At 70.6% G+C, this 44,740-nt stretch carries 37 protein-coding genes, 1 tRNA gene and 1 pseudogene; 10 read left to right on the forward strand and 29 right to left on the reverse strand.

The window, feature by feature from the left end; translation table 11 throughout:
• Window positions 1-175: 175 nt before the first annotated feature.
• The 4 genes from FXO23_RS42840 to FXO23_RS42855 form a co-directional block, all read right to left on the reverse strand.
• On the reverse strand, window positions 176-676 hold the full coding sequence (locus tag FXO23_RS42840; RefSeq protein WP_158893317.1) for a GNAT family N-acetyltransferase: 501 nt from the start codon (window positions 674-676) through the stop codon (window positions 176-178).
• Between the two features lie 15 nt (window positions 677-691).
• The gene (locus FXO23_RS42845; protein ID WP_246258379.1) at window positions 692-2,974 is read right to left on the reverse strand and encodes an ATP-binding protein; all 2,283 of its coding nucleotides are present in this window, start codon (window positions 2,972-2,974) and stop codon (window positions 692-694) included.
• Window positions 2,975-3,160: 186 nt separating this feature from the next.
• Window positions 3,161-4,369 carry an MFS transporter gene (locus tag FXO23_RS42850; RefSeq protein WP_158893381.1) on the reverse strand — a complete coding sequence of 403 codons (1,209 nt, stop codon included), beginning with the start codon at window positions 4,367-4,369 and terminating at the stop codon, window positions 3,161-3,163.
• Window positions 4,369-4,941 (reverse strand): NADPH-dependent FMN reductase, encoded by a 573-nt coding sequence (locus FXO23_RS42855; protein ID WP_158893318.1) that lies wholly within the window; start codon window positions 4,939-4,941, stop codon window positions 4,369-4,371. Before FXO23_RS42855 ends, FXO23_RS42850 begins: the two co-directional genes overlap by 1 nt.
• A gap of 278 nt (window positions 4,942-5,219) precedes the next feature.
• Here FXO23_RS42855 and FXO23_RS42860 point away from each other — a divergent pair, with 278 nt between their 5' ends.
• Both FXO23_RS42860 and FXO23_RS42865 read left to right on the forward strand, forming a co-directional pair.
• Window positions 5,220-8,489, forward strand: coding sequence for an AfsR/SARP family transcriptional regulator (locus tag FXO23_RS42860; protein WP_158893383.1), 3,270 nt, complete (start codon window positions 5,220-5,222; stop codon window positions 8,487-8,489).
• A gap of 126 nt (window positions 8,490-8,615) precedes the next feature.
• Window positions 8,616-9,104: a GNAT family N-acetyltransferase gene (locus FXO23_RS42865; protein ID WP_158893320.1), complete on the forward strand. Its 489-nt coding sequence runs from the start codon at window positions 8,616-8,618 to the stop codon at window positions 9,102-9,104.
• Window positions 9,105-9,121: 17 nt separating this feature from the next.
• Here FXO23_RS42865 and FXO23_RS42870 read toward each other — a convergent pair whose 3' ends face one another.
• The 9 genes from FXO23_RS42870 to FXO23_RS42910 all read right to left on the reverse strand — a co-directional run bounded on the left by FXO23_RS42870 (window position 9,122) and on the right by FXO23_RS42910 (window position 16,358).
• A complete protein-coding gene (locus tag FXO23_RS42870; protein WP_158893322.1) occupies window positions 9,122-9,532 on the reverse strand; it encodes a hypothetical protein in 411 nt (136 codons plus the stop codon).
• Between the two features lie 127 nt (window positions 9,533-9,659).
• The gene (locus FXO23_RS42875; protein WP_158893324.1) at window positions 9,660-10,295 is read right to left on the reverse strand and encodes a superoxide dismutase family protein; all 636 of its coding nucleotides are present in this window, start codon (window positions 10,293-10,295) and stop codon (window positions 9,660-9,662) included.
• A gap of 161 nt (window positions 10,296-10,456) precedes the next feature.
• Window positions 10,457-11,353: a class I SAM-dependent methyltransferase gene (locus FXO23_RS42880; protein WP_246258381.1), complete on the reverse strand. Its 897-nt coding sequence runs from the start codon at window positions 11,351-11,353 to the stop codon at window positions 10,457-10,459.
• A gap of 28 nt (window positions 11,354-11,381) precedes the next feature.
• Entirely contained in the window at window positions 11,382-12,386 is a 1,005-nt protein-coding gene (locus FXO23_RS42885; protein ID WP_158893325.1) for a YdcF family protein, read from the reverse strand.
• Window positions 12,387-12,436: 50 nt separating this feature from the next.
• Window positions 12,437-12,745, reverse strand: coding sequence for a hypothetical protein (locus FXO23_RS42890; protein WP_158893327.1), 309 nt, complete (start codon window positions 12,743-12,745; stop codon window positions 12,437-12,439).
• A 77-nt stretch (window positions 12,746-12,822) separates the two neighbouring features.
• Window positions 12,823-13,320 (reverse strand): SRPBCC family protein, encoded by a 498-nt coding sequence (locus tag FXO23_RS42895; protein ID WP_158893329.1) that lies wholly within the window; start codon window positions 13,318-13,320, stop codon window positions 12,823-12,825.
• Window positions 13,317-13,676, reverse strand: coding sequence for a metalloregulator ArsR/SmtB family transcription factor (locus FXO23_RS42900; protein WP_246258386.1), 360 nt, complete (start codon window positions 13,674-13,676; stop codon window positions 13,317-13,319). The genes FXO23_RS42895 and FXO23_RS42900 overlap by 4 nt, the downstream gene beginning before the upstream one ends.
• 38 nt (window positions 13,677-13,714) lie before the next feature.
• Window positions 13,715-15,970, reverse strand: a complete 2,256-nt coding sequence (locus FXO23_RS42905; protein WP_158893331.1) for a glycoside hydrolase family 3 N-terminal domain-containing protein — start codon at window positions 15,968-15,970, stop codon at window positions 13,715-13,717.
• 73 nt (window positions 15,971-16,043) lie between these two features.
• Window positions 16,044-16,358 carry a DUF1330 domain-containing protein gene (locus FXO23_RS42910; protein ID WP_158893333.1) on the reverse strand — a complete coding sequence of 105 codons (315 nt, stop codon included), beginning with the start codon at window positions 16,356-16,358 and terminating at the stop codon, window positions 16,044-16,046.
• 88 nt (window positions 16,359-16,446) lie between these two features.
• Between FXO23_RS42910 and FXO23_RS42915 the strand changes: the two genes are divergently transcribed.
• Window positions 16,447-17,142, forward strand: a complete 696-nt coding sequence (locus tag FXO23_RS42915) for a TetR/AcrR family transcriptional regulator (protein WP_246258387.1) — start codon at window positions 16,447-16,449, stop codon at window positions 17,140-17,142.
• 55 nt (window positions 17,143-17,197) lie between these two features.
• Here FXO23_RS42915 and FXO23_RS42920 read toward each other — a convergent pair whose 3' ends face one another.
• Together FXO23_RS42920 and FXO23_RS42925 are read right to left on the reverse strand one after the other, a co-directional pair.
• Window positions 17,198-18,325, reverse strand: coding sequence for a carboxylesterase/lipase family protein (locus FXO23_RS42920; RefSeq protein WP_246258388.1), 1,128 nt, complete (start codon window positions 18,323-18,325; stop codon window positions 17,198-17,200).
• Window positions 18,316-19,212, reverse strand: coding sequence for an MBL fold metallo-hydrolase (locus tag FXO23_RS42925; protein WP_158893337.1), 897 nt, complete (start codon window positions 19,210-19,212; stop codon window positions 18,316-18,318). The genes FXO23_RS42920 and FXO23_RS42925 overlap by 10 nt, the downstream gene beginning before the upstream one ends.
• A 73-nt stretch (window positions 19,213-19,285) precedes the next feature.
• Here FXO23_RS42925 and FXO23_RS42930 point away from each other — a divergent pair, with 73 nt between their 5' ends.
• Together FXO23_RS42930 and FXO23_RS42935 are read left to right on the forward strand one after the other, a co-directional pair.
• A complete protein-coding gene (locus tag FXO23_RS42930; RefSeq protein WP_158893339.1) occupies window positions 19,286-21,850 on the forward strand; it encodes a helix-turn-helix transcriptional regulator in 2,565 nt (854 codons plus the stop codon).
• Between the two features lie 87 nt (window positions 21,851-21,937).
• On the forward strand, window positions 21,938-22,486 hold the full coding sequence (locus FXO23_RS42935) for a carboxymuconolactone decarboxylase family protein (RefSeq protein ID WP_158893391.1): 549 nt from the start codon (window positions 21,938-21,940) through the stop codon (window positions 22,484-22,486).
• 14 nt (window positions 22,487-22,500) lie between these two features.
• Here the strand turns inward: FXO23_RS42935 and FXO23_RS42940 are convergent, their stop codons facing one another.
• Complete coding sequence (locus FXO23_RS42940; protein WP_158893341.1) at window positions 22,501-22,953, reverse strand: hypothetical protein; 453 nt, start codon at window positions 22,951-22,953, stop codon at window positions 22,501-22,503.
• A 211-nt stretch (window positions 22,954-23,164) separates the two neighbouring features.
• Window positions 23,165-23,797, reverse strand: coding sequence for a TetR/AcrR family transcriptional regulator (locus tag FXO23_RS42945; protein ID WP_158893343.1), 633 nt, complete (start codon window positions 23,795-23,797; stop codon window positions 23,165-23,167).
• 73 nt (window positions 23,798-23,870) lie between these two features.
• Between FXO23_RS42945 and FXO23_RS42950 the strand changes: the two genes are divergently transcribed.
• Both FXO23_RS42950 and FXO23_RS42955 read left to right on the forward strand, forming a co-directional pair.
• Window positions 23,871-25,706, forward strand: a complete 1,836-nt coding sequence (locus FXO23_RS42950; protein ID WP_218952323.1) for a CocE/NonD family hydrolase — start codon at window positions 23,871-23,873, stop codon at window positions 25,704-25,706.
• A gap of 52 nt (window positions 25,707-25,758) precedes the next feature.
• Window positions 25,759-26,652: an alpha/beta fold hydrolase gene (locus FXO23_RS42955; RefSeq protein ID WP_158893347.1), complete on the forward strand. Its 894-nt coding sequence runs from the start codon at window positions 25,759-25,761 to the stop codon at window positions 26,650-26,652.
• A 10-nt stretch (window positions 26,653-26,662) separates the two neighbouring features.
• On the opposite strand, the gene FXO23_RS42960 is transcribed toward FXO23_RS42955, so the two are convergent.
• Complete coding sequence (locus tag FXO23_RS42960) at window positions 26,663-28,213, reverse strand: ABC transporter substrate-binding protein (RefSeq protein WP_158893349.1); 1,551 nt, start codon at window positions 28,211-28,213, stop codon at window positions 26,663-26,665.
• Between the two features lie 23 nt (window positions 28,214-28,236).
• The gene (locus tag FXO23_RS42965; protein ID WP_246258389.1) at window positions 28,237-30,096 is read right to left on the reverse strand and encodes a hypothetical protein; all 1,860 of its coding nucleotides are present in this window, start codon (window positions 30,094-30,096) and stop codon (window positions 28,237-28,239) included.
• 471 nt (window positions 30,097-30,567) lie between these two features.
• Between FXO23_RS42965 and FXO23_RS42970 the strand changes: the two genes are divergently transcribed.
• Window positions 30,568-31,431 carry an SdiA-regulated/phytase-like domain-containing protein gene (locus FXO23_RS42970; protein WP_158893353.1) on the forward strand — a complete coding sequence of 288 codons (864 nt, stop codon included), beginning with the start codon at window positions 30,568-30,570 and terminating at the stop codon, window positions 31,429-31,431.
• Here FXO23_RS42970 and FXO23_RS42975 read toward each other — a convergent pair.
• Entirely contained in the window at window positions 31,398-34,418 is a 3,021-nt protein-coding gene (locus tag FXO23_RS42975) for a glycine--tRNA ligase (RefSeq protein ID WP_158893393.1), read from the reverse strand. The two genes, FXO23_RS42970 and FXO23_RS42975, sit on opposite strands and share 34 nt — an antisense overlap.
• Window positions 34,419-34,486: 68 nt before the next feature.
• Here FXO23_RS42975 and FXO23_RS42980 point away from each other — a divergent pair, with 68 nt between their 5' ends.
• A complete protein-coding gene (locus FXO23_RS42980) occupies window positions 34,487-35,197 on the forward strand; it encodes a haloacid dehalogenase type II (protein WP_158893355.1) in 711 nt (236 codons plus the stop codon).
• On the opposite strand, the gene FXO23_RS42985 is transcribed toward FXO23_RS42980, so the two are convergent.
• From FXO23_RS42985 to FXO23_RS42995, 3 genes are all read right to left on the reverse strand, one after another.
• Window positions 35,194-36,468 carry a PucR family transcriptional regulator gene (locus tag FXO23_RS42985; protein ID WP_246258390.1) on the reverse strand — a complete coding sequence of 425 codons (1,275 nt, stop codon included), beginning with the start codon at window positions 36,466-36,468 and terminating at the stop codon, window positions 35,194-35,196. The two genes, FXO23_RS42980 and FXO23_RS42985, sit on opposite strands and share 4 nt — an antisense overlap.
• Window positions 36,469-36,605: 137 nt before the next feature.
• Window positions 36,606-37,352 carry an IclR family transcriptional regulator gene (locus FXO23_RS42990; protein ID WP_158893357.1) on the reverse strand — a complete coding sequence of 249 codons (747 nt, stop codon included), beginning with the start codon at window positions 37,350-37,352 and terminating at the stop codon, window positions 36,606-36,608.
• A 63-nt stretch (window positions 37,353-37,415) separates the two neighbouring features.
• A complete protein-coding gene (locus tag FXO23_RS42995) occupies window positions 37,416-38,171 on the reverse strand; it encodes an SDR family NAD(P)-dependent oxidoreductase (RefSeq protein ID WP_158893359.1) in 756 nt (251 codons plus the stop codon).
• A 174-nt stretch (window positions 38,172-38,345) separates the two neighbouring features.
• Here FXO23_RS42995 and FXO23_RS43000 point away from each other — a divergent pair.
• A tRNA-Leu gene (locus FXO23_RS43000) sits at window positions 38,346-38,419 on the forward strand.
• 350 nt (window positions 38,420-38,769) lie between these two features.
• On the opposite strand, the gene FXO23_RS52565 is transcribed toward FXO23_RS43000, so the two are convergent.
• From FXO23_RS52565 to FXO23_RS43025, 6 genes and pseudogenes are all read right to left on the reverse strand, one after another.
• Window positions 38,770-39,432 carry a hypothetical protein gene (locus FXO23_RS52565; RefSeq protein WP_343034578.1) on the reverse strand — a complete coding sequence of 221 codons (663 nt, stop codon included), beginning with the start codon at window positions 39,430-39,432 and terminating at the stop codon, window positions 38,770-38,772.
• 43 nt (window positions 39,433-39,475) lie between these two features.
• Window positions 39,476-40,000 (reverse strand): hypothetical protein, encoded by a 525-nt coding sequence (locus FXO23_RS52570; protein ID WP_343034579.1) that lies wholly within the window; start codon window positions 39,998-40,000, stop codon window positions 39,476-39,478.
• On the reverse strand, window positions 40,000-40,206 hold the full coding sequence (locus FXO23_RS43010) for a helix-turn-helix transcriptional regulator (protein WP_158893361.1): 207 nt from the start codon (window positions 40,204-40,206) through the stop codon (window positions 40,000-40,002). The genes FXO23_RS52570 and FXO23_RS43010 overlap by 1 nt, the downstream gene beginning before the upstream one ends.
• A gap of 1,300 nt (window positions 40,207-41,506) precedes the next feature.
• On the reverse strand, window positions 41,507-42,898 hold the full coding sequence (gene dprE1 / locus FXO23_RS43015) for a decaprenylphosphoryl-beta-D-ribose oxidase (RefSeq protein WP_218952325.1): 1,392 nt from the start codon (window positions 42,896-42,898) through the stop codon (window positions 41,507-41,509).
• Window positions 42,899-43,134: 236 nt separating this feature from the next.
• Entirely contained in the window at window positions 43,135-43,659 is a 525-nt protein-coding gene (locus FXO23_RS43020; RefSeq protein WP_158893363.1) for a hypothetical protein, read from the reverse strand.
• A gap of 619 nt (window positions 43,660-44,278) precedes the next feature.
• Window positions 44,279-44,740, reverse strand: a pseudogene (locus tag FXO23_RS43025) (hypothetical protein); the annotation flags it as partial.

Below are 44,740 nucleotides of genomic sequence, written 5' to 3' on the forward strand. Positions count from 1 at the left end.
AAACCAACCTCGGCGGCTGGTGCGAAAAACACCACTACCTCAAAGACCAACCCGGCTGGCAATTCGAACCCCAACCCGACGGCAGCATCACCATCACCACACCCACCGGCAGCACCTACACCAGCCAACCCGAACCACTCCACGAACCCCGACCAGCGGGCACCGAGAAATGGGGCTAGGTGAACCGGACTCGTTTGCGGTAGTGGTGTGCCGGAACGGAAATCGGGCCGGTGGCGCTCGCCGCGGTGTAGTCGAACGGGCCCTCGTCGGTCCATCCGCTCCGTTCGTAGAAACGGCGGGCCCGGGCGTTTCCGGCTACCACGGCGAGCCAGGCGTACTGGTGACCGTTCGCCGCGGCGAGGCGTTCCGCTTCGGCGATCAGGACGCGCGCGATCGCGGTCCCGCGGTGGCGGGCCGATACGTAGACCTGTTCGACCTCGTCGTCCACCACCATGACGAAGCCTGCCACGGTGCCGCCGACGGTCGCGACCACCGTGTCGTCGACTCGCTGGGCGGCGCGTACGTCGAAGGTCTCGGGGGTCCGGGCCGCGAGGAGGTCGTCGCCGACGTGCCCCAGATGACCGTCGCGCCAGCCGTGGTACCAGATTTCCGCGACCGCTGCCGCGTCGTCCGGGGTCGCTGGGCGCAGGGTTACCGCTTCGTCGTCGGTGGGCACCTGGTCAGTGTGTCATCACCGGCGGGCGGTGACCCAGGCGGCGATCTGCGCGCGGTTGCGGAAGCCGAGTTTGGTGAGCACTCGCTGCACATGGGTTTCCGCGGTGCGCCGGGAGATGACGAGCCGCGCGGCGATGTCCGGATTGGACAGTCCCTCGGCGACCAGGCGGGCGATCTCCCATTCGCGCTCGGTCAGTTCGAGAGGGCGGCCACCGGACACGTGGCTGGCGGTGGCGGTGTCCTCGCCGAGCGCGAACCGGGTGGCCTGCTCGTCGGTGAACGCGCGACCGGCGGCGAACAGGGCGTCGAACCGCTCGGGTCCGAGCGCTTCCCGGGCGGCGTTCAGAAAACGCCGGTGCGGCAGGGCCACGGCCACGTCGGCCGAGGCGCCCACGGCCTCCCACACGGTGGCCGCCGCGCCGAACAGGGTCGCGGCCCGCTCGAACTCGCCCTGGCGGGAGGCGACCCAGGCCATGCCGTCGAGGCGGTAGGCCAGCTGGAGCCGGCTGCCGATGGTCCGCGTGATCACCAGGCCGTCCCGGGCGGCTTCGGCGGCCACCGCGACCTCCCCGAACTGGACCTCGACGTGGACCAGTCCGGCCAGCGCGATACTGCGGTAGTACAACTCCCCGCACGATTCGCTCAGCGCGAGCATCCGGCGCAGCACGTCGCGGGCGGTTTCCAAGCCGCCGGTGTACGCGAGCGCGACCCCCTGGATGTACAGCGGGTGCAGTTCGCGGCGGAGGTCACCGAGAACGCGGAATGCCGCCGCCGCGGCCGCCCCGAGTTCGGCGGTCCGGAGATCGAGCCGGATCATCGCCTCCAGGCTCCGGACATAGGTCAGATAGGCCGCGAGTGGTTCGCCGCCGCTCCCGGGGGACAGTTCCTCCGCTTCGGTGAGCCGGGTCGCCGCCAGGTCCGCATCGGAATGCCACAACGCGAAGAGCGCGCTCGTGGCCAGTGCGAACGGCCGGTCCGGGTGCTCGGCCGGGGCCGCGGCCAGCGCGCGCTCCAGCCACCGGCGCGCCTCGAGGCTGAAACCCCGCAGCGCCCAGTACTCGTCGACCCGGCGGGCGATCCGCAGCGCCGCACCCGCCTCGCCCGGTTCGGCAATCGACCAGTCCAGCGCGGCGCGCAGGTTCGCGTGCTCGTTCCGCAACCGATCGATCCAGGCGAGCTGGTGCGGACTGGCCCATTCCGCGTCGGCCCGTTCGGTGAGCCGGTCGATCCAGTCCCGGTGCGCCCGCGCCACGCGCGCCCGGTCGCCCGCCTGCTCCAGCCGTTCCTGCCCGTACTCGCGCAGCGTTTCCAGCATCCGGTACCGGACCACGTCGTGCCGCTCCTCGCGGATCAGCACGGATTTGTCCAGCAACTCGTCGATCAGATCCAGCACCGCGTCCCGGTCGACGCCCGCGCCGCCGCACACCTCCTCGGCGGCGTCCAGATCGAAGGATCCGGCGAACACCGACACCCGCGCCCAGACCGCCCGCTCGGCCGGTGAGCACAACTCGTAACTCCAGTCGATGGTGGCTCGCAACGTCTGCTGCCGCTCCGGCGCGGTGCGCGGCGCGGCGGTCAGCAACGGCAGCCGCCGCGTCAGCCGCTCGGCGAGTTGCCGCGGGGACAGCGACCGGAGCCGCGCCGCCGCCAGTTCGATGGCCAGCGGGAGGCCGTCCAAACCCCGGCAGATCCGGGCGACCTCGGCGCTGTTCTCGGCGGTGACCCGGAACGCGGGCACCGCCGCGGTCGCCCGGTCGGCGAACAGGCGCACCGCGTCGTACTGGGACAGTTCTTCCGGCGAGTCCCCGGCGTCGGCACCGGGAACCGGCAGCGGCGGCACCCGCACCACCTTTTCCCCGGCCACGCCCAGCGACTGCCGGCCGGTCGCCAGCACACCCGCCCGCGGGCACTCCGCCAGCACCGCGGCGGCGAACTTCGCGCACGCTTCGACCAGGTGCTCGCAGTTGTCCAGCACCAGCAGCACGGCACGTTCGCGCAGGTGGTCGAGCACGACCCGCTCGACCGAGCGACCGGACCGGTCCTGCAGCCCGAGCCGATCGGCCACCAGGTTGGGCACCAGCTCCGCGTCCCGCAGCTCGGCCAGCCCGGCGAACACGACGCCGTCGGCGAAACCGCGTGCGGATTCCGCTGCCACGCTGGCCGCCAACCGGGTCTTGCCGACCCCACCGGGGCCGGTCAACGTCACCAGCCGCGCGGTGCGCAGGTGCGACCGGATCTCGGCCGCCTCCCGCCGGCGACCCACATAACTGGTCAGCGCATTCGGCAGACCCGCAGCCACTCCCAGCGCACCTCACTGTCCGCGATCGACGGTCAACCTTAACCGCCGCCGCGCGGTCGCACACGTCGAGGATGGTGGCCAGGAGCTGGGCGCGCTGGGGGCCGGTGAGCGAATTCGGATATTTCCGGGTACTGGTTCGTCCACAGCAGACAAGTGATCTGTCTACTGTGGACGAAGTGCGCAGGATCAGATCGCGAGCAACGCGACGATCGCGGGACCGAAGGCGGCGCCGAGCAGGTAGCAGAGATTGAACAGGCCCAGCGCCGCCGCCCGGTGTTCCGCCGGGACCGCCGCGGACGCCCGGACGGCCAGGACGCCCTGGCCGGAGGAGGCGGTGAGCGAACCGGCGAACATCGCGGCGAGCAGCACGGGCGCCCCGGCGGCGAGCGCCACCACCGCCGGGGCGGCGACGCCGAGGGCGGCGAGCACGGCGACCACGACCGGGAACGGCACCCGCGCGGAGGCCGCCACGACGAACCAGGACAGCGTGCCGCCGAGCAGCAGCGGCCACAGCATGGCGGTCCCGATCTGGCCGGGTGTCCACTCCGTGTGCCGCGCCAGCAGCGCGGGCAGGGCGTAGACCACGCCGAAGTTGATCACGGCCAGGACCAGGGCGAGCCCGGCGGCAACGCCGAACCGGGGCGTGCGCACCACCGCCCGCGGGACGAATCCGGCGGGCCGGACCCGCAGGTGCAGCCCGAGCAGCACCAGCGCCACGGCCGCGCCGGGACCCGCCACGGCCGGGTGGTGCGGCAGGAACACCAGCGCGGTGACCAGCGTCGTGAGCAGTGCCGCGCCGGTCGGGTCGAACCGGCCGGATGCCGCGGGTCGACCGCCGCCCGGGGCGCGCTTGGCGACCGCCGGGATGGCGAGCAGGCTCACCACCGGCAGGGCGAGCGCGGCCTGCCAGGACAGCAGGTCCCGGACCACCGAACCGATGATCAGCCCGGTCGCGCCGACCCCGGCGAGGGTCGCGGTGACCACGCCCATCGCCCGGGGCGAATCGGCGAGGTCCATCGCGGTCACGGTCAACCCGGCGGTGCCGAGCGCCTGCAACGCGCTGCCGAGCACGAGCACGGGCAGGACCGGGACGGCCACCACGAGCACCGCACCGGTCAGCACGAGCACTCCGCACGCGATCAGGGTGGCCCGGACCCCGCGGTGGCCGAGCAGCCCGGCCAGCAGCGGGGTGCCGACCGCGATTCCCCAGCCGAACGCGGTGACGATCCAGGTCGCCGCGCTCGCCGAGACGCCGAGATCGGCGGCCGCGTCGCCGAGGATCAGGGTCGGCGCGGTGATCCCGAAGGACAGCGGTCCGGACAGCAGCGCGAGCAGTGGCGCGGGAACCCGGCGGGTGCGGGGCCCGGAAGCGGTGAGCGTGCCGGTCTCGGCCATCACGCGGCCTCGCCGTTCGTCCGGCGGGCGACCTGACCGAGGTCGTCGAGCAGGTTCCGCAACGCCGCCCGCTGCTCCGGATCGCGCAGGTGCCCCTCGGGTTCGAAGGCCTCGTCGGCCCGCGGGACGCACAGTTCGCGGTCGACCACGCGGGCCCCGCACGCCGCCAGCACCTTGCGCAGGGATTCCTGCGACCAGGCGGCGCCGTAGTCGCTGGGGCTCACCCCGACCACGGCGACCGGTTTGCCGATGAGCACGCCGGATTCGTACGGCCGGGACAGCCAGTCGAGCGCGTTCTTCAGCTGGCCGGGGATGCCGGTGTTGTACTCCGGGGTGGAGATCAGCAGGGCGTCCGCCGTCGCGAACTCCGCCCGCATCGCGTGCACCTGGTCGGCGGGCCGGTCCTCGTCGTCCTCGTTGAACGGCGGGATCGCGGCGAGGTCCCGCCAGAGCCGCACGCTCATCCCGGCATCGGTGAGCGCGGCCGCCCCGCGCAGCAGGCTGGTGTTGTGCGACGCGGCGCGCAGGCTGCCGGAGACCGCCAGGACGTTGAGCTGGTTCGTGTCGCGCATCTTCGGTTCCTCTCCTCGTGGTTCGTTGCGGACAAGCCTCCGGAGCGCGCTTACGGTCTTCTGCGCATCGACTTACGGTCTGGTCGGAAGATCCCCATATGCTGATGGAGGATCTGCAGAACCAGGGCCAACCGTGTTGGTGAACCAGGGACGCGCGCTTTGGCGAAGCCCCGCGAGCGGGGCGGCGGGGCGCCGGACGACGAGAAGTGAGGTTTTTGACCATGTCAGCGCCCCGGCGACGCGCTCGCGTCCGCGCGTTTTAAGAAAGCACTGTGCGAATGCGGTTCGGGGTGCTGGGTCCACTCGCGGTGCAGACCGATCAGGGGGTGGCCGTCGCGATTCCCGGCGCCAAGGTGCGGGCGCTGCTGGCCGATCTCTTGGCGCACGCCGGCGAGCCGGTGTCCGTGGACCGGCTGGTCGACGATCTGTGGGGCGAGTCGGCGCCGCGCAATCCGGCGGGCGCCTTGCAGGCCAAGGTCTCCCAGTTGCGCCGCGCCCTGGACGAGGCCGAGCCCGGCGCGCGCGAACTGGTGGTGTCCCGGCCGCCCGGGTACCTGCTCGACATCGCACCCGACGCGCTGGACGCGCGCCGGTTCGCCGCCCTGGTCGCCGCCGCGCGGTCGGAAACCGAGCCGAAAGCCACCGCCCGGCTGCTGACCGACGCCCTCGCGCTTTGGCGGGGACCCGCGTTCGCCGAGTTCGCCGACGAACCGTTCGCCCGCGCGAGCATCGACCAGCTGTCCGAACAGCGGCTGGCCGTGCTGGAGGACCAGGTGGCGGCCCGGCTTGCCGTCGGCGAACACGCCGAGCTGGCCGGCGAGCTGCCCGAGCTGATCGCCGCGCATCCGCTGCGGGAACGGCTCTACGCCGTCCACATGCACGCGTTGTACCGCGGCGGGCGGCAGGCGGACGCGCTGGAGACCTACGAGCGGCTGCGGTCCCGGCTGGCCGATGAGCTGGGGCTGGATCCGAGTCCCGAACTCGTCCGGCTGCGGCAGGCGATCCTCGAACAGGACCCCGCGCTCGCCCCCGAACCCGCGCCCCGCACCGGCCGGACGCGGCCGATGACCAACCTGCCCGTGCCGATCACCGAACTGGTCGGCCGGGACGCGGCCGTCGACGAGGTCCGCGGCCTGCTGGGCACGCACCGGCTGGTGACCCTGACCGGTCCGGGCGGGGTGGGCAAGACCAGCCTCGGCTGCGAGTCGGCGCGGCGGCTGATCGAGTCCTTTCCGGACGGTGTGTGGCTGGTCGAGCTCGCCGGGTTCACCCCGCCCCCCGACGCGCTGGACGCGCTGGCCGATCTGGTCAGCGCGATCCTGGGCATCGGGGATGACGCCACCGGGGTGGTCCTGCCCGAGGGCGGGCGCGCCGGTTCGGTCGGCCGCCTCACCGGCGCGCTGCACGAGCAGCGGATGCTGCTGGTGCTGGACAACTGCGAACACCTCGGCGAACCGGTCGCCGAGCTGACCGGGCTGCTGCTGCGGTCCGCTCCCGGGTTGCGCGTCCTGGCGACCAGCCGGGAACCGCTGGGGATCTCCGGCGAACAGCTGTGGCCCGTGCCGCCGCTGGCGCTGCCCGAATCCGGCGCCGAGGAGGCGGACACCGAGCACCTGCGGCGGTCCAGCGCGGTCGCGTTGTTCGTCGCGCGGGCGGCCGCGGCGAGCCCCGGTTTCACCCTCGACCGGGACAACGGGCACGCGGTCGCCGAGATCTGCCGCCAGCTCGACGGGCTTCCGCTCGCCCTGGAACTCGCGGCCACCCGGGTCCGGGCGCTCGGCGTGCACGATCTGGCCCTCCGGTTGCGGGACCGGTTCCGGTTGCTGGTCACCGGGCCGCGCACCGCCCCGGCCCGCCAGCAGACCCTGCGCGCGATGATCGACTGGAGCTGGGAACTGCTGTCCCCGCCCGAACGCGCGGTGCTCCGCCGGATCGCGGTGCACCCGGAGGGGTGCGATCTCGTCGCCGCCGAGGTCGTCTGCGCGGGCGACCGGGTCGAACCCGCCGACGTGCTCGACGTGCTCGCCCGGCTGGTGGACCGCTCGCTGGTGGTGGCGGCCGACGGGCCCGAGGGCACCCGGTACCGGTTGCTGGAAACGGTTTCCGCGTACGGTCAGGAACGTCTCGAGGAGGCGGGGGAGGCCGAACCGGTCCGGCTCCGCCACGCCCGCTACTTCACCGAACTCGCCGAACGCGGGCACGAACGCCTGCTCGGCCCGGAGCAGCGGATCTGGTTGCGGCGCCTGGACCGCGAAGCGGCCAACCTGCGCGCGGCGCTGGCGACCGCGGTGCGGCAGGCCGACGCGGAACTCGCCCTGCGGCTGGTCAACGCGCTGGCCTGGTACTGGTTCCTGCGGGGCAAGCATCTCGAGGGGCACCGGGCGCTCGGCATGGCGCTGGCCGTCGACGGTCCCGCGCCGGACGACCTGCGCGCCGGGGCACTGGCCTGGCAGACCGCGATCGGGTTCCTGCAGGGCACCGAGCCCGCGCCGATGGACCGGAGCCGGACCGTGCTCGAGCTGTGCGCCCGGCTGGGGGATCCGCGCACGCTGGCCCAGGTCCAGTGGCTGTTCGGATTCGTCGGCCGCAGCGGCGCGCTGGCGGCCTCGGAGGATCTCGTCAACGCGGCCCTGGCGAGTTTCCGGCGGCTGGGCGACGACTGGGGCCTCGCCGCCGCGCTGAGCACGCGCGCCGAACAGGCCCTGGTGCGGGGCGAACTCGCCGAGGTCGAACGGGACGGGGCGGAGGCCGCCGAGTTGTTCGCCGAGCTAGGGGACCGCTGGGGTCAGGTGCGGACCGCGAGCATCCTCGGCACCGTGGCCGAGATCGGCGGCGACTACGACCGGGCGACCCGGTTGCACCGCGACGGCCTGCGGATGGCCGAGGAACTCGGGTTGTGGACGGTCGCGTCGCAGGAACTGTCCCGGCTGGGGCGGCTCGCGCTGCTGGCCGGCGACTACCCGGGCGCCGAGGACCTGCACCAGCGCGCCCTGCGCCTGGCCCGGGAACACTCCTACGAACCGGGAGCCAGTTTCGCCCGCGGCGGGCTCGGCCTCGGCGCCCGGCGCGAGGGGCGGCTGGACCTCGCCGAAAAGCACCTGCGCGAGTGCCTCGACTGGGAGTGCCGGATCGGCTACCACACCGGAATCGCGCTGACCCTGGCCGAACTGGGGTTCATCGCCGAACAACGCGGTGACGCGGACCGCGCGCTCGCCCTCCACCGGGACGGCCTCGCGCAGGCCCGCGCGACCGGCGACCCCCGCGCGATCGCCCTTGCCCTGGAAGGAATCGCGGGCGCGCAGGCACTGGCCGGTGCGCACCGGCGCGCGGGGTACCTGCTCGGCGCCGCCACCTCGGCCCGGGAATCCACCGGATTTCCCCAGCCCGCGGCCGAACGCGGTGACGTGGACCGGATCACCGGTGCGGTCCGCGCGGCACTCGGCGCCACCGGATTCGAGGCCGAATTCGCGCGCGGCCGAAGCGCCGGGCTCGCCGAAGCCCTGGCGGCCGTCGACGCGTGGTGGCCGGAGGCACGTCGAGATGGGTGAGGGAGCTTGATCGACTACGGTTCGCGGATGCGCGCGGGATCGGGCCCGCCGTCCCCGGAAGACGTTCTCGACCGGCTGCGCGAATTGGTTTGACGGTACCGGCCCCGATCCGCCAACGTCGGTGCGGTGCAGATCGCGACGACCAGACCGGGGCTGGAGCTGAGATCCCTCGTCCCCGATGACGCGTACGCCTACGCCACCCTGCTCCAGGCCAATGCCGACCATCTCACCCGGCACGGCGATTACGTCGACGAGATCGGGATTTCCGCGGACGAATACGCCGCGGAGTTCGCGAAGTGCGATCCCTTGCGGGATTTCGGCATCTACGAGGACGGTGTGCTCGTCGGCGCCGCCGCGCTGGTACTGGGCGAGCCGCCGAAATACGGCCTCGGTTACCTGCTCGCCGAGCGCGCGTGCGGGCGCGGAATCGCGACGCTTTCCGTGCACGCGCTTGCCCGCCACGCACGGGCCCGGCTCGACGCCACCGACCTGTTCGCCGGGGTGACCCACGGAAACCACGCGAGTGCGGCGGTCCTCAAACGCTTGGGATTCCGCCGCATCGCGTCGTTCGAAAGCTACGCCCGTTACCACCTCGAGCTGTCCCGGCTCGGGTAGTTCCCCAGAGGTCGCCGTCAGATGCAGCGGTGACCGATGGTCGCGGGAATCTCGAAGGGATTCGTGGGATCCTCGTACGTCACGATGTGCACGCACAGGTGATCGATCGGCGGGTTGGTCTGCTCGTAGGTCTTCAGCTCGTTCCAGGTCTCCCCGGCTTCGACCCAGCGGGTCTCCCGCGGGTTGCTGTCCGCGACGCCACCGGCGAAGACGGTCGTCTCGACGAAAACGTAGCGGCGGCTGGCGCATTCGACGGTCCACCCGGCCTGGCGTGCCGGGGGATCGAGGTGGATGTCCTGGGTGACGCAGCCGCCGGACGGTTCACTCGCGGCACCGGCGGGGGAAGCGCTCCCGATGAGCGCGCCCGCGCCCGCCGCGAGAACGGCCAGCGGCATGCCCAGGAATCTGCGGTAGATCGATCTTCGCACGAGAACCTCCGTCGCAATGTGGTCTGGACCTTTTCAGTATCTCGATCACCGCCCGGCCAGGCGTACCACCGGGCGGCCTAATCGATCACCGGCGCGCTGGGGCCGTTGTCGTGCTCGACCTGGCTTGTCAGTCGTGGAGTACGCCGCAGGCGAAGCGATCGCCGGCGTTGCCCGTGCCGTTCGTCAGGTCGATCGCGGCCTGGCCGTTCGCGGTGTACTGGTTCGGCGCGGTGCCCAGCGGGATGTTGCCGAAGTTGTCCGGTCCGACGTGCACGATGACCGCTCGCCCCAGGACGTCGCGCACGGCGAACTTGTCCAAGCGGAACTGCATCTCGACGGTGCCATTGTCGCGGCGCATGAGCGACGGCAGGTCTCCGGCGTGGTGGCCGTGCGTGCCGCCGCCGGGATTCCAATGCGCGTCCGCCGAGACGAACCAGGTGTTCGACGGTTGCGCCGGATCGGCGACACAACCCGAGCCGTTGGCGGGATTGTCGTTGGCGTGGATGTGGAATCCGTGGAATTCCGCGGAATCGCCGGGCAGCCGGACGCGCACCACCGCGCGGACGGAACTGCCGGAACCGGCGAATTCCACCTGTCCCACGGTGACCCCCGCCGCGTCCCGGAGTGTGGCCGCTGCCGTGCTCGCGGCGGCCGTGTCGCCGGGAACGCGGCTCGCCTGCCCGGAGCCGGTCACCATTACCGCGAGGCCCGCGCCGACGAGCGCGGCCACCGCCGAACGTTTCCCATTCCCCTGAAAGATCATTCCGTTTCCCTGTTCCCCGTCGAGTAGGAAATAAACATGACGGGAAACAGTCTCCCATGATTTTCCGGCTGATCGTTACGGTAAGGAGAGCAGTTTCCGGGGCCGGATGGAAGGCATGCCGCCCGATTATCGGGGTCTGGGATGGACGGCATTTCGTCCGGCTATCGGAGCGCGGGATGGGGACTGGAGTCGCGGACCGCGCTGATCAAGGCGCGGGCGCCCGGTTCGCGGCCGAGGCCGTCGAACAGGCCGGGCCTGCCGTAGGTGGCCGCCCGTTCGGCCGGGTCGAACAGTTCGGCCCGCCAGCCGTGACCGGCCAGCCAGGAGACCGGATCGGCGGGTGCGCCGGACCGCCACATGCGCATCACCTCCGCGCCGGGCACCTCGCCTTGGTCGAGCCGCTGGTTGAGCTCGTCCAGCCGGTCCTGGCTCAGCGTGGTCAGGGCCAGGCGGCTGCCCGGCGCGGAGAGTTCGGCGACCCGGCCGAGCAGCTGTTCGTTCTGCTCGGCGGAGAAGTACATGAGCAGTCCCTCGGCGATCCAGGCGGTCGCGGCCGCGGTGTCCAGCCCGGCCCGGATGAGCGCGGCCGGCCAGTCGGCGGTCAGATCGGCGGGCACCGGGATGCGTTCGCACGCGGGTGCCGCACCCGCGCGAGCGAGCACCTCCCGTTTGAAGTCCAGCATCGGCGGCAGATCGACCTCGAACACCCGGGAACCGGGTGGCCAGGCCAGGCGGAACGCCCTGGTGTCCAGCCCCGCGCCGAGCAGCACCAGCTGGCGGCACCCGGCGTCGACGGCGGCGTGCACGTACTCGTCCAGGAACCGGGTGCGGATCGGGATGGAACGCAGCAGCAGCCGCCAGTGCGGCGGCACGTCCCGCTCGGCCTCGGCGAGCTCGGCCGGCGGCAACGGCCAGCCCGCCGCCTCCAGGAACCGGGCGGCCAGCGGATCGTCGAACAGCCGGTCCGGACGCTGGCTCTCCTGGGCGCGCATCGCCGCCACCCCGATCGCGGTCAAGCCGACCCCGTCCGGCACCGCGGTTGTCGTCTCGTCGCTCACGTGATCACAGTACGGCTTGTCCGGCTCTTTACTGTCCGGCGGTGATCAGCGCGAGCAGCACCGGACCCGCCGCGAGCACGAAGCCGATGGCCAGGTTGGTGCGGCGGTACTGGGCCACCAGCGCGACGAATTCGCGCAGGAACGCGCTGGGCACGAAATAGGCCGCGGTCGGCACGCCGATGACGCCGAGGCGCAGCTTCAGCCGGCGGGAGAGCACCGCCGTGCGGAAGACGTGGTAGTTGTTGGTGACCACGAGAACCCGGCCGAGGCGACCGTGCCGCTGGAGCAACGCGACGCTGTACCGGAGATTCTGGTCGGTCGTGGTGGCCCGGTCCTCGAGCAGGATCGCCCGTTCCGGGATGCCCGCGCGCCGGAGATACGCGCTCATGGCCGCCGCCTCGGACACCAACTCGTCGGGCCCCTGGCCGCCGGAGACCACGATCACCGGATCGGCCCCGGCCTCGACCTCGCGCCGGTACCGCCGCGCGGCGCCGTCCAACCGGCTCGCCAGCAGGGGCGGCACCCGGTCCCCGAGCAGCCCCGAACCGAGCACGACGATGGCGTCCGCCCGGCTTCGCCGGCTCATCCTGCCGTACAGCACCGAATACACGAGCAGGGACGCGAACAGGAAAGCGAGGTAACCGGCGACCAGCGTCAGCGACACCGCCAGCACGATCACCCAGGTGGATTTCGCGTACGCGACCGCGTAGAAGCACAGCCCGAACAGCGCCACCAGGGCGACACCGGCCAGCAGGGACAGCAGGTTCGCCGGTCGGCGCCCCTCCCGCCGCCACATCACCACCCCGTTGGCGATCAGCGCGGCGGGCAGGACCAGGACCACCAGCGCCACGAGAACCAGCAGCAGGACCGAGGTGGCGTCGGCCAGCAAGCCCCGGCCGGAGAACAGGAGCCAGAGTCCGCCGAAGACCAGCGCCACGCCGAGCCACACCGCGTTGCCGAGCCGCCGGGGCTCCCGGGCGGTGCGGATCAGGAAGATCGCCAGCGCCACCGCGGACAGGAACGCGTAGACCATTTCTCGGGCTGCCCACTTTGTTGTCAGGAGGTTCATTCCGGTTCGGCGCGTCAGCAGGTGTCGAGGTGGCCGCGGTACCAGTCCAGCACCCGGCGGGTGGCGCCGCCGCCGAGCGGGTAGCCGTCGGGTTGCCCGGGCGTCACCACCCGGACCCGCTCGGCGGCGATGTCGATTCGCAGGTCGAGCACGTCGGCGCGGCCGATCGGCCAGAGGAACTCGTTGTTGTAGGTCAGCGGCACCCCGGCGAGCACCAGGTGCTCGTACAGCCGGTCGCCCGGCCACACGGCCAGGGGAGCGCCGCGTTCGTCGACCTGGTGCACGCGGTCGACGGTCACCAGAAACCGGTCGACCACTGTCACGTTCCCCATACTCGGCGGCGCGCCCCGCTGGCGCACCCCGCGATCACCCGGACGGGGCTCCCCGGCAGGTGACTCTCCTATCTCCCGGCCAGCCCTTCGAAGTACGCCTTCTGCGCCGGGTAGTACTCGCCGAAGTCCGGCAGCGCGGCGCCTTCGCGCGAGGCCAGCAGCATGTCGAGGTAGTACTCCCAGCCGGGGCCGATCTCCCCGACGCCCGCGTCGGATTCGAGGTGCTGGACGAAGCGGAGTTCGGTGCTGCCGCCGGTCTCGGACAGGCGCACCTCCATCCGCCAGGTGCCCGCGTCGTCGGACATCGACACGGCGAGGTGGCTCGGCGGTTCGCAGGAGTCGATGCGCAGATCGCACCACGGCGCCTGCTCCTCGTACGCCATCTGGACCTGGATGGTGTTGCCGGGCTTGGCATCGCCCTTCCACGGCCCGAACCAGCGGGCGGTGCGCCCGGGGTCGGTGACGCTGGCCCAGACGTCCTCGATCGGGGCCCGCAAGGTCCGGGTGAGCACGAGGTCGGAGCCGGTGGCGGTGCGGAGGAGCCGGCCGGTGGGCGTGGGTTTCATGCGGTGTTCCCTTCGCGGTGGCGTGCGGAGTGCCGCGACTTCCGGTCCCGCCGGGTGCGGTACACCTCGGTCTCGAGCGCGTCGAGGCGGTGTTCCCACTTCCTCGACGTGTCGAACTGGGCGAGCCACTCGGCGAGTTCGGCGAGCGGAGCCGGGTCGAGGGTGTAGATCCGTTGCCGGCCGACGAGTTCGTCGGTGACCAGGCCGCTCTCCCGGAGCACGCGGAGATGGCGGCTGGTGGCCGGGCGGCTGATCGCGAAATGCGCGGCGATCTCGCCCGCCGAGAGGCGCTCGTCGCGCAGCAGCACCAGGATCTCCCTGCGGATCGGATCCGCGATCGCACCAGCCGCGTCCACCCCGGAAGCGTAACCGATGGGTTACGCGTTTACCAGCGCTAGGTGAGGGTCACGGTGACCTTGTGCCCGCCCTCGGAGTTGTTGCCGACGTAGAGGTCCACGGCGCCGGGTTCGATGACGAACTCGCCTTCGGGCCGGTTGGTCCAGAAGCCGAAGTCCTCGCCGGTCAGGGCGAAGCGGACTTCCGCGCGTTCCCCGGCGCGGAGCGTGACGCGCTGGAAGCCGCGGAGCTTCCGCACCGGCTGCACGATGCTCGCCACCCGGTCGTGCAGGTAGAGCTGAACGACCTCGTCCCCGTCCCGGTCCCCGGTGTTGGTGACGGGGACCCGCACCTCCACGGTGCCGCCACCGCGCAGCTCGCGCACGGAGACGCGGTCGCGGCCGAGCGCGGGCGCGCCCACGTCGAACGTGGTGTAACTCAGGCCGTGCCCGAACGGGAACTGCGGACCGTTCGGCAGATCCAGGTAGTAGGAGCTGTACGGGTCGTTCGGGTCGTAGGGCCGCCCGGTGTTCTCGTGGTTGTAGTGGATGGGGAGCTGCCCGGCCGCGCGGGGGAAGGACACCGGCAGCTTGCCGCCCGGGTTGACCGCGCCGAAGAGCACGTCCGCGATCGCGTTCCCGCCCTCGATCCCCGGATGCCACGCTTCCAGCACCGCGGGCGCGGCGTCCAGCCAGCCGCCGATGCTCAACGGCCTCCCGTTGACGAGCACGACCGCGAACGGCTTCCCGGTCCGCGCGATCGCCCGGATCAGCTCCGGCTGGACGCCCGGCAGGCCGATATCGCTGCGGCTTTTGGCCTCGCCGCTGAAGTTCGACGGCTCGCCGACGACCACCACGGTGACGTCCGAGGCCCGGGCGGCGGCCACCGCCTCGCCGATCCCGCTGCCGTCCTTGCCTTCGGGGTCCACGCCCCGGGCGTGGCGCACCACGGCCTGCCCGGCCGCGGCCCGGACCCCCTGCAGGACGGTGACCGCGGGGAACTTCTTCCCCGGACCGGCCCAGGTGCCGTGCAGATCCGGCGAGTCGGCGAACGGGCCGACCACCGCGATGGAGCCGAACGGCCGCCGCAGCGGCAGCACCGCCCGGTCGTTCTTGAGCAGCACCATCGAGCGCGCGCCCGCGGCCCGGGAAGCCGCTCGCGCCGGATCGGCCGGACCGGGAATCTCGGCCTTCTCGTCGACATACGGGCGGTCGAAGAGCCCCAGCCGGAACTTCAGCCGCAGCACGCGAGCGACGGCGTCGTCCAGCCGCCGCGGGTTGATCCGCCCGGCGGCGAGGAGTTCGCGGCCGTGGTCGGACAGGGTGGTGCTGACCATTTCCATGTCGACCCCGGCGTTCAGGGCCAGCCGGGCCGCGTCGGCGTCGTCCTCGGCGAACCCGTGCTTGATCATCTCCCGCACACCGGTGTAGTCGCCGACCACGAAACCGCCGAAGCGCCACTGCCGCTTGAGGATTTCGGTGAGGGTGTGCGCGTTGCCGTGGCCGGGAACCCCGCTGACGGTGTTGAACGAGGCCATCACGGTGGCCGCGCCGGCGGCCACCGCGGCCTGGAAGGGCGGGAGGTAGAGGTTGCGCAGCCGGGATTCGGAGACGTCGACGGTGTTGTAGTCGCGCCCGCCCTCGGCGCCGCCGTAGGCGACGAAATGCTTGGCGCAGGCCGCCACCCGGTCCGCGGCGGCGAGATCGGAACCCTGGTAGCCCCGGGTCTTCTCGGCCGCGAACCGCGCCGCCAGGTACGGGTCCTCACCGCTGCCCTCGGCGATGCGCCCCCAGCGCGGTTCGCGGGTGACGTCCATCATCGGCGCGAACGTCCAGTGCACCCCGTTGGAACGGCCCTCTTTCGCCGACACCGCCGCGTCGCTCACCGCGACCGCCGGGTCGAAACTGGCCGCCTGGGCGAGCGGAATCGGGAAGGTCGTCCAGAAGCCGTGGATGATGTCGAAGCCGAAGATCAGCGGGATGCCCAGCCGGGATTCCTCCACCGCGATCCGCTGCAGGGCATTGGTGTTCGCGGCGCCGTAGATGTTCAGCACCGAACCCAGCCGCCCGTCCCGGGCCCGCCGCTCGACCTCCGCGTTCTGCCCGCCGCCCGGCCCGGTGTCGCCGTTCCAGGTGAGCTGCTGAAGTTGCCCGAGCTTCTCCTCGGTCGTCATGCGGCGCAGCAGGTCCTGCGCCCGGGAGTCATGCACCGAATCCTCCGCCGCCGCGGCGATTCCGGTGGCCGCGAAGGTGGCGGCCACCGAGCCGCCCATACCCGCCAGCATCGTGCGCCGCGTGAGTTCTGCCTTGCCCATCTATACCTCTTCGTCGAGTCGGACGGGGTTTGTATGTGGCAAGAACAAATGTGGCGGCTGAGGCGCGGTGCTGTCAATCGACGGCCCACGGTTGTTCGGTCAACCCTTCGGCGAAGACCATGCGCAGTTCGATCGCGCCTTGGCGGGCCACGATCGCTTCCCGGTATTCGGGAGAGTCGTACCATTCCTTGAGCCGATCCATGTCCGGGAACTCGACGATCGTGGTGACCCGGGAGGCGGGCCAGGTCCCCTCGGCGACCTCGGGCACGGTGCCTTGCACCAGGTAACGGCCGTCGTAGCGGCGAATCGACGGCTCCGCCAGCATCCGGTAGGCGTGGGCGCGCTCCGCGTCCAGAACCCCGGCTTCGACGATCACGTAAGCGGCCACGAGCGCTCTCCCTTATTCGCCGTGTCATTTGGACACGCCGTATACTTTCATAACGCCGACGAGTTCGGCAACGGTGTAGGGTGTGCCGGTGACGACGGACCAGCGGATGACCCGGCGAGAGCGGCTGCGGGCCGAGACCACCCGGGAGATCACCACGATCGCGCTGCGGCAGATGGCCGAAGACGGGCCGGGCGCCATCTCGCTGCGCGGGATCGCCCGCGAGATGGGGATGACCGCCCGGGCCATCTACGGTTACTTCGCCACCCGGGACGAGCTGATCACCGCGCTGATCGGGGATGTCAGCGCCTCGCTCGCCGACGCGCTGGAGGCCGCGCGCGACGCCGCGCCCGCCGATCCGGGAAGCCGCCTGCTGGCCTGGGGCCGGGCGCTCCGGGAGTGGGCCGTGGCCAACCCCGAGGGCTTCCGGCTCGTCTACGGCGATCCGGTCCCCGGCTACCAGCCGCCCGGCGAAGGGCCCGCGGACCAGGCGGGCCGCCGGATCTGCGGGGGGCTCAACCGCCTGGTGGCCGAGGCCTGCGCCGCCGCGCCCGCGAACGGTTTCGACTGGCCGGACTTCCCGCCGGACTACCGGGCGAAGGTCCGGGCCGAGGTCCCGGACCTCTCGCCCGCGGTGGCCGCGCTCGCCGTGCGGGTCTGGGGCCGCATGCACGGATTGGTCACCCTCGAGGTCTTCGGCCACCTGCGCGCGGTGTCCACCGATCCGGCCGCCCTCTACCACGCCGAACTACTCGACCTCGTGAATTCCCTGGCCCCGCGGTCGTGACCGGTCAGGGCGGTTAGAACTGCCCGCACCACTCACGACCCACCTCCCCGGGTATTCAGGAGAACCGGCGCTCCCCGGTCCACCCGGGATCCCCGGTCTTCGCGAAGCGGACCCACGCGCCGTGCATCTCCGCGGCGAGTGCCGGTGGTATTTCCGGTCCGAGCAAACCGTTCTCCGCGCGCAGGGCGGGCAGGTCCGTGTTGTCGAACACGAAGGGGAGTTCCGCCGTGTGGCAGGCGCCGAACGGGCCGCCGCGCCAGTCGAACTCGTAGGTGAACGCCTTGTCGTACCGGGAAACCAGCCGTTCGCGGCCGTCGCGGAACATCGCGTCGATGGCCGCGCTCTGCTCGGGACGTTGGTAGAGCAGCGATTCCTGCGAGTTCGTCCCGACGAGCAAGTCCACCGGAAGCGCCTCGGGAACCTCGTCGAGCACGACGCCGAGCGGGGTCACCCGCGACCCCGCGGCGGCCACCTGGGCGAGTTCGGAAACGAGTCGTTCGTCGGGGATCTCGGCGAACGCCGCCACCGTGGCCGGAATGCCCAGCCGGTCGGCCAGCGCGCGGGTCGTCTCCGCCGCCTGCGCGCCGGTCATCGTGCTGAGCCCGCCGCTCTGGCTGATCGCCCGCCGGAACAGCCCGGACGCCTCGGGCGTCACCAGCAGCGCGCCGACGATCATCGCGCCCGCCGACTGCCCGAACACCGTGACCTGGTCCGGATCCCCGCCGAAGCTCGCGATGTTCTTCCGCACCCACCGCAGCGCGGCGAGCACGTCCAGCAGGCCCCGGTTCCGCGGCGCGTCCGGGAGGTCCAGCCAACCGGGCGCACCGAGCCGGTAGTTCAACGTCACCAGCACCACGCCGTCGCGGGCGAACGAAGTCCCGTCGTACAGCGGCGCCTGGCCGGTACCGGAGACGAAACCGCCGCCGTGCACGAAGACCAGCACCGGCGCGCTTCCGGTGGTCGACGGCGTCCAGACGTTGACGGTCAGGTAGTCCTCGCCGCGAACCCAGCCCGGTCCGATCACCGGGCTCAGGTCCAGCGGGAACCGCCGGGGCGGTGCCGGAGCCGTCGGCCCCGGTCCGTCGAAGCCGCGATCACCGTCGACCGGCACCGGTGCGCCGAACCGCGCGGCGCCGGTCGGGGCGGCGGCGTAGGAGATGTTCCGGAACACGTTCACCGCCACGCCAGCCACTCCTTCACCGCGAACTTGCCGCCGTCCCGCCGGACCTCCGCGGCGCCCGCGCCCGGGAAATGCGCGGGAAACAGGAGCGCGTTGTGGTCGGCGGTCCACTCCAGCAACCGGCGCCGGGCGACCCGTGCCTGCGCCTCGTCCTCGTCGAAGGAGGGGCCGCAGTCCGGCTCCGCGATCTGCAACGGACTGTGCAGCAGGTCCCCGGCGAAGACCGCGTGTTCCGTGCCCGACCGGAGCCGCACCACGGCGGACCCCGGGGTGTGGCCCGGCGCCGGAACGATCCGGAGGTTGGCGTCCACGTCGTAGTGGTCGCCCTCCCACAGCACCGTCTGCCCGGCCCGGTGCACCGGCGCCACGCTGTCCTCGAACACGTTCTGCGACTGGCGCCCCGAGCGGGTCCGGATCTCGTTTTCCGGGTTCCAGTACTCGAAGTCGGCGCGCGCGATCAGGTACTCCGCGTTGGGGAAGGTCGGCCGCCACTCGCGGTCGGCGAGGACGGTGTTCCAGCCGACGTGGTCCCCGTGCACGTGCGTGTTGATCACCACGTCGACGTCCTCCGGGCGGACGCCCGCCGCGGCCAGCTCGTCGAGGTAGTTCGTGTCGAGGTGGGCGAAGAACGGCATGTACGGCCGCTCGCGGCCGTTGCCGATACCGGTGTCGATCAGGATCGTGCGGCCCTCGCTGCGGATCAGCCAGGTCTGGATCATCGTGCGGACCTCGTCGGCGGCCGGGTCGAGAAACTCCGGAGCCAGCCAGTTCTCGTGCCGCTGCCAGTGGTCCAGGGCCACGTCGGGAAAGACGAAGTCGCGGGGGAGACCCCGTGCGGTCAGCTCGACCACGCGGGTGATCTCCACGTTTCCGAGGGTGATGGTGTCCATGCGTCCAGCCTGGTGACCGGGCCGGTCCGGCGGTATCAGTCACGTGACTGCACCTCGCGGATACAGTCGAAAGGTGACCATCGCCGGGCGGGACGAGGAAAGCGCCGCGGTGCTCGGCCTGAGCAGCGGCGTGCTGATCGTGACGGGTGAACCGGGTGCGGGCAAGAGCACGCTGCTCGAGCTGGCGGCGGACCGGCACGGCGGCCGGGTGCTCCGGATGACCGGCAGCGAGAGCGAGACGAACCTGCCGTTCGCCGGGCTGCACCAGCTGCTGCGGCCGGTCCTCGGCGAGACCGCGAACCTGCCCGGGCGGCAGCGGTCGGCGCTGCTCGGCGCCATCGGCCTGGACGACGCCGGAGCGCCCGACCGGCTGCTGATCGGCGTCGCGCTGCTCACCCTGCTCTCCGAACTCGCCCAGCGGGCGCCGGTGCTGGTGGTCGCCGACGATCTGCAGTGGATCGACGCGGGATCGCTGGAGGCGCTCGCCTTCGCGGCCCGGCGCATCGACGGCGAACCCCTCGCCGTGCTCGCGGGGACCCGGGATGCGGCGAAGCTGCCCGGCTTCCCGGTGCTGCCACTGGGACCGCTCGACGCCCGCGCCGCGGGTGCGCTGCTGGACCGGCAGCCGCGTCCGCCGACCGGCAAGCGGCGGATGCGCATCCTCGACCAGGCCGCCGGAAATCCGCTGGCGCTGGTCGAACTGGCCCGGGCGGACTGCGCCGACGAGGACATCCTGCCGCTGACCGACCGCCTCGAGCGCGTCTTCGCCGCCGACCTCGAAGCCCTGCCCGAAGCCACCCGGCACGCGCTGCTGCTGGTCGCCGCGGACGAACTGGCCGTGCACGAGCAGGTCGAGGCGCTGGCTCCGGCCGAGGCCGCCGGGCTGCTCCGGATCACCGGCGGCCGGGTCCGGTTCCGGCATCCGCTGATCCGATCCGCGATCTACCATTCCGCGCCGCTGGCCGTCCGGCGGCGGGCCCACCGCGAGCTGGCCGACGCGCTCGCGGGCGAACCCGACCGGCGCGCGTGGCATCTCGCGGCCGCCGCCGAGGGGCCGGACGAGCCGATCGCCGCCGCGCTGGAGGAATCCGCGGCCCGCGCCCGTGAACGCGGCGGGCACCTGACCGCGGCGACCGCGCTGGAACGCGCGGCCGAACTGAGCCCGGCGCGGCACGACCGCGCGCGCCGCCTGGTGGCCGCGGCCGGAGCTGCCGTCTACACCGGACAACCGCGGTGGGTGGAGCAACTCGCCGCGAAGGCCGCTGCGAGCACCGACGATCCGGCGCTGGCGGCCGAAGCTTCGCTGCGGGTCGGGCAGATTCTCACGCTGACCGCCGACCACGACACCGCGCTGTCCTCGCTGATGCGCGCGGCGGAAGAACCCGGGTTCACCCGGATCGCGATCGCGTCGGCGTCCGTGGCCGGTTTCTACTCCGGGGACGAGGAGCACCGGCTCGCGGTCCGGGCTCGTGCGGGGAACGATCCGTGGACGCTCGCGGTGACCGAGCCGACCGCGCGGCGCGCCGAGCTGGTGGCCGCGCTCCCGGCACTGGTCGAGCGGGCGGGCGGTGATCCCGGGGTGCTGGTCTCGCTGGGTGCGATGGCCTGGCTGCTCGACGAAACCGCGCTGGCGGTGCGGATCTTCGACGACGCCCTGCACCGCTGGCGCATGCGGGGCTCGTTGCCCACCGGATTGGGCTGCTCGGCGGGCTGGGCCTACCTGGACCACGGGCTCTGGGCGCAGGCGCGGCTGGCCGCCTCGAACGCGACCTCCGCCGGCGCCGGGATGCCGCACCTCGACGCCGGGGTGCGAGCGCTCGAAGCCGCCGCGTTCGCGCTCACCGGCGACACCGCCGAAGCCCGGTCCGCCGCGGCGGCCGGATTGTCCCTTGTGGACCCGAACCGCAGCCGCGCGGTCGGCGTGCGCGCCCGGTGGGCCCTGGGGATGGCCGCCGTCGCCGACGGCGATCAGGTCGCCGCCTACGAACAGTTCCGCCTGCTGTTCACCGAGACCGGCGATCCGGTCCACTACGCGTGCTCCTACGCCGGAGTGGCCGAACTCGCGGCCGCGGCCGTGCGCACCGGTCAGCACGTCGAGGCCGCGGAAATCGTGGAACGCTCGGCCAAGCGGCTCGCCGGTGGCCTCTCGCCCCGGATGCACGCCCTGCTCCACCGCGCTCGCGCCTTGCTCGACCCGGCGGAGGCCGAGTCGCACTTCGAGGCGGCCCTGGCCGACCCCGCGGGCGAACAGTGGCCGTTCGAACGAGCGCAGATCCTCCTGGACTACGCGGAATGGCTGCGCCGCCGTCGCCGGATCGCCGCCGCGCGCCCGAAACTGCACGCGGCGCGCGAGATCTTCCACCGCCTCGGCGCGCGCCCGTGGATCACCCGCACCCAGGGCGAACTCCGCGCCGCCGGGATCGACGCCGAACCCGCCGCACCGGACGCGCTGACCGCCCTCACCCCGCAACAGCAGCAGATCATCCGCCTCGCCGCGCGGGGCCTGAGCAACCGCGAGATCGGTGAGCGGCTGTTCCTCTCGCCGCGCACGGTCGCCTCGCACCTCTACCGGAGCTTCCCGAAGCTCGGGGTCACCGCCCGGTCGCAGCTGCACACCTTGATCGACGCCTCCGGCTAGCGCACCAGGGCCGCCGCGCGGGAAAATTCTGCGCCGAAGTTTGTGAACATTGGTGTTCATGGATGCTAGGGTGCGTCCGTGCGCACCATGGTCCAGGAACCGAGGATCCGGCCCGGAACCCGACGGGAACTGGGGTTGCCGGTCTGGCTGTTCACGCGGCTGGCCGCCCTCCGGACAAAGACGCGGCCGCCGCGGCTGTTCACCGTGCTGGGGCGGCACCGCCGGCTCTTCCGCGGCTGGTTGCACTTCGCCGCCACCATGATGCCGGGCGGGTTGTTGCCGCGGCGCGACAGCGAACTGGTCATCCTCCGGGTGGCCGCGCTGCGGGAAAACCGGTACGAGCTGGAACACCACCGGCGGCTCGCCGCGGCCGCGGGGCTGACCGGCGACGAGATCGCGCGGGTGGTCGACGTGGGAACGCAGTGGGACTGGGGCGATCGCGACGCCGCCTTGCTCCGCGCGGTCGACGCCCTGCAGGCCGATCGCGATCTCGACGACACCCGGTGGGCGGAGCTCCGGCGCAATCTGTCCGAAAAGGAGTGTCTGGAGTTCTGCCTGCTGGTGACCCACTACGACCTGCTGGCCACGGTGATCACCACGCTGCGGATCGAGCCGGACTCCCCGCGCGGCGGTTGATACCGCAACGGCGATCAGAGTGGCGGGGTCAGTTCCAGCCGCCACCGGCCCTCGTGTTCCCGCACGGTGACGGAGAACGAGAAGGTGCTCCCATCGGTCCGCCGCCCGGTCACCCGGACGATCCGGGGCGCTCGGGCATCCGGCGCCAGGGTGACGGCGATGTCATGACTTCCCGCCGCCCGCAACTCGTCCACATAGGACTTCGCGAAGTTCTTCGCCCCATTCGGCGGGTAGTCGACGAGTTCCTCCAGTTGCCCGGCGTCGAGCGTGTTCAGCGCGGATTCGGACTTGCCGCGCAGTTCTTCGGGCGAATCGACCCCAGCCTCGGGCAGCCGTGCGATGAGGACGGTGACGACGACGATCCAGGTGACCAGCAGGGTTACCGCGACGACGAGAGCGAACTTCCCGCGAGCAAACCTCGGTGCGCCGCACCGTGAACCGCGATTGCGCCGGTTTGCCTCTGTCATATCAGGAAATGCTTAGAACTCCCGTAGGTGACGTCTTCCATTACATTCCAATAGACCGGAAGAGCAAAAGCGAATCTGATCTTCGTCACTACCGGATAATGCGCTGTGGCTACATCTGGCGCAATGTTGATCAATGGATAATCGGCGGAAACTTCACACCCGGGCCGGTTCGCGCGGTCGCTGGTCCTGCGTGTCGCTGACACAGCCGACATCAACCGATCAGCTGCCGGACCAGGAGCATGACCTGCGGACCCAGCTCGGGCAGCCGCTCCGGTTCGCCGCCGATCAGGGTACTGGCGACCAGTGAGCTGATGCCGCCGACCAAGAGGCGGCAGGCGAACCGGGAATCGGGGAGCCGCTGCCACTCCGGCAGGGTGGCGAGCCCGGTCTCCAGCAGGTCGATGAACCGGTCCTGCACCTCGAACCGCTTCCGCTGCGCGGCGGGACCGGCCACATAGGACTCGACGAAGAAGACCCGGGCCATCGACGCTTCCGCGGTCAAGGTGGCGAAGTACTTCGTCAGCACCCGCTCCAGGCGGTCCAGTTCGGGTTCCTCGGCGGCGCCTTCCGGTTCGGCCATGAGCTGGGTGGCCAGCAGGCCCGCCACGCGGTCGAGCAGGGCGAGGAAACATTCCTCCTTGTCCGCGAAGTGCTGGTAGAAGGTCTCGCGGGAGACGCGGGCCCGTTTGAGCACGTCCGCGACCGAGGTGCGCACGTATCCCTGCTCCGCCACCGCGTCGGCCATACCGTGCAGCAGCCGGGAGCGCTGGGAACTGCGGACGCTTTCCCGGCTGAGCCGGTGACGTCCCCGCGGCAGCACGTCGAACTCGGGCTTCTCGCTCATCCGGTGAAGGTTAACAACGGCCCTTCCGGTCGCTGTTTGTGAACGCTATTGTTCGTGAATGGTGTGGGGACGGATGGCTCGCCGTGCGGGCGTCGTGGCCGTGCTGTTGCTGGTGTCGACCGGTGTCCTGCCGGTGGCTGCGGCGGCGGAGTACGGAATCGCGGTGACCCGGGACGTTCCGGTGACGGCCTCGGACGGCACGGTGCTGCGCGCGGACATCTACGCCCCGGCCGATCCGGTGACCGGGGCGCCCGCGGCGGGGCGGTTCCCGGTGATCGTCGGCCTCACCCCGTACGGCAAGGGTGCCTCGGCGGGTGCGAACAGCCCGCCCGGATTCGGCGGTCTCAACCCGAACCTGGTGCGCAACGGCTATCTCGGGGTGGTCGTGGACGTGCCGGGCACCGGCGGCTCGCAGGGCGCTTCGCAGCTCTTCGGCCCGGCCGAGGCCGCGGCGAGCGTCGACGTGATCAACTGGGCGGCGCGGCTGCCGAACTCCACCGGCGCGGTCGGCATGATCGGCGGTTCCTACCTGGCGATCGACCAGCTCTTCGCCGCCGCCGCGGTGGGGCCGAACTCACCGTTGAAGGCGATCTTCCCGATGGCGGCGGCCGTGGACCCGTACCGCGATCTCTTCGTGGACGGCGGCGTGTTCAACGTCGAATCGTCCCTGGGCCTGATCCTGGCCTACGGCGGCACCCGCACGCTCACCCCATTGGCCGAACGGGCCGGTGACCCCCTCGACGCGGTGAACCTCGCCGCGCAGCACCTGGCGCAGGGGCTCGCCTTCGAAGGGACCACCGCGCTCGACGTGCTCACGGACGGGCCCCGGCGGTTCGACGGGCCGTACTGGCGGACCCGCGCACCGGAAACCGTGCTGCGGAAGATCGTGGACAACGGGGTGGCGGCCTTCCTCGCCGGGGGTTCCTACGACGTGTTCCAGCGCGGCGAACCGCTGCTCTACGCCGGCCTGCAGAACGCCGCCGCCGGCCGTCCGGTCACCGCCCCGATGGCGCCCGGCCAGCCGGTGTCCCCGAACTACCAACTGCTGTTCGGCCCGTGGCACCACGGCGACATCGGCGCGGGCGTGGACCTGGACCGGTTGCAGCTGCGCTGGTTCGACCACTGGCTCATGGGCGCCGACACCGGAATCACCGGCACCCGGGCCCCGCTGCGGATCATCCAGGCCGACGGTACCGAGTACCGCGCCGAGACGTACCCGGTCCGGCCGGGGCGCGGCAGCAGACTGCATTTCGACAGCGGCGGGCGCCTGGCCCCCGCGGCTTCCCGGGCGGCGACCGGGGCGGACGACCTGATCTTCACCGGGTTGTCGAATCCGTGCAGCCGGTCCACCGATCAGTTCTCCGCCGGGCTGCTGTCCAAGGTGACCGGCACCCTGTGCACCGCGCCCCGCCCGGCGTCCCCGAACCCGGCCGAGCTCGGCTACCGGTCCGATCCGCTCGCGGCCCCGGTGACCCTGGCCGGTCCGGTCGGCGTCACCCTCCACGCCACGTCCACCACTCCGGAGACACTGTGGACGGTCCGGCTGGAGGAAGTCGCGCCGGACGGGAAGGTCACCACGCTCAGCGGCGGCGCCCAGCTGGGGTCGATGCGCGCGCTCGACCCGGCGCGATCCTGGCCCGCCGCGGACGGCGGCTGGCTGCGGCCGTACCACCCGTTGACGAAGCAATCGCGGACTGCGGTGACCCCGGGCGCGATCACCCGCTACGACATCGAGGTCCGGCCGGTGTTCGCCACGATTCCCGCCGGGCACCGGATCCAGCTCACCGTCGGCACCGGCGACCTGCCGCACCTGATCCCGACCACGGACGTCGTGAACCTGCTCGGCGGCCGCTATTCGGTGCAGCACAACGCGGTGGCGGCCTCGTGGATCGACCTGCCCACCAGCTGAGCCGGGATGTTACTCTTCAGTAGGTTGCGTTGTCGCTGCTGGGAGGTGCGGGGTGGCGGTCCGGTTGCACACTTCGGACGGCGTGGCGATCTCGGTGGCCGAAGCCGGCGCCGAGGACGCCGCGACGACCGTGGTGCTGTTGCACGGATGGACCGGTGATCACACGTTGTGGGACGGCGTGCTGGCCCGAATCGGCGGGCGAGCACGAGTTCTCGCACCGGACTTCCGGGGGCACGGGTCCTCCGGCCCGGCGCCGCGGGGCAGCGCGACCATCGACCGCCTCGCCGACGACGTCGCGGAACTCGTCGCGGCCCGGGCGCCGCGCGGCCCGCTGGTGCTCGTCGGGCACTCGCTGGGCGGCATGGTCATGATGGCGCTGGCCGAGCGGCATCCGGAGTTGGTGGGACGTCGGGTGCGCGGGGCGATGTTCGTGGCGACCTCGTCGGGCGGGCTGCGGGAGGTCACCTTCGGCCTGCCCGCGCCGCTGGCCGCCCTGCTGGCCAGGCGGCGTGGGAAGGCGGCACCGAGGCCGGTCCGCCCGGCGAGCGCGCCCCGTCCGGCCAAACCGGCGATCGGCGCGCTGCCGGTGCGCAACCAGTTGCTGGCCACCCGCCTGATCCGGTGGGTGGCGTTCGGCCGGCGACCGGCCGCGGCGGATGTGCGCGCCACGGTCGCCCAGGTCGCCCGGGCGCACCGGGGGAGTTCGGCCGGATTCCGCCGCGCCCTGGGCAGCCACGAGCGAAAGGCGGCGCTGGCCGCGTACCGGTCGGTGCCGACCGTGGTGCTCGCCGGTGAACGCGACCGGCTCACCCCGCTCGAACACGCGCGGGTGATCGCGGCCGAACTGCCGTCCGCGGCGTTCGTCAGCTATCCCCGCAGCGGCCACATGCTCCCGTACGAGCAGGTCGACGATCTCGCCGCCAGGCTGCGGACGCTGATCGGCTGACACTGTCCACTCAGGAGGAACAGGACATCGAGGTGTCCAGCGGATGTCCCCGGGACCAGACCAGGTCGACCTGGCCCAGTTGCCCGTTGGCCATGATCTGCAGGATCGGCATCGCCTTGTTGAGCTGGTTGCCGGTGGCCTGATCGAAGGCGATGAAACCGCTCGCCCCGGGCACCGCCGAATTGCAGTCTATATTGGACAGGAAGTTCGTGATCGACTTCGGATGGGTGGACGGATTCTCCTCGGCCGCCTTGACCGCGGTGGCCACCGCGTCGTGTTCGATCATCGCGGCGCCGTCCCGGAGATCGGTCTGGGAGAAGCCGTGCGCGCTGAACTCGTCGATGAAATGGTTGTAGTTCTTCTTGTACGCCGGATGGGCGGGATCCTGGGAGAACAGATCCCACTGCCCGGGATACGCGAGTCCGGTGTAGAGGAGTTCGACGCCGATGTCCCCGGAAAGCGGCAGCGGCGCGCCGACGAGGATGGACGTGTCGTCGCCGCTGATCACGGTCACCGAACTCAGTTGCTGGCACGCCCCGTCGTGGGACAGCGCGGTCACGAAGGAGCGGAGGTCTACTCCGCGCCCGGCGAAGTAGATGACGTCCGGTTGCGCGGTGCAGATGTCGGAATGCATACCGGCGAACAGTTTCTGGAGGTACTGGTCCCGGGTCGTGCCGACCGGTTGACCGCTGAGCGAGTCGTATTTCTTGGTGTAGCGCACCTGGACGCCCGGTTGTTCCTGGAAGGCGCTCGCCAGCGTGGCCGCGTAGCCGTCGGATTCGTTCGTGTCCGCGACGAGCATCACCCGTTGTTTCCCGTGTTTCTTGACGTAGTTTCCGGCGGCGTGCGCTTCATCGCTGTTCGTGGGGCCGACCCGGAAGAAGTCCTTGATCCTGGTGTTGTCCACGTCCGTGTTGACGTTGTCGGCGGTGACCGTCGCGCCGATCGTGGCGATTCCGTGCCGGGACAGGGCGGCGGCCGCCTTCCGGGTGTTGTCCAGGCTCACGCCCAGGCCGGCGACCGCCATGATGCGCTGGCTCGCGCTCGCGGCGAGGATCTCGTCCACGACCACCTGCCAGTGTTGGGCGTTGCTGCCGAAGTTCGCCAGCAGCACCTTGAAATTGGCGGGCCGGTCGGTCGGCCACGCGGCGGTGAGGGCGCCCTCGATTTCGTGCCGGACGAATTGCATCGGCGTGGTGTCGATATCCGGGTCCGGGGTCATGTTCTCCAGCACCACGATGGTTTTGAAGTCACCGGCAACCTGCGCGTTGTGCTGTGCGATGAGCCCTTCCAGATCGGCCAGTGGATCGTCATCCCGCATGGGACCGGATTCCAGGTTCAAGCCGACGCACACGTGCGGCGAGCCGACCGAGTGCAACCCGTCGCCGCACGGCTTCCAGAACTCCGAGACGTACACCCCGGCGGCCACCAGGAGCACCACCGGCGCCGCGACCAGGAACCGGTGGCGGTGCAACCGGCTCCGCGGCCGGACGGGCGGACCGCCGGTGCGGCTGGAACCGAGCCGGCGCAGGAAATCGGGAAACGCGGGAAGCTGGGGCATGGCCGAATTCCTTCGCTGAATGGTCAGGGCCACTGGCCACGGGCGGCGTCGTACAGGGCGGCGACATCGGGAAGCTGGGAAATGCGGGCCAGTGACTCGAAGGCGTTCGCGACCTCCTGGTCCTGGTTTCGCCCGCGCACGGCGAACGGGTTCGCGGCCAGCCAGCTCGCCGCGACCAAGCGGGCGAGGTTGTTGCGGATCTCCGTGCGGCCCTCCGGGTTCTGGGCGAGGTCGCGGTTGACCAGTTCGTCGTAGAGCCGGTCGTAGTTCTCTTCGAGGGGCAACTGGTCCGGCGCGTGCACGACCAGCCGGAGGCGATCGACCCATTCCTGGTGCCGCCGCCGGTCGAATTCCTCTTCGAACAGGGTCACCACGCTGCCGAGATCACCGAGCGCCAACTGGCAGTACGCCCGGCGCACCGGATCCTGGTCGGTGTCCGGATCGTCGCGCAACGCGGCGAACTGGTCGGCATAGGACGGGTGCGGGTTGTTCCCGCGACGGGCCAGCGCGGACACCAGGTTCGTGGCGACCCAGGGATGGAGGATCACCTGGTCGGCGGTGGCGCCCGCGGCGGATCGGGCGGTCACCCACAACGCGGTGCGCAGTTCGGTGAGGATGCGTCCGACATGGGGCTGGCTGATCCGGTTCATCGCCGACAGCGGGATCAGCCACGGCGCGGTCGCGAACGGGGCCGCGGTGACGAAGTCGTCGACGCTCACGTCGGGCAGGTGATCGGCCAGGCGCAGCCTGCGCAACCGGGAATGCCACGGATCATCCGTCGCGTCGTCGCCGCCGAGCATGTTGCGGGCCCCGTGCTGAACGGGCCGTTCGCGCAGCAGCTGCCGGACGTGCCGCACCGCCGCGGGAAGTCCGCCGGTGGCCTGCTGGACGAACGCGGCTTTCGCGGCCGAGGAGGTGGTGTCCAGGACTTCGGCGATTTCCTCGATCCGCAGGGGATCGAGCGTGACCGGGTAGTACGGCGAGGGGCGGGAATTCGCCGGACCCTCCGCCCAGTGGTCGTAGGAGGCGGCGTGGCAGGGCGGAACGGAGCGCAGCCGGTCCGGGGCCGCCGGGTCGGGCTGCCACGGCGGGCGCCAGGGCGACTCCCATTCCTTGAGCCAGCGCCCGCTGGTCGCGATGACCAGCAGGGCATCGGACGCCTCGCGCTCGTCGGGATGCTGGCGGCGGTAACGGTTGCGCGCGTCGGTGAGGTCCGCGAGGAATTCCGCCCCGCCGGGGTGATCGACGTTGTCCAGCAGCAGCACCCAATTGTGCAGGTGCCGGACCTTGCCAGGGTTGACGCAGTCGCAGGGGCTCCGCGGTTCCGGGGCGGACATCGCCCGGTGGTTTTCCCGGACGTCGGTGAGGAATGCCGCGGTCAACCACGCGGTGACCGCTTTGACGTCCGTCGGCTCCTCGTGCGCGAGCCGGTTCAGGTTGACCAGTGCGTCCAGCGGGCTCGCGCCCTCGGCCTGGGGAAAGTCGGCGAGTGAGCGCATGGCCTTGCCCAGGCGGGGGCGGATGGTCCGGATCAGCTGGGGAAACACCTTCGTGAACAACTCGGTGAACGGCGGGTGCAGCAGGTCCGCCGCCTGTGCCGTCCCGGCCAGCAGGTCCGCCAGGTTGTCGATCTCGTTCTGCCAATGGCCGCGCCTGAGGTTGTTGAGCAGGTCGCGCAGTGTTTCCTTGTCCTTTTCCCGATTCGTCCCGTCCAGCCCTACCTGCACGGCGATCAGGGCGATGGTGAAGCGGATGAACCGCGGCTTGGCCCGGTGCCGCCATTTGCGGGACAGATCGTAGGCCAGCCGCATGAGCACCTCGACGGTCGTGACCGGTTTTTCCCGTTCGAAGTCGAAGCTCGCGTGCACCACTCCCCAGCTCAAATCGGCGGAGACGGTATTCAATGCGTGTGATTTCCCGGAGCCGGTGGGGCCTAGTAAAACAATCACCGGAAGGGGGCGCGGCGGTTTCCCCGATTTCCCGGTTCCACAGCATCCGTCGAGCCAGCATTACCGCGCTTGATCGGCGTTGATCCACCATTGCGGGGAGCCCCCTCGGAAATGACCTTGGTCGCGCGTCGTATTCCGAGCATAGTAATGTTCACAGCATCGCGGATCTGGTCCCCCGATTTCCGGTCCGATCCATTCGTCGAGCGCGGTGAGCACGCCGCGGGCCGCGTAGCGCCGACACGCGCACTTCCGCACCGACGGCTTCGGCCAAGTTGCCGATCTTGGCCGAAGTCACTTATGTGAGGTGCTAGTAGTTTCAGAAGAGACTGACGCTGCCTTCCGTGATCGCGGGCAAACCCGCTCGGACGATGTGCGCGAGGTCGGCCGCCTGGCAGGTTGAAGGTCATGGCACGCTTCCTCGTCCGGCTCGGTACGGTCGCCTTGGCAGCTCTCACGGTCCTGGTGTGGTCGGAGCCGTCGCAGGCCGCGGGCGTGCCGCCGGTGGAGAAGAAGTTCACCCTGCCGGACGGGCTCGCCGAGCTCAGCGGCTTGGCGATGAGCGCCCGGCATCCCGGCGTGGTCTACGCGCACAACGACAGCGGCAACCCGGCCGAGGTCTTCGCCCTCGACACCGCCACCGGTGCGGTGCGGGCCAGGCTCTCCGTCGCGGGCGCGCGCAACGTCGACTGGGAGGCGATCGCGGTCGGCGCGGACGACGCCGGTCGGCCCGCCCTCTTCCTCGGCGACATCGGCGACAACTCCGGTGACCGTCAGCAGGTCACCGTCTACCGCGTTCCCGAACCCGAACACCTCGCCACGGGCACGGTCGCGGCCACCGCGTTCCCGGTGAAGTTCGCCGACGGCCCGCGTGACGCGGAGTCGATGTTCATCGATCCGAAGAGCAACCGGCTCTATGTCACGAGCAAGGTGATCTTCCTGCCCGGCCGGCTGTACCAGGCCCCGCTGCCGCTGCGCGCCGGACAGGTCAACACGCTCACCCCGATCGGTCCGGCGCCGTCGTGGGCGACCGACGCGGCGTATTCACCGGACGGCCGGGCCTACGTCATCCGCAGCGGGAAGCCGTTGGGTTCGGATGCCGCCTACGTCTACGACGCCGGGGGAGACCGGATCGCCACGGTCTCCCTGCCCGCGCAGGAACAGGGCGAATCGGTCACCTATTTCGACCGCACCTCGCTGCTGGTCGGCTCCGAGAACGACCGGCAGGTGTGGCTGGTTCACCTGCCTCCCGAAGCGATCCCGGCCTCCTGAAGGCGGCCGACACCGAGCGCCTGCCAATCCAGCACCGGGGCGGCCAGTTCGCGAATGGTGGCGAGCAGGCCGAGGCGTGCCCGGCGAACCCGCGAGTCCTCCGCCATGACCAGGATCTCGTCGAAGAACGTGTTGATCGGTCCGGTCAGTGCCGACGCGGCGGCGGCGAAACCGGCCAGCGAAGGCCGCTGCGCGCCGAGGGAGGCGCGAACCTCGGCCAGGGTCCGCTCGAGGGCGGTCTCGGCGGGCTCGCGCAGAAGCGCCCGGTCGTAGCCGGCCTCGGTGCCGGCGGGCACGATCCGCCGAACACGTTGCAGCGCCGAGGCGAGCGCGGCGAATTCCTCGTCACCGCGCCGCCGGTCGAGGTCCGCGAGCGTTTCGTCGGCGCGGCTCGGGATGGTCGCCAGCGGCAGTACGGCGGATACCTGGTCGGCGGGGTGACCGTGATCCAGCAGCAGCTGTTCGTACCGCCGCACCACGAATTCGGCGACCTCGGCGGTCACCCGATCGGGCAAGGCCACACCCTGCGCGCGGACGCGGTCCGCGGCCGCGGCCAGTGCCCGGTCGATCGGGAGGTTCGCCAACCCGGGACAGTCGCGCAGGATGGCGACGACACCGGCGGCCGCGCGCCGCAGCCCGAACGGGTCCGAGCTGCCGGTCGGCCGGGTCCCGATCGCGAACAAGCCCACCAGCAGGTCGGCCCGGTCGGCCAGCGCGAGCAGCGCGCCCGGGGTGGTGGACGGGGTGGCGTCGCCCGCCGCCCGCGGGAGTTCCATGTCGTACAGGGCCTGGGCCACCGCTTCGGGCTCCCCGCTCCGGCGCGCGTACTCGCGGGCCATGGTGCCGGCCAGGCTGGTCAGTTCGATCACCATCTGCGAAGCGAGATCGAACTTGGCCAGGTCCGCCGCCCGGCGCAGGATGGCGGTGTCCTCTTCGGACAGTGACACCTCGCCGGCCAGGGCCAGGGCGATCGCGGCGATCCGGTCGGCGCGCTGCGCCATCGAGCCGAGCTGCTCGGAGAACGCGAGTTTGGCCAAGCCCCGCTTCATTTCCCGGGGTGCGGTCTTCAGGTCCGCGCGCCAGAAGAAGCTGGCGTCCTCGTAGCGGGCACGCAGCACGGCCTCGTTGCCGGCGCGGACGGTGGCGTGGTCGCAGTCGCCGTTGGCCACGGCGACGAAATGGGGCAGCAGTTCGCCGTCGGCGCCGCGGATCGGGAGGTAGCGCTGGTGTTTGCGCATGACGGTGGTGAGGATTTCCGGCGGCAGTTCCAGATACCGTGCCGCGAAACCACCGAGGAGCGCGTTGGGCTGCTCGACCAGATTGGTGATCTCGTCGATGAGCCCGGCTTCGCCGTCGACATCGATCCGGCCGCCCACGGAGGCCGCCAGTTCGCGGGCGGCGTCGATGATCTGGTCGCGGCGATCCTCCTCGCCCAGCACGATTCCGTGGCCCCGCAGGAACTCGGGATAGCCGTCCGCGGCCGGTACGTCCACCACCGCCGTTTCCGCGGTGCGGTGCACGCGGGTGCTCCGCCCGGCGGTGAGCGCGGACACCGACACCGGTACCGGCAGGTCGCCGAGGAGCGCGACCAGCCAGCGAATCGGGCGGGTGAAGGACAGTCGCGGGTCGTTCCACCGCATGTTCCGGTCCGCGCGCAGGGCGCCGACGGCTTCGGCGAGCACCCCGCTGAGCACCTCGACGGCCCCGCGCCCGCGGTCGGTCCGGGTGGCCGCCACGTATTCGACCCCGTCCGCATCAACGCGCCGCAGCTCGTCCACGGCCACACCCTGACCGCGGGCGAACCCGGACAGCGCCTTGGTCGGTGCGCCGTCGGCGTCGAACGCGACCGAGACGCGCGGCCCGCGGACGACCCGTTCGGCGTCGGGCTCGGCCGGTGCCACGTCGTCGATCAGGGCCACCAGGCGGCGTGGTGTCGCGCGGGTGGTGATCTCGCCGTGCGCGAGGCGGGTGGCCGCGAGCTTGTCCGCGAGGATCACCCGCAGCGCCAGCGCGCCCCGGACCACCTCGTTCGGCGGCATCTCCTCGGTGCCGATCTCGAACAGCAGGCGCCGCTGCCCGGTGACCGCGTCGAACTTCTCCGGCACTGGGGCAGGATCGGGGGCGGGGACCACGCCGAGCGGATGACCGAGTTCGACCCGGCGCTCCGCCCACAGCTTCGCGACCTCGCGCGCGAGTCCGCGCATCCGGGCGAAGGCGCGCGCCCGCTCGGTCGTGCTGACGACGCCGCGGGCGTCCAGGATGTTGAACGTGTGCGAGCACTTCAGCACGTGCACGTGGGCCGGTACGGGCAGCCGGGCCTCGAGCATCCGGTCGGCCTCGGCCGCGTAGTCCTCGAACAACCGGCGCTGGGTTTCGACGTCGGCCTCGTCCAGGTAGAACCGGCTCATCTCGTACTCGGCCTGGCCGAACGCCTCGCCGTAGGAAATCCCCGGCGCGTAGGAGATCTTCGCGAAATGGTCGACCTCCTGCAGCGCCATCATGATTCGCTCGACGCCGTAGGTGATTTCCACCGACACCGGGTCCAGGCCCAGCCCGCCCGCCTGCTGGAAGTAGGTGAACTGGGTGATTTCCAAGCCGTCGAGCCACACTTCCCAGCCCAGACCCCAGGCGCCCAGGGCCGGTGAGGCCCAGTTGTCTTCGACGAACCGGACGTCATGAGCGCGCAGGTCGATGCCGAGGGCTTCGAGGCTGCCCAGGTAGAGCTCCTGGGGATCGCCCGGATCGGGTTTGAGGATCACCTGGAACTGGGTGTGGGTCTGCAGCCGGTTCGGGTTCTCGCCGTAGCGCGCGTCGTCGGGGCGGACACTGGGCTCCACATAGGCCACCCGCCAGGGCTCCGGGCCGAGCACGCGCAGCACCGTCGCCGGATTCAGCGTTCCCGCACCGACTTCGGTGTTGAACGGCTGCACCACCATGCAGCCGCGGTCGGTCCAGTACCGGGTCAACGCCAGCAACGCGTCCTGCATGGTCAGCACTACGGCAGTGTAGGTGCTCGGTCCGGGAACTGAGATCATGCGGTGGTATGGCGGAAACCATGCGACGAGAGCCCCGGGCGTTGCTCTTCGACGTGCAGGGCACGGCGACCGATTTTCATTCCACCGTGTGCGGGGAAGCCCGCCGGATCAGCGACGGCCGGTGTCCCGGCGTCGACTGGGCGAACTTCGTCGACCGGTGGCGCGCCGCGTACTACACGGCGCTCACTGCGGCGGGCACCGGCCGGGAGCACTGGATTTCCGTGCATTCGGTGTACCGGAAGGCGTTGGACCGGTTGCTCGAGGACGAGCGCATCACGGTCTTTTCCGAAGCCGAGCGGGAAGAACTGGCGCTGGCCTGGCAGCGGCTCGTGCCGTGGCCGGACACCGTCGAAGGCCTGACCCGCCTCAAGAAGCGCTACACGCTGGCCACCCTGTCCAATGCGGATGTGTCCGCCGTGGTGAACCTTTCCAAGCGAGCGGGCCTGCCGTGGGATGCGATCTTCACCGCGGAGATGGCCGGGGCGTTCAAACCCGACCCCGCTGCTTACCGGATGGCCGCGACCTATCTCGGGCTCGCGCCCGAAGAGATCATGATGGTCGCCTGCCACAAGTACGACCTCCGGGCCGCCGCGTCGCTGGGCTTGCGGACCGCGTTCGTCGCGCGCCCGCTGGAGTTCGGGCCCGGCGGGGACGTCGATGTGGCCTACGAGCCCGAGTTCGACCTCAATGCCGCCGATTTCCTCGACCTCGCGGATCAGCTCGGCAGCTAGCCGCGGCCGTGCTGGAGCTGTTCGGCGCGGAGGGTGATTTCCAGGGCGAACCGTTCGTCCGGATCGTTGAGGCGGTCGCCGAAGAGTTCCTCGAGCTGGCGTATCCGGTGGCGCACGGTCTGCGGGTGCACGTCGAGCAGGGTGGCCAGCGCCGGAGCGCCGCCCCGGGTCTGCAGCCACGCGAGGAGGGTTTCGCTCATCTTGGCGCGCTGCTTGGCGGTGAGCCCGTCGAGCGGGGACAGGCTGCGCCGGCAGATCTCGGCGAGCAGGAACGGGTCGGCGAGCAGGCTGTGCGTGGCGAGGTGGTCCGCCCAACGGGTGACCGGGGCGTCGGGCAGCACGCCGCGGCGGAGGAGTTCCAGGGTCTGGCGAGCGCGCCGCAGCGAGTCGGCCGCGTCACCGAGGGGCACCCGCGGCCCGATGGCGGCCCGGGTCCGGCCGAAACCGCGCGTGGCGTCCGGGCCGGGGGCACCACCGGGCAGGAGCAGGCAGGGTTCGGGGCCACGCGGATCGGCCAGGGCGTTCGTACCCGCGAGGAAGTCGGTGAGGGCCTGCTCGTCAACCGGTGGTTCCAGGGCGACCAGGGTGACCTCCTCGGGCAGCGGCCACCCGGCCGCGCGGGCCAGCCGCTCCAGCGCCCGCGGCGAGCGGTCCCGCCTGGTCAGGATCTGCTCGAGCAGCCGGCGGCGGCTGTGGTCGCGGCCGCCTTCCGTCTCGCCCTGCGCGACGGAGTAGCCGGCGAGGGAGAGGGCGGAAATCTCGTCCACGAAGGCGAACACGGCGTCGGCGCAGGCGCAGACGACCTCGGCCGACACCCGGTGCCGGCGTCCGAAGGCGGCGAGGTAGCGCCAGGCCACCCGGCCGCCGACCCGGTAGGCGCTCTGCAGTTCGTCCCGGCCGCGGCCCGCGGCGAACTCCGCCTTGCCCAGCCGCCGGAACATCCGACCCCAGTCCTGCGGCGTGGTACCGGGGGAGCGGCTGCCGTCCACGACCCACTGGACCACCTGCCGCACACCGGCGACGGCGATCTCCCCGGCCTGCCCCGCCAGGGCCGGCGCGTACTCCGGGACGGCGGCGCGGATCCCGTCGATGACGGCCCTGGCCATCGGGTCGGCGTGCGGGCGGAACTGTTCGACCAGGTCACGGGGGATGGCCGACCACAATCGGCGTGCGGTGGCGAATTCACCGGCCACCTCGGAATCGACCGGCCGCCAACGGGAGATCGGAAGCGCAGCGGGTGCCGGGGCGACCCGGATATCGGCAACGGTCATCGTCGACCTCCCCCGACGGCACGTGCCGTCCTGTTGCGGTGGTCACCGAGGGCAGTGCGCCATTCGGCGTAACCTCACCGTGCCGCAGGCGCGAGGGCGACATATCGGGGAAATTACGTAGATCGAGTAAGTAGGTGTTATCGCGGTCGCCAGCCGAGCTCCGCGGAGATGGCGGCGGTCGTCTCCAGCAGGGCGGGCAGCAGGGCCTTGAGCGCGGTCAGGTCGGTTTGCGGTTTCAGCGTGGTGATGGAGATGCCTCCGGCCACGTGCCCGGCGTGGTCCCAGACCGGCGCCGCGACGCAGTTGGAGATCGGTTCGTATTCGCCGTCGTCGTAGGCCCACCCGTTGGCCCGGACCTCGTCCAGCCGTTTCTCGAAGGCGGCGCGGCTGGTCAGGGTGTGGTCGGTGTATTTGTCGAAGGTCATCTGATCGAGGATCCGGCGGCGTTTCTCCGCCGGGAGGTGCGCGAGGATGGCCTTGCTCACGCCCGCGGTGTGCAGCACGACGTAACCGCCGATCCGGGTGTTGAGGTGGATCGCGTCGGGCGGTTCGATCTTGTCGACGTAGACCACGTGCGAGCCCTGCTGAACCGCGAACTGCACGGTGTGCCCGGTGCGTTCGCTCAGGTTCCTGATGTGGGGGTGGACGAGCGTGCGCAGGTCGAACTGCTCGAGTGCGGCTTCGGCCAGTGCGGCGAGGCGGAACCCCACCCCGTACCGGCCCTTGTCGTCCTTGCGGACGAAGCCGCCCTCGGTGAGGGTGTGGACGAGCCGGAGCGCGGTGGTCCGATGCACTCCCCACAGCTCTGCGATCTCACGGAGTTCGCGCGGCCGCTGGCTGCAGAACTCCAGCAAATCGATCGCCCTGCGGACCGTCTGCGACACCCTGACCGCCTTCCCCGACCGAGTGCGCATCGCGAAACTCGATGTGCGTCGACCGCACGGAGTTTAGGCGAAGTGCTGGCCGCCGTTGATGTCCACCACGGTGCCGGTGACGTAGTCCGCCTGCGCGGAGGCGAGCCAGAGCGCGGGGCCGGCGACGTCGGACGGGGTACCGGCGCGGCCGAGGGGAACGGCCCCGATCGTCTCGCGTTTGGACTCGGCCGTAGTGAAAGCGTCGTGGAACGGCGTGGCCTCGATGAATCCCGGCGCCAGCGCGTTGACGGTGATGCCACGCGGGGCGAGTTCCTTGGCGAGGCCGCGGGTGAACCCGAAGACCGCCGCCTTCGCCGTCGCGTAGGCCAGCGCGCCGGGGTGGCCGCCGGTGCGCCCGGCGAGCGAGGCGACGTTGATGATCCGGCCGGTGCCGGTCGTCATGATCGGCACGGTGTGGTGGGTGAACAGGAACATGCTGTCCAGGTTGACCGCGAGAACGGTGCGCCACAGATCGAGATCGAGTTCGGCGATGCCCGCACGCCGCACGAGGCCGCCGACGTTGTTGACCAGGATGTCCACCGCACCGAGTTCGCCGTGAACGGTGTCGACCGCGCGGGGAACCTCGGTCGCCGAGGTCGCGTCCAGGGCGAGGAGCACCGGCCGATGCCCCGAGGCCTCGGTGATGGCCTCGACCACCCGCGAATCCGGTTCGTGGGAACGGTAAGTGAGCGCGATCCGCGCGCCCGCACGAGCGAAGGCCACGGCGATCGCCTGCCCGATGCCGATACCTCCGCCCGTGACGAGCGCGGTCTTACCTGACAGGGACACGGTTGTTTCTCCAGAGAGGGGTGCGGATCACCGGATGGCGGCGGTGCCTTGCTTCCGCCCGCCCGGCCACAACCGTACTACTATGCGCACAAGAAGTGCAACATATGCACACTTAACTGGTGGTTACCCCGAGTGCAGACCCGACCCCCCGATCCCGTAAAGTTTCCCGACGCCGCCCCCGTAGCCCAATCGGCAGAGGCAGCGGACTCAAAATCCGTCCAGTGTGCGTTCGAGTCGCACCGGGGGCACCCGGCCAAACCTGCCAAAACAGCCCCTCACCAGGCGAAACCCGGTGAGGGGCTGATCTTGCGTTACCCGGTCGTACCCGGTCCACCCCGGTTGTCCCCGGGGGTTTGCGGCCTATTCGCGGCCTGGGACCGCCCGGCGGGCAGTCCCAGGCCGCGGCTGATCTGGTCCCGGGCGCTGTCCTCCATCTCGGCGATGATCGCGGCGTAGATCTGCAGCAGGACCGCGACCGAGTGTCCGGCCCATTCGGCGACCTGGCGGGCGGGAACGCCCGCGGCCAGTCAGAGGGAGACGCACGCGTGCCGCAGATCGTAGGGCCGTTTGCACAGCACCGACGCGTACTCCTGCTCGGTCAGCGCCGCCTTGCGGGCGTTGCCCAGACGCGGTTGACCGTGGACTCCGAGAGGTCACCGCCGGTCAGGCTCCGGAACAACCGGGCGGCGGTACCGAACCGCTGCAGGTGGGCGTGCAGCAACTTGGTGAGCGGCGGCGGGCTCGGGACGCGGCGCACCTCGCCCACCGCGCGTTGTTTGAGCTGGCGCCGGTCCCGCCGTTCGTTCGAGTCGGTCCAGGCCGCGCCCGCAGTCGGCGCGGCCTGGGACAGCAGCAACTCGCCCCAGCCGTCCTCGCCTTCGGGGAACACCCAGTCCTGGGCGTCCTCGTCCCATTCCATGTCGGGCAGCAGCAGGTCGGGCTTGCTCAGCATGGCGGCCTCTTCCGGCCGCAGTGCCGCGTAGTACTGGGTACCGAAGTGCGCCACCAGCATCGGGCCGGATGACCGGCGCGGTTCGCCGTCGATGTACTGTGCCGCGACTCCGGCGAGCAGCCGTTCGAACTGCTTCGGGTTGATGACCACGCGCTTGTCGATCGCCTTGACCTCCTTCGGCGCTGTCCATTTGATGTCCGGCAGCCGGTTCTTGATGAGCAACTTTTCGTCGACCGCGTACTCCAGCGCGTTGTACAGCACCGATCGCTTCCGGGAGACCGTTTTCGCCGCGGCTGGTTTGCCATCCATCTTCAGCGCGATCTGGTCAAGCGCCTTGCGTGCCGTCGCCGGGTCATCCAGGCGTGAGACAGGCAGTGTGTTCGTGGCCAGCCATTTCAGCGCGCTCGATCTCCGGAGGTTTCTCTGTGTCCCGGCGTTTGGTGTTGTACGCCCATCCGGTCATCGCTTTGCGGAGAACCTTGTCGTCGGGTTTTCCCCGCTTGGTCGCGAGCATGGCGAAGGTGACCGTGGCCATCGTGTCCGCGTTTCCGCTGCGGGACTTCGCCGCCGCGCGGGGCCACTTGAAATCGACGTACGTTTGGGCGAATTCGAACCAACTTTGGTCCGCTGCTTTTCTGCTGATCGAGACCGGTAGTCCGTCAATCAGGCGGAATGCTTCTCCCTTGGCTTGTGCGGTGATGAGTTGCGAACGAAAGCTCTCGGCGAGAGTCTTCGTCGCAAAGGTTCGTGGCCACACCTTCCCCGCCACAATCCAGCGAACGGTGTAGGTTTTCTTCCCCGGTTTTCCGTTTTTTCGAGGTTTTCCAACCTTTGTGCGAATAGTCCAAATCTTGACGTCAAAGGTTGTCGGTTCCATCAAGTTGCCTTTTCCAGGCTGTTTTCCCAACGTTCCAGATCGGCTCGGCGTATTCGGAGCTGCCCGTTGGGTAATTTGATGCAACGCGGTGCGGTGCCTTTGGCTCGCCAGTCGTACCATGTGGACCGGGCGACACGGAATTCGGTGAGGAACTCGGAAACAGTGAGGTGTCGGCGAGTGCTCGTAGTCCCTTCTCGTGCGCTCATGGGAGTTGAACCTTTCAAGTCTTATTTGGGCAGCGAAGGACCAATAGACGTTTTGGACTCGCCCGTGAACGCTTCGCGATTAGTGTGAACCCGGCTGCTGTCGCCCAGTTTTATTGGTGCCGGGTGTGTTTGTGCATTACCTGCAAGTGGAGACCTCTTCGTTCATCCTCTCGGCCTGGCGGTGAGCCCGATCAAATCTGTCAGGGCCCCGTCCGAGGGGTGGTGAGTGTGCACGAGGTCTGCCCTTGTGACAGACTTGATGCCTTGTGTGGAAAAGGCGGGAACATTCCGGGCGCGCCTACCTTTGGCCCTCTTGGCCAGCAGAACGCCGGGTGCCGATGTGGCCTGCCGGCGCGAATGCCACAGTTCCGCCTCGGCTCCTGTGGCGCTCCCGCTTCGACCCGGGTCCGCGCTGCCCGCGGAGAGCTCGTCGACTGAACCCGCACGCGTCGACTGGGCAGACATCTGAGACCCCTCACGCGTCGAAGAGATGTCTCGTTCCTCCCGCGCTCTGCGCGGCGAGCCCCGTCCGAGTCCGTCCCTCGTCCCGCAACCCCGCAGGGTCTCTTGCGGTCTGGCGTCCCTGAAGCGACACAGCAGCGCCCAGAACGAGACCTGGAACAGGCCACGCCCGTTTCGGGTCTCGTCGCAGACCCGGAGAAGACCCGAAGTGGTCGATCACTGGGCGGACGCGAGCCCTCAAATGCGCCACAGCAGTGCCCAATTGAGGCACTCGCGAAGCCGTCCGCGCTCCTGGCCATGAGCACAGTCCGATCTCCGTGAGCAACCCGGCGGCGCCCATACGATCCCCTGCAGCCCATGACACGGCTCGTCAATGGTCTTGCGTGACGAATTGCCCCCCCCAGCCCCCGTGTACACGACTGCGAGTTCCGAGCAGCCTGCCGTGATTCAAACGCGGCGCGCCACCACCCGAGCACGGTGCGGATGTAGTCCTGGGTGATCGTGCTGACCGGGTGGAGGCCGTGGCCGGGGCCAGTTGCACCAGATGCAGCGCCTGACCCGCGCGATCGGCGTGCCCGGCGACCAGCGCCGCGGCGACGGGTGGGATAGCAGCTCGCACCCGCGGTCAAGCCGACGATCAGCACCGGCAGTCACTCCCGCAGGGCCCTCGGGAACGAGCGCCCGTGTCCGAATCGATCAGGCGATGACCGGTGTTCGCTGATGTTGGCTCACTGGCACGATCAACCCGTTGCCCGACAAGATCGTGGCCATGGGATACGTTGCCAATCCACGAAGTCCAGGCGATGTTCCCTCGCGGTCCTGGGCGACCGGTCTCTAGTCACTGGGTTCGGTGTGTGGTGATGCCCAGGCGGCGGGCCATATCGGAAACGAAAGTGCCGCCGGGGTCGGCGGTGTCGCGGATCCGGCGCCACTGGTCCAGCCGCGGGTACATTCGCTCGATCATCTCCCGGGTGGTCCGCGAGTCCTTCGCGAAGTACAGGCGGCCACCGGCGTCCAGCACCTGGTCGTCCAGGTCCTGGCAGAACCGGTGCAGGCCGTCCTTCATCGGGAAGTCGAGGCTGAGCATGTAGCCCGGGTGCGGCCAGGACAGCGGGGCCGGGTTGGCCTCGCCCATCCGCTTGAAGACGTTGAGGAACGACAGGTGCCCGGAATGCGCGATGGTGCGGACGATGTCGGCCAGCTGCCGCTCGGCGCCGCGCGGTACGGAGAACTGGTACTGCAGGAATCCTTCGCGGCCGTAGGCCCGGTTCCATTCGCCGAGGACGTCCAGGGGGTGGAGGAACTGGGCGATGTTCGCGATCTTGCCGCGGGCGTGCTTGGGGAACATGCGGTGGGCGACTTCGCCCGCCAGCCGGGAAGTCAGCCCGTTGACCATGCCGTTCGGGAAGAGGTCGGGCAGTGTGGCCAGCTGCGGCGCGTGCAGCCGCAGCGGATCCCGGCGCAGCTTCGGCGGCAGGTCCGCCAGCCGGGCCAGCGAGCCGCGGGAGAACGTGGCGCGGCCGAGCCGGGCGCCGGTGGAGATCGTGTCGGGTACCGCGGCGGAGTAGTCGTAGTTCTCGTCGGAGCCGTCGGTGAGCAGCTCCATGGTTTCCTCGAGGTTGCCGGTGCGGTCGTAGTCGGCGAGGAAGTACGCGGTCTCGGTGCGCTTCATCCGCAGCCGGGCGCGCAGCACGATCCCGGTCAGCCCGATGCCGCCGACGGTCGCCCAGAACAGCTCGGCGCCAGGTCCGTTGGGAGCCAGTGTGTGGATTTCGCCGTCGGCGGTGAGCAGGTCCATCGACACCACGTGGTTGCCGAAGCTGCCCGCGCTGTGGTGGTTCTTGCCGTGGATGTCGTTGGCGATCGCGCCGCCGACGGTGACCTGCCGCGTGCCCGGGAGCACCGGCACCCACAGCCCGTGCGGCAGCGCGGCCCGCATCAACTGGTCCAGGCTCACCCCGGCGTCCACGTCGGCGACCGCCTGATCCGGATCGATGTGGTGGATCCGGTCCAGGACGGTCATATCGACGACCAGCCCACCGGCGTTCTGCGCCGGATCCCCGTACGACCGGCCCAGGCCCCGCGCGATCACGCCCCGTGGACCGGCCCGCCGCACCGCCCGGGCGATGGCGTCGACGTCCGGGGTGGAGAGCACCTCGGCAACCGTGCCGACCGCCCGACCCCAGCCCCGCAGTTCCCGCCGCTGGCACATCAGCCCCGAACCCGTCATGCCGGCGAGACTAGCCACAGTGCAGGTTCTACCTGCCGTGGAGGGGTGGGTGGTGGTTGAACGTCACGCTCAGGAGGCCGCTGCGGCGGACAATGAAGGCGATGGTGACAGCGTAGGTGGTCGGAATTGTGCTGCCGCGAAAGCCGTTCGTTAGTTCCACTTACTTACACCGTGTCCTACGTGGCTCTCGGATCCTGAAGGTTGGGTGTCGGCAATGCTTGCTCGTCTCCGCCACTTCAGTCGTTGGTGGCCTCGCCTGCGCAGGGATTCGAAGCGTGGGGCGAAAGTACGGGCACGTTGATGGTCAAGATGCCGATGTTGTTGTTACAGACGCCGATTGGGACATTAATGTTCACGTTGTTGACATCGACTTCGTTGATGTCAACAACGCCTATCGGCTTTTGCGGTGGGTTGTATTCATCGTCGGCACGAGCGGGACTGCCGTGATCGATCTCGTTGGGGAGCGGCTCGGTCGGCTCGTCGGGGACATCGACGACCTCGCAGAGATCCCCAGCGGGATGCTCTCCCGGTTCGAGGGCGTCGGCGGTCACCCGGTACTCCTCGCTGAGCGGGTCAGGACCATAGAGACAGAAGGCGACCCGTACTGGTGCCAGCCTGGTCGGGTCAGTGGTGCCATAGAGCACTTTTACGTCGTCGTCGGCCTTGCCAGCATCGGGTGTGGCTGCGGCGCTGGGAAGCGCCCAAGGAGCTAACAGCGTCATGCTGCACGCGGCGACGGTGGCTGTTCGAACGAAACTCATCGATCCTTTCCTTCCTGCTCCAGCCGCGCAGGACTGGAGAACACCTCCGTATGGGCATTCCCCACGTTGTCCCGCCCATTCGCCGACGTATACGGGCCACCTGATCGAGCGAACCTCTGGATAAGACAGACGGTGGCGAGGGGGTGCGATGACCTACGCGCGGGCCCCTGGGCACGGTCGCCCTACGGCGCCGGGACCGGCACGGAAAGCCCGCGACCGCCTGGCCAGGACGAGCTGCCACCCCTCGATCCCCGGCGGGACCGCGACCTGGACCTACCTGCCCCACCCCGTATCCGGGTGGGCGCGGCTCGGCTGGCCGTGCCCGTGTCCCTGCCGGGCGGACAGGACGTGACCGTGGGCCTGGACCTGCGGTTCCCAGAGCGCCCGAGCACGGTGACCGTCCAGATCGGCTGGACCGATGTTCCGCATCACCTGGCCTGTGACCGCCGGCGGCGTGGTCGCCAGCCCTGCTCAAGCTCCACCAGGGCGACCTGCTGTGATCGTCCCTCGCGCCGTTCGCGTGCCCGACGACGCTCCGCTCGGGCACGACCCGCCCGCGTCGTGCGAGCGCCGCCCCCGGCTTCCGCAGAGGACCTTTCAGCAGCCACGGGCCGCTTTACTACGGACCCAGATCGTCAGTGGCGAGGTCGAGCCGCACCCGGTGCACTCGAGGACGCAGCCGGTGGGTGAACGACTCGACCGACGCCTCCGCCTCGGCCTCCACCACCAGCTCGGGCAGCACCGGCTGAAACTCCGTGCGGCCGCGGCCGAACACGCCCGCCGACACGCGCGCCAGGGGATCGCCGGTGACGGTCGCATGCTCGCCGATGTGGGCTCGCACGCCTGGCGCGAGCGGCTGCGAAAGCCCGATCTGGCGCAGCCGGCCGGTCTGGTCGCGGCGCGCCAGGACCACCTCGGTCGGCTGTTCCGGGTCGCCGGTCACCCCGACCACGATCGCATCCACGACACTCAACTGGCGGATCTTCACCCAGGCTCCGGTGCGGCCCGCGCGATACGGCGCGTCCACGAGCTTGGCCACCACACCTTCGATTCCGACCGTGCTCATCTCCGGCCGCATCCA

This window comes from Amycolatopsis anabasis, assembly GCF_009765355.1.
GTDB classification, from domain to species: Bacteria; Actinomycetota; Actinomycetes; order Mycobacteriales; family Pseudonocardiaceae; genus Amycolatopsis; species Amycolatopsis anabasis.

Excerpts from the sequence above, each read along its gene's own strand:
- FXO23_RS42850 (WP_158893381.1), bottom strand. The coding sequence starts at position 4,369 with ATGGCCGAGACCGGCACGCTCACCGCTTCCGGGCCCCGCACCCGCCGG.
- FXO23_RS42855 (WP_158893318.1), bottom strand. The coding sequence starts at position 4,941 with ATGCGCGACACGAACCAGCTCAACGTCCTGGCGGTCTCCGGCAGCCTG.
- FXO23_RS42860 (WP_158893383.1), top strand. The coding sequence starts at position 5,220 with ATGCGGTTCGGGGTGCTGGGTCCACTCGCGGTGCAGACCGATCAGGGG.
- FXO23_RS42875 (WP_158893324.1), bottom strand. The coding sequence starts at position 10,295 with ATGATCTTTCAGGGGAATGGGAAACGTTCGGCGGTGGCCGCGCTCGTC.
- FXO23_RS42885 (WP_158893325.1), bottom strand. The coding sequence starts at position 12,386 with ATGGTCTACGCGTTCCTGTCCGCGGTGGCGCTGGCGATCTTCCTGATC.
- FXO23_RS42895 (WP_158893329.1), bottom strand. The coding sequence starts at position 13,320 with ATGAAACCCACGCCCACCGGCCGGCTCCTCCGCACCGCCACCGGCTCC.
- FXO23_RS42905 (WP_158893331.1), bottom strand. The coding sequence starts at position 15,970 with ATGGGCAAGGCAGAACTCACGCGGCGCACGATGCTGGCGGGTATGGGC.
- FXO23_RS42925 (WP_158893337.1), bottom strand. The coding sequence starts at position 19,212 with ATGGACACCATCACCCTCGGAAACGTGGAGATCACCCGCGTGGTCGAG.
- FXO23_RS42935 (WP_158893391.1), top strand. The coding sequence starts at position 21,938 with ATGGTCCAGGAACCGAGGATCCGGCCCGGAACCCGACGGGAACTGGGG.
- FXO23_RS42940 (WP_158893341.1), bottom strand. The coding sequence starts at position 22,953 with ATGACAGAGGCAAACCGGCGCAATCGCGGTTCACGGTGCGGCGCACCG.
- FXO23_RS42945 (WP_158893343.1), bottom strand. The coding sequence starts at position 23,797 with ATGAGCGAGAAGCCCGAGTTCGACGTGCTGCCGCGGGGACGTCACCGG.
- FXO23_RS42950 (WP_218952323.1), top strand. The coding sequence starts at position 23,871 with ATGGCTCGCCGTGCGGGCGTCGTGGCCGTGCTGTTGCTGGTGTCGACC.
- FXO23_RS42960 (WP_158893349.1), bottom strand. The coding sequence starts at position 28,213 with ATGCCCCAGCTTCCCGCGTTTCCCGATTTCCTGCGCCGGCTCGGTTCC.
- FXO23_RS42970 (WP_158893353.1), top strand. The coding sequence starts at position 30,568 with ATGGCACGCTTCCTCGTCCGGCTCGGTACGGTCGCCTTGGCAGCTCTC.
- FXO23_RS42975 (WP_158893393.1), bottom strand. The coding sequence starts at position 34,418 with ATGCAGGACGCGTTGCTGGCGTTGACCCGGTACTGGACCGACCGCGGC.
- FXO23_RS42980 (WP_158893355.1), top strand. The coding sequence starts at position 34,487 with ATGCGACGAGAGCCCCGGGCGTTGCTCTTCGACGTGCAGGGCACGGCG.
- FXO23_RS42985 (WP_246258390.1), bottom strand. The coding sequence starts at position 36,468 with ATGACCGTTGCCGATATCCGGGTCGCCCCGGCACCCGCTGCGCTTCCG.
- FXO23_RS52565 (WP_343034578.1), bottom strand. The coding sequence starts at position 39,432 with ATGGATGGCAAACCAGCCGCGGCGAAAACGGTCTCCCGGAAGCGATCG.
- FXO23_RS52570 (WP_343034579.1), bottom strand. The coding sequence starts at position 40,000 with ATGGAACCGACAACCTTTGACGTCAAGATTTGGACTATTCGCACAAAG.
- FXO23_RS43010 (WP_158893361.1), bottom strand. The coding sequence starts at position 40,206 with ATGAGCGCACGAGAAGGGACTACGAGCACTCGCCGACACCTCACTGTT.
- dprE1 (WP_218952325.1), bottom strand. The coding sequence starts at position 42,898 with ATGACGGGTTCGGGGCTGATGTGCCAGCGGCGGGAACTGCGGGGCTGG.
- FXO23_RS43020 (WP_158893363.1), bottom strand. The coding sequence starts at position 43,659 with ATGAGTTTCGTTCGAACAGCCACCGTCGCCGCGTGCAGCATGACGCTG.